48 protein-coding genes, 1 tRNA gene, 5 pseudogenes and 1 other annotated feature (2 of these 55 only partly in view) are annotated in these 57301 nt (G+C 67.2%); of the genes and pseudogenes, 28 read left to right on the plus strand and 26 right to left on the minus strand.

The annotated features are described in order from the left end of the window. The 6 genes from A6A08_RS03085 to A6A08_RS03110 form a co-directional block, all read left to right on the plus strand. Nucleotides 1-119 carry the 3' portion of an adenylosuccinate synthase gene (locus A6A08_RS03085; RefSeq protein WP_073700940.1) on the plus strand. It extends 1165 nt beyond the left edge of the window, so the window shows 119 of its 1284 coding nt (coding positions 1166-1284); its start codon lies beyond the left edge, outside the window; it ends in the stop codon at nt 117-119. Between the two features lie 41 nt (nt 120-160). Further along, nucleotides 161-1411 (plus strand): phosphoribosylamine--glycine ligase, encoded by a 1251-nt coding sequence (gene purD / locus A6A08_RS03090; protein WP_073700941.1) that lies wholly within the window; start codon nt 161-163, stop codon nt 1409-1411. 97 nt (nt 1412-1508) lie between these two features. After that, complete coding sequence (locus A6A08_RS03095; protein WP_073700942.1) at nt 1509-2414, plus strand: phosphoribosylaminoimidazolesuccinocarboxamide synthase; 906 nt, start codon at nt 1509-1511, stop codon at nt 2412-2414. Nucleotides 2415-2782: 368 nt separating this feature from the next. After that, on the plus strand, nt 2783-4078 hold the full coding sequence (gene murA / locus A6A08_RS03100; RefSeq protein WP_073701075.1) for a UDP-N-acetylglucosamine 1-carboxyvinyltransferase: 1296 nt from the start codon (nt 2783-2785) through the stop codon (nt 4076-4078). Nucleotides 4079-4328: 250 nt separating this feature from the next. After that, nucleotides 4329-5594, plus strand: coding sequence for a transcriptional regulator (locus A6A08_RS03105; protein WP_073700943.1), 1266 nt, complete (start codon nt 4329-4331; stop codon nt 5592-5594). A gap of 219 nt (nt 5595-5813) precedes the next feature. Continuing rightward, complete coding sequence (locus tag A6A08_RS03110) at nt 5814-6362, plus strand: hypothetical protein (protein ID WP_073700944.1); 549 nt, start codon at nt 5814-5816, stop codon at nt 6360-6362. On the opposite strand, the gene A6A08_RS27330 is transcribed toward A6A08_RS03110, so the two are convergent. Continuing rightward, nucleotides 6313-7392, minus strand: a complete 1080-nt coding sequence (locus tag A6A08_RS27330; protein WP_242422071.1) for a DNA-binding protein — start codon at nt 7390-7392, stop codon at nt 6313-6315. The genes A6A08_RS03110 and A6A08_RS27330 overlap by 50 nt on opposite strands. 9 nt (nt 7393-7401) lie before the next feature. Next, complete coding sequence (gene hisC / locus A6A08_RS03120; RefSeq protein WP_073700945.1) at nt 7402-8484, minus strand: histidinol-phosphate transaminase; 1083 nt, start codon at nt 8482-8484, stop codon at nt 7402-7404. 222 nt (nt 8485-8706) lie between these two features. Between hisC and A6A08_RS03125 the strand changes: the two genes are divergently transcribed. After that, nucleotides 8707-9360, plus strand: a complete 654-nt coding sequence (locus A6A08_RS03125) for a hypothetical protein (protein WP_073700946.1) — start codon at nt 8707-8709, stop codon at nt 9358-9360. Nucleotides 9361-9528: 168 nt separating this feature from the next. Here the strand turns inward: A6A08_RS03125 and A6A08_RS03130 are convergent, their stop codons facing one another. Both A6A08_RS03130 and A6A08_RS03135 read right to left on the minus strand, forming a co-directional pair. Beyond that, nucleotides 9529-10542 carry a MauE/DoxX family redox-associated membrane protein gene (locus A6A08_RS03130; RefSeq protein WP_073701076.1) on the minus strand — a complete coding sequence of 338 codons (1014 nt, stop codon included), beginning with the start codon at nt 10540-10542 and terminating at the stop codon, nt 9529-9531. Between the two features lie 9 nt (nt 10543-10551). Beyond that, nucleotides 10552-11514: a hypothetical protein gene (locus A6A08_RS03135; protein WP_378697903.1), complete on the minus strand. Its 963-nt coding sequence runs from the start codon at nt 11512-11514 to the stop codon at nt 10552-10554. 513 nt (nt 11515-12027) lie between these two features. Here A6A08_RS03135 and A6A08_RS03140 point away from each other — a divergent pair. Together A6A08_RS03140 and A6A08_RS03145 are read left to right on the plus strand one after the other, a co-directional pair. Continuing rightward, nucleotides 12028-12555, plus strand: coding sequence for a SigE family RNA polymerase sigma factor (locus A6A08_RS03140; RefSeq protein WP_073700948.1), 528 nt, complete (start codon nt 12028-12030; stop codon nt 12553-12555). 217 nt (nt 12556-12772) lie between these two features. Then, nucleotides 12773-12859 (plus strand) — tRNA-Ser (locus A6A08_RS03145). Nucleotides 12860-13109: 250 nt separating this feature from the next. On the opposite strand, the gene A6A08_RS03150 is transcribed toward A6A08_RS03145, so the two are convergent. Next, the gene (locus tag A6A08_RS03150) at nt 13110-14522 is read right to left on the minus strand and encodes a site-specific integrase (RefSeq protein ID WP_242422072.1); all 1413 of its coding nucleotides are present in this window, start codon (nt 14520-14522) and stop codon (nt 13110-13112) included. A gap of 36 nt (nt 14523-14558) precedes the next feature. Continuing rightward, nucleotides 14559-14825: a helix-turn-helix domain-containing protein gene (locus tag A6A08_RS03155; protein WP_199866819.1), complete on the minus strand. Its 267-nt coding sequence runs from the start codon at nt 14823-14825 to the stop codon at nt 14559-14561. A gap of 423 nt (nt 14826-15248) precedes the next feature. On the opposite strand from A6A08_RS03155, the gene A6A08_RS03160 reads away from it, so the two are divergent. The 3 genes from A6A08_RS03160 (at nt 15249) to A6A08_RS03170 (ending at nt 17635) form a co-directional block, all read left to right on the plus strand. Beyond that, nucleotides 15249-16355, plus strand: coding sequence for a hypothetical protein (locus A6A08_RS03160; RefSeq protein WP_242422073.1), 1107 nt, complete (start codon nt 15249-15251; stop codon nt 16353-16355). Nucleotides 16356-16740: 385 nt separating this feature from the next. Further along, nucleotides 16741-17043: a hypothetical protein gene (locus A6A08_RS03165; protein WP_242422074.1), complete on the plus strand. Its 303-nt coding sequence runs from the start codon at nt 16741-16743 to the stop codon at nt 17041-17043. 109 nt (nt 17044-17152) lie between these two features. Beyond that, nucleotides 17153-17635 (plus strand): helix-turn-helix transcriptional regulator, encoded by a 483-nt coding sequence (locus A6A08_RS03170; RefSeq protein ID WP_073701079.1) that lies wholly within the window; start codon nt 17153-17155, stop codon nt 17633-17635. Nucleotides 17636-17679: 44 nt separating this feature from the next. On the opposite strand, the gene A6A08_RS29050 is transcribed toward A6A08_RS03170, so the two are convergent. After that, nucleotides 17680-17808 carry a hypothetical protein gene (locus A6A08_RS29050; protein ID WP_274533989.1) on the minus strand — a complete coding sequence of 43 codons (129 nt, stop codon included), beginning with the start codon at nt 17806-17808 and terminating at the stop codon, nt 17680-17682. Nucleotides 17809-17925: 117 nt separating this feature from the next. On the opposite strand from A6A08_RS29050, the gene A6A08_RS03185 reads away from it, so the two are divergent. From A6A08_RS03185 to A6A08_RS03195, 3 genes and pseudogenes are all read left to right on the plus strand, one after another. Continuing rightward, nucleotides 17926-19157, plus strand: a protein-coding gene (locus tag A6A08_RS03185; RefSeq protein WP_242422075.1) for an IS3 family transposase whose coding sequence is annotated in 2 segments (ribosomal slippage) — nt 17926-18205 and nt 18205-19157 — 1233 coding nt in all. Because the reading frame shifts where the segments join, the coding sequence is not laid out codon by codon here. Beyond that, nucleotides 18204-18317, plus strand: a sequence feature (AL1L pseudoknot). (Overlaps the previous gene by 114 nt.) 245 nt (nt 19158-19402) lie before the next feature. Further along, the gene (locus A6A08_RS03190; RefSeq protein WP_073700953.1) at nt 19403-20470 is read left to right on the plus strand and encodes an IS110 family transposase; all 1068 of its coding nucleotides are present in this window, start codon (nt 19403-19405) and stop codon (nt 20468-20470) included. An 813-nt stretch (nt 20471-21283) separates the two neighbouring features. Next, nucleotides 21284-21693, plus strand: a pseudogene (locus A6A08_RS03195) (transposase); the annotation flags it as partial. Between the two features lie 48 nt (nt 21694-21741). Here A6A08_RS03195 and A6A08_RS28520 read toward each other — a convergent pair. The 3 genes from A6A08_RS28520 to A6A08_RS28530 all read right to left on the minus strand — a co-directional run bounded on the left by A6A08_RS28520 (nt 21742) and on the right by A6A08_RS28530 (nt 22778). Then, nucleotides 21742-22203, minus strand: a complete 462-nt coding sequence (locus tag A6A08_RS28520; RefSeq protein WP_338013112.1) for a site-specific integrase — start codon at nt 22201-22203, stop codon at nt 21742-21744. Then, complete coding sequence (locus A6A08_RS28525) at nt 22179-22328, minus strand: hypothetical protein (protein WP_242422077.1); 150 nt, start codon at nt 22326-22328, stop codon at nt 22179-22181. The genes A6A08_RS28520 and A6A08_RS28525 overlap by 25 nt, the downstream gene beginning before the upstream one ends. A 147-nt stretch (nt 22329-22475) precedes the next feature. Further along, nucleotides 22476-22778: a hypothetical protein gene (locus tag A6A08_RS28530; RefSeq protein ID WP_242422078.1), complete on the minus strand. Its 303-nt coding sequence runs from the start codon at nt 22776-22778 to the stop codon at nt 22476-22478. An 85-nt stretch (nt 22779-22863) separates the two neighbouring features. Here A6A08_RS28530 and A6A08_RS03215 point away from each other — a divergent pair, with 85 nt between their 5' ends. Beyond that, nucleotides 22864-23643: an NADPH-dependent F420 reductase gene (locus tag A6A08_RS03215; protein WP_274533990.1), complete on the plus strand. Its 780-nt coding sequence runs from the start codon at nt 22864-22866 to the stop codon at nt 23641-23643. Nucleotides 23644-23810: 167 nt separating this feature from the next. On the opposite strand, the pseudogene A6A08_RS03220 reads toward A6A08_RS03215, so the two are convergent. Both A6A08_RS03220 and A6A08_RS28105 read right to left on the minus strand, forming a co-directional pair. Next, nucleotides 23811-24578: pseudogene (locus A6A08_RS03220) on the minus strand (NADPH-dependent F420 reductase); the annotation flags it as partial. Nucleotides 24579-24737: 159 nt separating this feature from the next. Then, nucleotides 24738-24905, minus strand: coding sequence for a nitroreductase family protein (locus tag A6A08_RS28105; RefSeq protein WP_199866820.1), 168 nt, complete (start codon nt 24903-24905; stop codon nt 24738-24740). 207 nt (nt 24906-25112) lie between these two features. Between A6A08_RS28105 and A6A08_RS03230 the strand changes: the two genes are divergently transcribed. Further along, on the plus strand, nt 25113-25472 hold the full coding sequence (locus tag A6A08_RS03230; protein WP_073700959.1) for a MerR family transcriptional regulator: 360 nt from the start codon (nt 25113-25115) through the stop codon (nt 25470-25472). A 66-nt stretch (nt 25473-25538) separates the two neighbouring features. Here the strand turns inward: A6A08_RS03230 and A6A08_RS29055 are convergent, their stop codons facing one another. From A6A08_RS29055 to A6A08_RS03235, 3 genes and pseudogenes are all read right to left on the minus strand, one after another. Then, on the minus strand, nt 25539-26045 hold the full coding sequence (locus A6A08_RS29055) for a Tn3 family transposase (protein ID WP_083608752.1): 507 nt from the start codon (nt 26043-26045) through the stop codon (nt 25539-25541). Next, a pseudogene (locus A6A08_RS29300) lies at nt 26014-26544 on the minus strand (Tn3 family transposase); the annotation flags it as partial. The pseudogene A6A08_RS29300 and the gene A6A08_RS29055, both read right to left, overlap by 32 nt. Continuing rightward, the gene (locus A6A08_RS03235) at nt 26471-28399 is read right to left on the minus strand and encodes a DUF4158 domain-containing protein (RefSeq protein WP_143181646.1); all 1929 of its coding nucleotides are present in this window, start codon (nt 28397-28399) and stop codon (nt 26471-26473) included. The pseudogene A6A08_RS29300 and the gene A6A08_RS03235, both read right to left, overlap by 74 nt. 107 nt (nt 28400-28506) lie before the next feature. Here A6A08_RS03235 and A6A08_RS27335 point away from each other — a divergent pair. Beyond that, a pseudogene (locus A6A08_RS27335) lies at nt 28507-28761 on the plus strand (transposase); the annotation flags it as partial. Nucleotides 28762-28885: 124 nt separating this feature from the next. On the opposite strand, the gene A6A08_RS03245 reads toward A6A08_RS27335, so the two are convergent. Both A6A08_RS03245 and A6A08_RS03250 read right to left on the minus strand, forming a co-directional pair. Beyond that, nucleotides 28886-30211, minus strand: a complete 1326-nt coding sequence (locus A6A08_RS03245) for an NtaA/DmoA family FMN-dependent monooxygenase (protein WP_073700960.1) — start codon at nt 30209-30211, stop codon at nt 28886-28888. A gap of 19 nt (nt 30212-30230) precedes the next feature. Next, complete coding sequence (locus tag A6A08_RS03250) at nt 30231-30725, minus strand: flavin reductase family protein (RefSeq protein ID WP_158069250.1); 495 nt, start codon at nt 30723-30725, stop codon at nt 30231-30233. Between the two features lie 266 nt (nt 30726-30991). On the opposite strand from A6A08_RS03250, the gene A6A08_RS03255 reads away from it, so the two are divergent. Continuing rightward, nucleotides 30992-31699 (plus strand): NADPH-dependent F420 reductase, encoded by a 708-nt coding sequence (locus A6A08_RS03255; RefSeq protein WP_242422079.1) that lies wholly within the window; start codon nt 30992-30994, stop codon nt 31697-31699. Nucleotides 31700-31785: 86 nt separating this feature from the next. After that, nucleotides 31786-32166, plus strand: a complete 381-nt coding sequence (locus A6A08_RS03260; protein WP_073700963.1) for a MerR family transcriptional regulator — start codon at nt 31786-31788, stop codon at nt 32164-32166. An 857-nt stretch (nt 32167-33023) separates the two neighbouring features. On the opposite strand, the gene A6A08_RS03270 is transcribed toward A6A08_RS03260, so the two are convergent. Next, nucleotides 33024-33773, minus strand: a complete 750-nt coding sequence (locus A6A08_RS03270) for an SDR family NAD(P)-dependent oxidoreductase (RefSeq protein ID WP_073700964.1) — start codon at nt 33771-33773, stop codon at nt 33024-33026. 336 nt (nt 33774-34109) lie between these two features. Continuing rightward, a complete protein-coding gene (locus tag A6A08_RS03275) occupies nt 34110-34574 on the minus strand; it encodes an NADPH-dependent F420 reductase (RefSeq protein WP_242422080.1) in 465 nt (154 codons plus the stop codon). A 244-nt stretch (nt 34575-34818) separates the two neighbouring features. Here A6A08_RS03275 and A6A08_RS03285 point away from each other — a divergent pair. Continuing rightward, nucleotides 34819-35615 (plus strand): IS5 family transposase gene (locus A6A08_RS03285; protein ID WP_143181658.1). Its coding sequence is split into 2 segments (ribosomal slippage): nt 34819-35161 and nt 35161-35615, totalling 798 coding nucleotides; the frame shifts between segments, so codons are not numbered across the junction. 9 nt (nt 35616-35624) lie between these two features. Here the strand turns inward: A6A08_RS03285 and A6A08_RS03290 are convergent. The 3 genes and pseudogenes from A6A08_RS03290 to A6A08_RS03305 form a co-directional block, all read right to left on the minus strand. Then, complete coding sequence (locus A6A08_RS03290; RefSeq protein WP_083608799.1) at nt 35625-37010, minus strand: DHA2 family efflux MFS transporter permease subunit; 1386 nt, start codon at nt 37008-37010, stop codon at nt 35625-35627. A gap of 188 nt (nt 37011-37198) precedes the next feature. After that, nucleotides 37199-37990 (minus strand): annotated as a pseudogene (locus A6A08_RS03295) (IS5 family transposase). Nucleotides 37991-38659: 669 nt separating this feature from the next. Continuing rightward, nucleotides 38660-40012, minus strand: coding sequence for a DNA-binding transcriptional regulator (locus A6A08_RS03305; RefSeq protein ID WP_143181648.1), 1353 nt, complete (start codon nt 40010-40012; stop codon nt 38660-38662). Nucleotides 40013-40205: 193 nt separating this feature from the next. Between A6A08_RS03305 and A6A08_RS03310 the strand changes: the two genes are divergently transcribed. From A6A08_RS03310 to A6A08_RS03320, 3 genes are read left to right on the plus strand one after another with little or no spacing between them, the layout of a single operon-like run. Beyond that, entirely contained in the window at nt 40206-40544 is a 339-nt protein-coding gene (locus A6A08_RS03310; protein ID WP_073701080.1) for a helix-turn-helix transcriptional regulator, read from the plus strand. Between the two features lie 17 nt (nt 40545-40561). Next, nucleotides 40562-41431, plus strand: coding sequence for an ImmA/IrrE family metallo-endopeptidase (locus A6A08_RS03315; protein WP_073700970.1), 870 nt, complete (start codon nt 40562-40564; stop codon nt 41429-41431). Further along, nucleotides 41428-42042 carry a hypothetical protein gene (locus A6A08_RS03320; RefSeq protein ID WP_073700971.1) on the plus strand — a complete coding sequence of 205 codons (615 nt, stop codon included), beginning with the start codon at nt 41428-41430 and terminating at the stop codon, nt 42040-42042. The genes A6A08_RS03315 and A6A08_RS03320 overlap by 4 nt, the downstream gene beginning before the upstream one ends. A 154-nt stretch (nt 42043-42196) precedes the next feature. On the opposite strand, the gene A6A08_RS26925 is transcribed toward A6A08_RS03320, so the two are convergent. Genes A6A08_RS26925 through A6A08_RS03340 form a run of 4 tightly spaced genes read right to left on the minus strand, consistent with a single transcriptional unit; the run spans nt 42197 to nt 51143 of the window. Further along, nucleotides 42197-45109, minus strand: a complete 2913-nt coding sequence (locus tag A6A08_RS26925; RefSeq protein WP_143181649.1) for an RNaseH domain-containing protein — start codon at nt 45107-45109, stop codon at nt 42197-42199. Nucleotides 45110-45144: 35 nt separating this feature from the next. Next, the gene (locus tag A6A08_RS03330; RefSeq protein ID WP_073701082.1) at nt 45145-48453 is read right to left on the minus strand and encodes a hypothetical protein; all 3309 of its coding nucleotides are present in this window, start codon (nt 48451-48453) and stop codon (nt 45145-45147) included. Beyond that, nucleotides 48450-49706: a hypothetical protein gene (locus A6A08_RS03335; protein WP_073700972.1), complete on the minus strand. Its 1257-nt coding sequence runs from the start codon at nt 49704-49706 to the stop codon at nt 48450-48452. Before A6A08_RS03335 ends, A6A08_RS03330 begins: the two co-directional genes overlap by 4 nt. A 51-nt stretch (nt 49707-49757) precedes the next feature. Further along, the gene (locus tag A6A08_RS03340; protein WP_083608768.1) at nt 49758-51143 is read right to left on the minus strand and encodes a helix-turn-helix domain-containing protein; all 1386 of its coding nucleotides are present in this window, start codon (nt 51141-51143) and stop codon (nt 49758-49760) included. 1491 nt (nt 51144-52634) lie between these two features. Between A6A08_RS03340 and A6A08_RS03345 the strand changes: the two genes are divergently transcribed. The 4 genes from A6A08_RS03345 to A6A08_RS03360 all read left to right on the plus strand — a co-directional run. Next, on the plus strand, nt 52635-53342 hold the full coding sequence (locus A6A08_RS03345) for a hypothetical protein (RefSeq protein WP_143181650.1): 708 nt from the start codon (nt 52635-52637) through the stop codon (nt 53340-53342). An 805-nt stretch (nt 53343-54147) separates the two neighbouring features. Next, nucleotides 54148-56526 carry a molybdopterin oxidoreductase family protein gene (locus tag A6A08_RS03350; protein WP_199866829.1) on the plus strand — a complete coding sequence of 793 codons (2379 nt, stop codon included), beginning with the start codon at nt 54148-54150 and terminating at the stop codon, nt 56524-56526. Then, nucleotides 56523-56996: a hypothetical protein gene (locus A6A08_RS03355; protein ID WP_073700974.1), complete on the plus strand. Its 474-nt coding sequence runs from the start codon at nt 56523-56525 to the stop codon at nt 56994-56996. Before A6A08_RS03350 ends, A6A08_RS03355 begins: the two co-directional genes overlap by 4 nt. Then, on the plus strand, nt 56945-57301 hold the 5' portion of the coding sequence (locus A6A08_RS03360; RefSeq protein ID WP_242422081.1) for a BBE domain-containing protein. The gene runs 135 nt beyond the window's last position; only the first 357 of its 492 coding nucleotides appear in the window; its start codon is at nt 56945-56947; its stop codon lies off the right edge, out of view. The genes A6A08_RS03355 and A6A08_RS03360 overlap by 52 nt, the downstream gene beginning before the upstream one ends.

The raw sequence follows: 57301 nt of genomic DNA on the forward strand, positions 1-57301 counted from the left end.
TCCCCAAGAACGCGCAGGCCTACGTGCGTACTCTGGAGGAGATGGCGGGGGCCCCGATCTCCGCCATCGGTGTCGGACCGGGCCGCGACGAGACGCTCGAACTGCGTTCCCTGGTCTGAATCCACGTCTGTCCGCCTTCAACACGAAGAGGCCCCCTGTAGTGAAAGCCCTCGTTCTCGGCGGCGGAGGCCGCGAGCACGCCCTCGTCCGCGCGCTGTCCCTGGACCCGGGTGTCACCAGTATCCACAGCGCCCCCGGCAACCCCGGAATCTCGGAGCTGGCCGAGAACCACGTCATCAACGTGACCGACGGCCTGGCCGTGACCGAGCTGGCCGCGCGCATCCGCGCCGAGCTGGTCGTGATCGGTCCGGAGGCGCCGCTGGTCGCCGGTGTGGCGGACGCCCTGCGCGACCGGGGCATCCCGGTGTTCGGCCCCGACCAGGAGGCCGCACGCCTGGAGGGCTCCAAGGCCTTCGCCAAGGAGGTCATGGAGGCCGCCGGGGTGCCCACCGCCAGGGCGCGGGTGTGCAGGACGGCCGGCCAGGTGTCCGAGGCCCTGGACGAGTTCGGCACCCCGTACGTGGTCAAGAACGACGGCCTGGCCGCGGGCAAGGGCGTCGTGGTGACCGAGGACCGCGCACTCGCCGAGCGGCACGCCCGCGAGTGCGGCCGCGTGGTCATCGAGGAGTTCCTCGACGGCCCCGAGGTGTCCCTCTTCGTACTGAGCGACGGCCTGCACGCGCTGCCGCTGCTGCCCGCGCAGGACTTCAAGCGCGCCTACGACGGCGACCAGGGCCCCAACACGGGCGGTATGGGCGCCTACGCGCCGCTGCCGTGGGCTCCCGCGGGCCTGGTGGACGAGATCATGGGGTCGGTCGTGCGGCCGACCCTGGTGGAGATGAACCGGCGCGGCAAGCGCTACCAGGGTCTGCTGTACGTGGGCCTGGCGCTCACGTCCCGCGGTCCGCGCGTGGTGGAGTTCAACGCCCGGTTCGGCGACCCGGAGACCCAGGTGGTCCTGGACCGGCTGGCGTCCCCGATCGGCGCGGTCCTCCAGGCCACCGACACCGGCGGCCTGAAGAGCATCGGCTCCCTGCAGTGGAAGCAGGGCGCCGCGGTCACCGTGGTGATCGCCGCCGAGAACTACCCGGGCGACCCGGTCAAGGGCGACCTCATCGGCGGGCTGGAGGCGGCGAACGCGCTGGACGGCGCGTACGTGCTGCACGCGGGCACCGCATGGGAGGGCACGAGCGGCGTCAGGTCCAACGGCGGCCGGGTGCTCAACGTGGTCGGCACCGGTGCCGACCTGCGCCAGGCCCGCACGCGCGCCTACGAGGCGGCGTCCCGGATCGAGCTGCGCGGCTCGTTCCACCGGACCGACATCGCCGAGCGGGCCGCCGCCGAGCTGTAGCGGCTGTAGCGGGCGGACACACCTGCGCGCGGACCTGCCCGGGGTCCCTCTCCGACCCCGCGGGCGGTCAGGATCGAACTCCCAGAAAGGCAGGACCGTGAGCGGTTTCGTCGTCAGGCCCGAACCCGTCCGGGTCGAGGGCCTCACCCATCTGCACACCGGCAAGGTGCGCGATCTGTACGCCACGGCCGACGGCGCGCTGGTGATGGTCGCCAGCGACCGGGTGTCGGCCTACGACTGGGTGCTGCCCACCGAGATCCCGGGCAAGGGGCGGCTGCTCACCCAGCTGTCCCTGTGGTGGTTCGACCGTCTGGGCGACCTGGTGCCCAACCACGTCGTGTCCGACGCCCTGCCCGAGGGCGCACCCGCCGACTGGGCGGGAAGGACGCTGGTGTGCCGCAGGCTGGACATGGTGCCGGTGGAGTGCGTGGCCCGCGGCTACCTCACGGGCTCCGGCCTGGAGGAGTACCGGGTGGACGGCACCGTGTGCGGGATCGGGCTCCCGGACGGGCTGACCGACGGCTCCGAGCTGCCCGAGCCGATCTTCACCCCGGCGACCAAGGCCGAGGTGGGCGACCACGACGAGAACGTCTCCTTCGGGACCGTCGCCGCCGCGCACGGCGAGGAGCTGGCCGCCGGGCTGCGCGACCTCACCCTGCGGGTGTACGGGCGCGGCCGGGAGATCGCCCTGGAGCGCGGCATCATCCTCGCCGACACCAAGTTCGAGTACGGGCGCGACGCGGACGGGAACCTGGTGCTGGCCGACGAGGTGTTCACCCCGGACTCCTCCCGCTACTGGCCCGCGGACGAGTGGGCTCCGGGGCGGCCGCAGCCCTCCTTCGACAAGCAGGTGCTGCGGGACTGGCTGCGTTCGCCCGAGTCCGGCTGGGACCGCGCGTCGCAGACCCCGCCGCCGGAGCTGCCCGGGCGCGTGGTGCAGCGCACCCTCGACCGGTACGTGGAGATCTACGAGCGCCTGACCGGGGACAGGCCCGCCCTGTGAAACACCGCGCCGGGGTGATTCGGCGCACGAGGTCATCGTTTCGTGTCCGGGAGCGCGTATGGTGGTTGACGTTGTGCGCAACGCCGGTCAGGCGTACAGCCACGCGCGCGACGGCCCTGGTCCTTCCCGCCGGGCGAATACCCCTGTGGCCGTTTGACGGGACTCTATCCGCGATTCGCGGGTATACCACGTTCCGGACCGGTACACACAGGCGGTTGCTATAGAGTCGTCGCGAACACCGGTTCACTGGCCGCGCAGGTCACACGCACGATGGTCGCAACGTTCCAGGGGAAACCCGCGTCCAATACAGGCGAAGCCCGACGAGGGTGACCTTTTTTCACATCTGCCTCACAAAGGAGCACATGAGCATGGGCCAGGAGGTTCGTTACCGCGTCCGCGGCGGACGCCCCCTCAGTGGAACGGCGTTCATCCAAGGCGCGAAGAACGCCGTCCTGCCGATGATCGGGGCCGCCCTACTCGCGGCCAGGGGCCGTACGGTGCTGCGGAACGTTCCGGTCATCGAGGACGTCTACCGAGCTCTTGAGCTCGCCGAACACGTGGGCGCCAAGGTCGAGTTCCACGAGGCCGAGCGGACGGTCGTCATCGACGCCTCCAGGCTCAACGACCCCGAGCGCGCCGTCCTGCCCGCCGACATCGCGGCCCGCTTCCGCGGTTCCGTACTCTTCGTCCCCGCGCTGATGCACCGCACCGGCCGCGCCCGTATCGAGGGCGTCGGCGGCTGCAATCTGGGCAGCCGCAACCTCGACTTCCACTACCGGGGCTTCGCGCGCCTGGGCGCGGAGGTCACCGAGGACACCGAGCGCAACCACATCAACGTCGAGGCCAGCAACCTCCGCGGCGGCCGCCTCTACCTGGACACCCCGTCCCACACGGGCACCGAGAACCTGATCATGGCCGCGGTCCTGGCCCCCGGCACCACCGTGATCGAGCACGCGGCCCTGGAGCCCGAGGTCCTCGACGTCATCGAGTTCCTGAGCGCCATGGGCGCCAAGATCAGCGGCGGCGGCACGGGCTTCATCACCGTCGAGGGTGTCGAGCAGCTCACGGCCGTCGAGCACACCATCATGGCCGACCGCATCGACGCCGGCGTGTTCGCGATGACCGTCGCCGCCACCGGCGGCGAGGTGAGCCTCGTGGGCGCCCAGCTGGAGCACCTGGGCGTGGCCCGCTGGAAACTCGAGCAGATGGGCGTGGGCTTCTCCCAGGAGGGCGCGGTCCTGCACGTCCAGCGCGACCCCTCGGTGCCGCTGCGTCCCATCAACGCCGTCACCTCGCCCTTCCCGGGCTTCGCCACCGACCTGCAGTCCCCGCTGATGGCCCTGGCCACCCTGGCCGAGGGTGAGAGCTACATCCACGAGGCCATCTACGACGGCCGGTTCGCCCTGGCCGACGAGCTCAACAAGATGGGCGCCAAGATCGAGGTGGAGGGCACCCGTGCGATCGTGCACGGCACCACCAACCTGCGCGGCGCCGAGGTCATCGCCCACGACCTGCGCACCGGCGCGGCCCTGGTCCTCGCCGGACTGGTCGCCGAAGGTGAGACAATCGTGGCGCCTGGTTATCTGGTGGACCGCGGTCACGCTCAGTTCGCGACTCGGCTCGCCGCGCTAGGCGGTGACGTGGAGCGCGTCACCGTCTCGTAGGGAGCCGAAGCGCAGTTCAAGCCGGGGTGGGGGCCCGTCTCCCACCCGGGCTTTCGGCGTTGATATGGAAAACGATCTTCTTTGGCCCCGCACAATGGGTACGATCTCGGCAATCATGCCGTGACAGAGATCGGGTCGGGAAACCAGTGGGCGCACATAGTGAAGAGCGTGGAATGGTAGCGGGGAGCAACCCGAGGTGAGTGCCCAGCGTACTGGCGATTTGACGATCGGCGTCATAGGGCCCCATGAGGTGGTCGAACGGGTCATGCTCATGGGTCCGGGGTCCACAGGACCCCTCAACGCCAGACTCATCGCCGCCGCGTACCGAGATGAGCAAGAGGCGACGGACAAGGTCGTCAGGCTGGGTTCGGCGATCGACGCCTATCTGTTCGCCAGCCCTGTCCCCTACGAGTTCGCACGCAAGGCCGGGGTGCTGACCATGCCCGCCACCTTCGTGCCCCTCGGCGGGGCGAGCCTGCACGAGGCCCTGCTCCGAGCGACCCTGGACGATCGCTACGACCCGACCAGAGCCAGTCTGGACGTCCTCAGCCGCGCCGACGTGGTCGAGGCCTACTCCGAGGTCGACCTGCCCGTGGACGGTATCCACGTGCACGAGGAGCTCACCAACACCGCGCAGCTGACGTCCTTCCACGAGGGCCTGTGGCGTCGCAAGGCCACCAGGATGGCGATCACCTGCGTGCGCGGGGTCGCCGAGCGCCTGGAGGCCATCGGGGTGCCGGTGGTCCGGCTGCGGCCGACCAACGCGGGTGTGCGCAGCGCCCTGCAGACCGCGGGTCTGCTGGGGGCGCACCACCGGCTGGAGGAGGCCCAGCTGGGTGTGGTGGTGGTGGACGTGCCCACCCTGCGCGACTCGACGCGGCGTTCGACCCCCCGGTACTGGCGTGACGAGCTACGGCTCTCGCTGCACCGGCTGCTGCTCCAGGAGGCGCACCGGATCAACGCCACGGCACACCGTCTGGACGACCACTCGTTCATGGTGACGGCGACCCGGGGTTCGCTCGTGACCGCGACCGAGGGCTTCCGGCAGCCGCCGTTCGTGGAGCGGATCAAGGCGGAGCTCGGGATCGCGATCGAGGTCGGGATCGGCATGGGGAGGACCACACAGGACGCCGAGGCGCACGCCAGGGCGGCCCTGAACCGCGCTCAGGCGTCGCGTCAGAGCTTCGCGGTGGACCGTGAGGGCCGTTCCCTGGTGCCCGCCCAGCGTGCGCCCGCACGGCAGACCTCCGAACCGCTGCGGACCAAGGGCCGCGAGACGCTGGTCCGGCTCTCGGAGAAGATCGCCGAGGAGGACGGGCCGTTGGTCGTCGACGCGGAGAACGCCGGGCGGATGCTCGGTGTCACCTCCCGGACCGCGCGTCGGCTGCTGCGGACCCTGGTGGAGGAGGGGCTGGCGTGGCCGCTGCCGCCCAACCGGACCCTCCAGCCGGGCCGTCCCCGCCAGCTGTACCGGCTGATCGTGGAGAAGCTGGACAAGGACGCCGCGGGCAAGTAGCCGCGGACGGTAGGCCGTGGACCTGTGTGAGCCGCGTGGACGCGGCGGACGGGGACGCTCCCGAAGGGGCGTCCCCGTTCCCATGTGTGCCGTGGAGCCTCGTGTGGTCCGCGGGGCGCCGGGGCGCCGGGGCGGGACCGGAGCCCGGCGGACGGAAACCGTCCACAGGCTGTGGATAACCAGGTGACCCGAAACCCCGCGCCTGTCAGGCTTGCCCGCATGGGCGACGGCACGGGCACGGCGGCACACGGAAAGCACCTGCTCCTCATCGGCGGGGGATCGGGGACCGGCAAGACCACGGTCGGGTGGGAGGTCTCCGAGATGCTCAGGCGGCGCGGGGTCGCGCACTGCTTGCTGGAGGGCGACCACATGGACCAGGTCCACCCGGCCCCGCCGGGGGACCCCCACCGGTCGGCGATCACCGAGCGCAACGTCAGCGCGGTCTGGGCGAACTACGCGCAGCTCGGACACCACCGTCTGATCTACACGAACACCGTCAGCATCCTGGAGGAGGACATGCTCCGCCGCGCCATGGGCGGCGGGGACGTCGGGGCCACCCGCGTGCTGCTCACCGCGGGCGAGGCCACCGTACGAGCGCGGTTGGCCGTACGCGAGACCGGCTCGCAGTTGCTTCCCCACATCGAGCGCAGCCTGCGCGCGGCCGTCCGCCTGGACGCGGAGGCGCCCGCGGGAACCGTGCGCGTGGCCACGGACGGCCTCACCGTCGAGGAGGTCGCGGAGAAGGTCGCGGCCGCCACCGGGTGGTGAGCTCGGGGACGTCACCGCCCGCCCGTCCACAGCCTGTGGACGACCCGTCGACCCCGTCCGCCCGCTCCCCTTTCGAGAACCACCGGGCGGTGTCCCGCAGCGACGGGCGCCTCCGCGCCCCGTCGAGCAGCCGGACGGCCTCGGCGAGCAGCCGCTCGCAGCGCACCGACGCCACGGTCGCCCGGAGGGGCAGCACCTCGCGCACCAGGACGGCCTCCGCCTCCGCCCACGACCGGGCGGCGGCCAGGGACCACAGCAGGCTCACCACGGCGTGGAAGCGGAACCGGCCGCTTCCCCCGACCCGTCCAGGCGTCGCGGTCCGCTCCTGTTCCAGGAGCAGCTCCACCGTCTCCGCGAAGCACTCGGCGGCCCGCCCCCACTCTCCGGCGTCGGCGCCGGTCATGCCCCGGTGCCAGGAGATCTCCGCCTCGGTCAGCCACCACGTCCAGTCCGGGTCGCCCCGGCGCGGACCCTCCAGGTGGCGGCTGCGGGTCTCTCCGATCAACCTGCGGGCCCGGGCCCGCTCGCCCTCCTGGGCGGCGGCCCGTGCCAGCCTCAGAGTGAACAGGGTGCGTACGCTTCCCGTCGGTCCCCCCGAGAGCGCGGCCTCGCACACCCGCCGCGCCTCGGTCGGCCGCCACAGGTGGACGTCCTGCATGGCCCACTGGCCGAGAGCGAAGTACTCCATGGAGCGGTCGCCCGCCCGGCCCGCCGAGCGCAGCGCCGCCAGGGTCATCCTTCGGGAGAGGTCCTGGCGCTCGGCGTCGAAGGCCACCCACCCGGCGACCTGGTGGGCCTCGGCGGCCGCGGCGAGCACGTCCGACGACTCCGGAAAGCGTGTGAGGACGGCCCGACCGGCGCGGGCGGCGTTGCGCACGGCGGTGTCCACGACCCCGCGGGCACCGCAGCGGGTGTCCAGGGCGACGACGCACGCGCTGGCGGCCCGCACGCTGTGGGCGGCCGCCTCAGCAGGCACGGGGTCCCCCGTACGGCCCGAGCCGTCCGGGCCGTACGGGGAGGCACCGGTCACCGGAGTCTCCTAGCGGCGCTTGCCGTAGGAGGTGGCGACGGACAGGAACACGTCGTTCTCCTCGGGGGTCCCCAGGCTCACCCGGGCGCCCTCACCGGCGAACGGGCGCACCGAGACACCCACCTTCGCGCACTCGGCGGCGAAGTCGTTCGTGTCCTCGCCCACCCGCAGCCACACGAAGTTGGCCTCGGTCGGCGGGACCGTCCACCCGGAGGCGATGAGCGCGTCACGGACGCGTTCGCGCTCCTTGACCGTGGCCGCCACCCGCTCCAACAGCTCGTCCTCGGCCTCGATGGAGGCGATGCCGGCCGCCTGGGCGAGGTGGTTGACCGCGAACGGCACGAGGGTCTTGCGGACGGCCCCGGCCACCTGGGGGTGTCCCACGAGGAAGCCCAGGCGCACGGCGGCGAGCCCGTAGGCCTTGGAGAAGGTGCGCAGCACGGCGACGTTGGGCCGGTCACGGTACAGGGAGATGCCGTCGGGCACCTGCGGGTCGCGCACGTACTCGCGGTACGCCTCGTCCAGGACCACCAGGACGCTCTCCGGGATCCGGTCCAGGAACGCGACCAGCTCCTCCTCGCGCACCGCGGTACCGGTCGGGTTGTTCGGGTTGCACACGAGCACCATGCGGGTGTCCTCGGTGACCGCGTCCGCGATCGCGTCGAGGTCGTGCCTCTCGTCCCTGAGCGGCACCCGCACGGAGGTGGCCCCCGTCAGCTCGACGAGCAGGGGGTAGGCCTCGAAGGAGCGCCAGGCGTAGACGACCTCGGCTCCGGGCTCACCGACCGCTTCGAGCAGCTGCTGGAGCAGGCCCACCGAGCCGGCGCCGAGGGCGATGTGCTCCTCGGGGACGTCCAGGCGCCTGGCGAGCGCGGAGGTGAGCTCGTCCGCGCCCGGGTCGGGATAGCGGTTCAGCTCGGCCGCGGCCCGGGCGACGGCCTCGCGCACCGACGGGAGCGGCCCGTAGGGGCTCTCGTTGGAGGACAGCTTGATCGAACGCCCATCGGGCCCAACGACCTTCAGGCCCGGCTTGTAGGGCGGGATGCTCTCCAGCACCGACCGCAGATATGGCGATTTCGACTCCGACACCATTGTCCTTCCTCAATACTTTGTGCTAACCCAGCGACACGCTCAGCAATATTGCGTCCGGGTTGGCCACCGCTCCCAGCGGAAATATCGCACAAACGAGGAGATATCACCATGCGCTTGCGTCCCTGTTCCGCCGGCTCGACCCGAATCACCACCGGTCAGGGCTTCCGGCCGGGAGGGTCTCGGGGATGGGTCCGGTCACTGGTTCTTCCTGTGGCCCTACCCATGGCAGCCCTGTTGAGCGCGTGCGGTGGCGACGGGAGCGACCAGGCCGAGGCCCCCGGCGCCGACGCCGCCGCACTGCACGAGGCCCAGCCCCTGCACGTCCGCGACGCCACGCTCATGTCCGAGGGGAGCGAGAGCGGTACCTACTCCGAGCTTGTCACAGTGAAGTACAGCGAGGAGGTGCGGGCCTCCACCGAGCTCGACAAGCCCGAGTGCCTGGACGCCTCCAACCAGTGGGGGAGCCTGGAGGGCGTGCGCGACGCGCCCGCGTCGGTGGCCGCCTACGAGTGGGACCGGGGTTCGGTGACGCACATGATGGTGTGGGTGGACGAGGGTACGGCCGAGGAGGCGCTGTCCACGAAACCGCCGAGGAGCTGCGCCGAGTACACCGCCACCTACGAGGACGGGACCTCCTCCCACTACGGGGTGCGCGACCTGGAGGACGTGCCGCGGGTCGGTGACGAGTCGCGGGCCTTCGCCATCGAGGTGGACTCCGGCGGGGAGGAGAGCCGCATGTTCAGCCTCATGTACCGCAACGGCGGCCTCGTCGGCACCACGTCCATCCTCGGAACCGGTGCGCTGGAGGACTACGAGCAGATGCTCGTGGAGTTCAGCGAGGCCGCCGTCGAGAGGCAGCGGCAGAGGCTCGGCTGACGCGGTGGCCGCGAACGCCGCGGGTGCGGAGCAGGGGTTCCACACCCGTTGATCTTGTACCTGTAGCGCATCTGGGCGCCGAGACCCGCCATAGGTACGAGATCGCGCTGCACAGGGCCGGTCCGGTACCCGGGCCCGGGTGCCGGACCGACAGAGCCGGTCGGCTGCTCATCCGGCCGGCGTGGGCTCGCGCCCGTCCGGACCGCGCCCGTCCAGGTCGCGCGGCTCGGGACTGCCCCCGGCGGGATGCGCCCTCGCGGCCCGCAGGGTCCGGGCCGCCCTGTCCGCGTCGTACCGGCCCGCGTCCTGCCTGGCCGCCCGGCGCGGGTGGGGCAGCTTGTGCGGCGCCCCGGGCAGCGTGGTCCGGGTGACCGCCCCGAAGGACGCGACCACCGCTCCGCTGCCGCGGTCGACCAGGACGGCGCGCACGGCCGCGTCGCGCCTGCCGCCGAGCCGGACCGCGTACACCACGTCCACGCGTCGTCCGTGGCGCATCCCGTCGTAGCGCAGGAGCCGCCAGCAGCCCTGGCGCCACACGTCCTCGGGTTCGGTCCCGGTCATCACCGACGCGTTGATACGCCACACCTCGCTGCGGCGCAGCACCCGCGTGGTGCGGCGCAGCGAGACCTCGCGCAGCTCGCACGGCTCCCGGTGGAAGGGGCGCGCGGCCACGTCGCGCAGCTCGGGGCTGAGCAGCACCAGGAGCAGGAGCTCCGCGCCCAGCACCCCGGCGTGCAGCGGCCCGGCCGAGGCGGCCGCCTGCCATCCGGCGGGTTCCAGTCCGAGCGTGGCCAGGGCGGCGGCCGACAGCAGTCCTGCCCGGGTCAGCGCGCGCCAGCCGACCGGCGTCCGGCTCAGCCCGCCGAAACAGCCGCAGCCCGCCTCCGGGTCGCGTCTGCGCACCAGAACCAGGACCACCACCGAGACGGCGAACACGACCGCGGTGAGCATCCGGACCACCTCACCGAGGAGTCCGCCCAGGGCCAGCAGGCCGACCGCCAGCGCGGCCTCCACCAGGCCCGTGCCGACCGTGGACGGGCGGCGCAGGCGTTCGGGCACCAGGACGGCCAGGCCCGTGTCGGCCGCCCCCCTGGCGGTCTTGGCCACGGCCCCGAGCAGGAGCAGCACCGCCAGGAGCGGTAGCTGGACCTCGCGGGCCGCCTCGACGATCTCCGGCAGCATGGGCATGGGTCATCCCTCCCCGTCGTGGACGGTGACGGTCGCGTCGAAGCAACCGTCCTCCAGCCGCCCGCCCAGGGCGACGAATCCGGTCATCGTGAGGGAGGCGATCCGCCCGGCGCCCCGGCCGCCGCAGGCGGGGCACAGGTCGCACAGCCAGCTGTCGGCGGCGGCGCAGTCCAGGACCGGGAGCACGGCCGCGTCCCGGGTGCAGTCGTTGCGCAGGCTCAGCGTGGCGCCGACGGACAGCAGCGGCAGCGCGACGCAGGGGGTGCGCCGGTCGCACGCGGCGCCGTGGCCGACGGGGTCCAGTGCCGGGTAGGCGACCCCCTCGACGCCGGCGCGCGGATCCAGGTGGGAGGAGTGCCCCCAGGCCGGGTCGTACCAGGTGGCGGTACCCCGCAGCGTGGAGGCGTACCGGTGTGCGGGCGGCCTGTGCGGTGTGGCGGCGAGCGGATGGGGCGGCTGTGTGGTGGCGGGGCGCGCCGCCCACACGGCGCCCTCCCACCAGACGCCGACCGCGTCGAAGACGTAGCCGGGTTCCAGGCGCGGGTGGCGGACGGAGATCCGGCCCGAACTGCGGTAGGGGAGGACGACGGTCAGGCGGGGACGGCCGTGGCCGGGGTCGATCTCCAGGGTGTCGGCGTCGCGGTCGACGATGACGCCCGTGGCCCGGGCGGCCTGGGCCCACACGCGTTCGGCGACGGGGTGGCCGCCGGGCGTCCGGAGCACCACGGCGTCGTCACCGGTCCGCAGCTCCCCCGGCCCGATCTCGCCGCCGCGCCAGAACGAGGTGGTGCGGTCGTACAGGAACCGCTCCTCCCCGCCGGGGACGGCCAGGCAGAGCATGCGTGAGTTCGCGCCGACGACCACGCCGCGTACGGCGCGGTGTCCGAGGGGCGTGGGTTCGGGTGCGCTCCGGGGGCCGAGCACCGCGGAGGTGAACCTCCTGCGGTCCCGCCTGTCGTCCGTCACTGACACGTCGGCTGAGCCCCCTCGTCACACGGCCCCGTCTTTTCGCTCCCATTGTCCCGATCGGTCCGCACACCGCCGACACGTCGGCATGTGCCGTACGCACCGGTCCGCGCCGGCGGACATGTCCAGGGAACCGCGCCGCACGGCGTACCGAACGCCGGGGCCGGCGAGTGCGCGGCCCTGCGCGGACCGACCCTCCCGCCTGGCACGACGTGCGGTCGCCTCACCACAGTCTGTGCCCACAAAGCCACGCATAGACCCTAGAGATCTTGAAAGAGACACAAACATATACAAGTCGCCCCATAACCTCGCGGTTGCCTCCGAGGGGTCCCTGCCGGCACTCCCCCGTCGGCCGGTCCCCCGGCCGCGTCCGGCGAACGGCGGGAGGCCGGGCGGCACCCGTCGTGCGGTTTGTCGGCACGTGGGACACAGGTGCCTGGATGTTTGCGCTTGCTGTGTGAGAGTTAGGAGGGAGGAACGCGACGAAAGCCCACGCAGCGCCCGTGAAAGTCGGTGGTCGGCGTGACGGGAACGACCCGGACTCCCAGGTACGACGAGTTCAGCCAGTACGTGGCCGAGCGCGGCCCGGCCCTGCTGCGGATGGCCAGGTCCCTCACGAACAACCACGCCGACGCCGAGGACCTGCTCCAGGCGGCTCTCGTCAAGACCTTCCTCTCCTGGGACCGGATCACCAACCCGAAGGCCATCGACGGGTACGTGCGCCGGGCCATGGTGAACACCCAGATCTCCGAGTGGCGGCGCAACCGGCTGGACGTCTACCCGACCGACGAGATCCCCGAGCAGCGCGTGGACGACCCCACCTGGCGCAGCGACCTGGCCGACGTGGTGAAGCGTGCCATCGACCGCCTGCCCGACCGGCAGCGGACCACGGTGGTGCTGCGCTACTACGACGACCTCACCGAGGCACAGATCGCCCGGCGGATGGGGGTGACACTGGGGACGGTCAAGAGCACGCTCTCGCGGGCCGTGGAGAAACTGCGCCTGGACGCCGACCTCATCATCGAGCGCACCCTCGGCTGACGCGGCCGTCCCTGTGATTGCGCACACCCCGACCGCGTGGACGGGCGGTGACCCACCCTTTGGGAACGCGTCCTTCGAGGACGCGGATCCGCCAGGCCCCGCCCGGCCGCGTCGGCGGTGCGGCCACGCACCCGGCGCCGACCCCGTGGGTCCGAGCGTTCACGCGGACATTCGTTTTGCGCAACCGTCCGTGGTGTCTGTAGGCTGATCAAAGCCGGGAGGATTCGCCTAGAGGCCTAGGGCGCCGCACTGCTAATGCGGTTGGGGGGCAACCCCCTCATGGGTTCAAATCCCATATCCTCCGCGCTCCGACCTGGGGCTTCTCGCATCACGGAAGTGAGAGAAGCCCCAGGTTTCTTCATGCCTGGGGTCAAGTTGGTGCAAAGCTGGCAATAGGCCCCTTTCGGACACCCCACAGATGTGGCCTCAAGCCCCTCACCAGGGCGAATTTTTGTAGCAGATCCGTGTGATCTACGGCACACACATGGCACGCCCGGTGATGGATACGGAGAGTGAGCACTTTCCGTCTCGCGGCGGTGATGGAGCCTTCATTTTCATCCTGCGCTCCTGCGGTTCCTCGCGTTCCGGGGCACGATGGCCGCAGTGGCTTCGGCCGCTTCTTTTTGCACTTCGGGCATGACGTGGACGTAGGTGTCCATGGTGAAGGCTGTCCGGGAGTGGCCCAAGACCTCGCTGATCACCTTGGGGGCGGTTCCTGCGGCCAGCTGTGCTGTGGCCGCACCGTGCCGAAGCCCGTGAAAAGTCACCGGGGGGAAGTCGTGGTGCTCGATGAGGCCCAGGAAGGTCCTCGCGAGCGTCTGGGGGTGCAGTTGCCGTCCGTTGGGCCTGGTGAAGACCAATCCGGTGTCGTGCCAGGCTTCTCCCGCATGGAGGCGCTCCATGTTCTGCAGGCGCTTCCATGCCCTCAGAACGGCGATGCTGTCCTGGCTCAGGCTGACGTAGCGCTCTCCAGCTTCGCTCTTGGTTCCGAGGCGGTCGAGCTCGGCGTCATCCCACTCATCGAGTTCTTCTTCTGGTTCGGGGGCGGTGATGGCCTCGCGAATCATCATCCAGCCCTCGTCGAGGTTGACTTCGAACCAGCTCAGTCCTACGACCTCTGACCTGCGCAGACCTGTGAGCATGACTAGGTGGAGCAGGGGGTAGAGGCGGTGGCCCTCGATGAGATCCAGGAACCGCCCGGTCTGCTGAGGAGTCCAGACCATGACCTTGGCGGGCTTTCGTCCAGTGGCTCGCCACTTCGCGACTCGGCCGTCGGTCCACAGCAAGGGCTTTCTCTTCCTGGCCTTGGGAAGGGGAAGGTTTTCGGCAGGATTTTTTTCGAGGGCTTCGAGCTGCACAGCATAGGTCATGCTGGAGCGGAGTACAGCGATCACCTTATGCACTCTGGATAGACTGAGAGGCCTCGTGGAGTGTTTTCTGACTTCCTTTCCCGGCTTGCGCTCACGATTAGCCCTCGCCGCCATAAGGCGAACCATCATTTCACTTTCCCTTTCATCGCCCGGCCTGTTTATCTTCCGCATTTCTGCCACCAGTTCATTGAAATGTGCGGGGCGAAGATCTTTCAGTTTCAAGTGACCGAGTCCGGGTTTGGCGTAGAGCCTGACGATCTCTTTGTAGTCGCCCAGGGTCTTAAGATGCTTTTTTTCTTCCAGCCACATGTCGAGGAAGTCTTTGTAGAGAAGGTTCCTGTCGAGCAGGCTTCCCCCGGCTTCCAGTCGCTTGGTTTCCTTGGTGAGTGCGGCCCTGGCATCCTGCAGGGTGGGGTAGGGTCCGTAGCGAGGCTGACGGCGCTTGGTTCCGTCGACAGAGGGAGCCAGGAGACGAAACCAGTAGGCTCCGTGCTTCTTGGACTTGAGCTTGGGACAGGCTCCCACGGGATAAGGTCGGCCGGTTTTCTTGTCCCTGCACCAGCAGAGCTTTCTGATGGGGCCGTCTTGGCTTCGCATGGTCTTACCGATCGCTTTCTTTGTAAATGCCTGAGGTCAGATGTCTTTCAAACCCAAGGTTCGCGCGAGTTGCGCCGTTGGAACTCTCCAGGAGCGCCCGATGCGGATTACTGGGCAGGGAAATTCTCCGTTCCTTGCCGCTTCGTAGGCTTTGTTTCTCCCAAGGCCGAGCGCGATACGTGCTGCGGTGAAGGACAGAGTGTCCGGGAGTTCGATTCCCTGGTTTACCAGTGTTCGTAGAGACATTCCTTGCGAGATGAGATCTTCGGCACTGGTGTTGTCCTCAGGGGTCCTGCCGGTCACCTTTATCTCCTTGTGGTCACGTCCTGGTCCGGGGTGGGCCGTCAAGGAGTACAAGATGTTTTGCCGCCAGCTTGTGACAGTCGACGACGCGGGCGAGGTGCGAGCCCACAGTTCCCGCGAGGAGCGTGCTGGTACGTGGCGGCCCTCAAGGAGCTCGGGATGGAACCAGCGGTGGACCGGAATGGTCCGCGCGGAGCGGTGTTGGTCCAGATCTGAACCAGGGTGGCCCGCACCTGGACCGGTGTGGTTCACGGTGGCCCGGGGTGGGTGAGAACATGCACGAGACCATAGCACAACTAGTACTCTATAGTCTCTATTTGTTGTTGCCTTCTCCTCCCCTGTTCGGAGATCGGCGAGGTGACACCGCAGCTGCTCGTTGCTGGCCGCTGCTGCTCGCTAGCGCTTAGGAGAACCATGGATCGTGTGGCAGTCGACCCGAACCTGTGGACTCGACTCATCACCTGCGCCTCAGGGCTACCCCGGACCGTGCAGGCCTCTCTCGACAAGCTCGCCTTGTTGATGTCGGACTCAGGCTCTGTGCGCCACGCGTTGAGTCGGCTCATGCTCGTCACCGCCCGCTCACGCTCGACAGTCAGTGATCATCTGGGGTCGGCACAGGCGGATGGTTGGCTCACCTGTGTACAGCGCGGTGGCTACCGATCCCAGGGAGCCCAGCCGAGTACGTATCAAGCCACGGTGCCTGTGCAGGTGTGGGAGCGTCGTGCCGAGTTCCTGACGATGTTGGCGGAGCAGGAACCGGACCAGAGCGAGTTGCCGACCTTCCCGCTGGGCGCTGTTATCGCAGATCAAGGCGGTGTCGGAGTCTCGTCCAGGTTTTCTGCTGCGAAGATCAATCCATCACTCATCATCGAGAAAACAGTCGACGACTCCGCGACGCGCCGTTCCGTGAGCAGTGCTCAGGCGCAGGGGGAGACCGATCCGGTGATCGCGGCTGTCATCGAGGAGCTGGCCGCGCATACCGGCCGCGTGGTTTCTCCCGCATGGGCTGCTCGGTGCGTCAGCCAGATCATGCGCCATCGATCCGTACGGCACCCCATCGCTTACGTGGTCAAGTCCCTGCAGAACGCCGCGCAGGACGGCACGTTGAACGAGCGCTTCATGCCCGCTGAGCCTGAGCAACCCACGGACACATCCGACGAGGGCCACAAGCCCTCACCCGCCCCCGAAGTGCAGCCCAGCGCTGAAGCGGCGGATCTGCTCGGCGACGCCCCGTGGGACGCCGTGAGCCTGGATACCTTCCAAAACCAAACCGCGCCCGGTGTGACTGGAGGTTCTGCCCCTTCACAAACACCTGCTTTTCCCATGTACTCCATGGCAGAGGTGAATGAGGCTGTCTCCCCCGAGGAGCCGCCACAGGAGATCTATCGTCCTGGCGGCCGTGTCCTGGCCGGTTTGGGTCCTACGGGTGCATTGGAGCTGGTCAAGCTCCGAGAGCAGTTCGCCCAACGCCGCAGGGACCGGAGCGCAGCGGGTGGAGCCGTTCCGGATCCTGGTGTCCTGGCCGCCTGAGCCCGGGGGCGGAGGCCAAAGGCCTCGTCCTGCTCGCGTGGGCGCCGGTGCGGGCTGTTCGGGGCTCGGCCACTTATCGGTGAGGACTACCAGGCCGACCTGCTACGCCACCGGATCCGTTCCTTCTACGACCAAGCTCCGTTGGGTGAGGAGAGGGCTGATCCGGCCGCTGCGGTCAACACGAGGACATGGAATGAGGGTGTCGGCTGCTCTTCTTCACCGATTCAACGCTCACAGCGTCTGAGTGCACGCCAAGATGTGCTCCATGAGCACGTCATCCACACCCCCGGTCAAGCCCCCATCACCCGCGTCACACCCCGCGCCCCTCCCCATATGGATGTGGGCAGCCACTGGAATCTTGGGATTGGTGGCCGTGTGGTGGAGCGTGGCCCAAGCCGACCATCCTCAAGGGCTGGCCGGGGCACTGATCCCTCCCGGCTTCGCTGTTCTGGTCTTCTTGACGGTGTGGCTGGTCGATCGCAGGCCTCTGCGCCTCTTTGCTGCCCGGCGTTGGCAGTTGGTGGTGTGGGGAACTCTCGTGTTCAGCCTGGTTCAGGTGGCGGCTCCCGCGTGGGAACGGACCGGATCAGTAACCGCGGTACTGCTGACGTGCTCGGTGACACTGGCCATGTTGCCGGCCCTGTTCCTGGTCTCCTATACCCTGCGCACCTTGTCCGTACGTGGATGAGGTCGACCCCTAGGCTTTCAGCGTCCAACGCAGCGGTCTGGTCGCCGCAGAGATGGTGCTCGGCTTAGAGTCCTACGCAGTGGGTTGGGCGATCAGGAGTTGGGGGAGCATGCCGAAGAGCGGGGTACCGGGGTGGAGGCCTTCTGTACTCAGGGAGGCACGAGCCAGTAAGGAGTGGAGCCTGACCGAGGTCAGCAGGCGCACTGGGATCGACCGCGCTCTCCTCGGCCGCTATGAGAAGGAGGGCGGGAGTTCGCCCTCTCCCCAGGCTCTGAGGTTGCTGGCCGAGACTTTCGGTGTTTCGCCTGCGAAGTTCGTTGACGACGCGGTGGGGCTGGTGAAGTACCGCGCCGTGCTGGGGCTTTCCCAGAGTGAGCTCGTCGAGCAGCTCAAGGACCCGGACCTGACCGTGCAGACGTACGGCAACCTGGAGAACGGGCGCACGCGCAAGCTCCGCGCGGCCCAGACCCGCTCCTTGGCCGCGTTCTTCGGGGTCTCCGAAGATGAAGTGCGCGCCGCTCATGAGCGCACTGTAAAGCGCCGCCAGCAGGCCAAGGCGGACCGGTCCGCAGGGGCAGAGCGGACACCGTAGGGCTGGTGGCGTCGGTGTGGCCACCGGTCGGTTTGGAAGGCGCGTCAGCCCAGTACGGACTGCTGCCAGGGATCCGCAGCGCTCTCCTCGTCGGTGAGATCCACGCAGCGGCAGAAGTGCATCTCGGCCTTGGCCTCGGCTCTTCCGGTGGCACCGTGGCGGTTCTTGGCCACATGCATCGACAGTCTCAGTCCGCTTCCGCCGCGGAAGAGCACCGCGTCGCGCAGGTCGGTCAGGATGTTTCGTGCTGGGTGTGATGGAGGCTCTCAAACCTGGGAAGGATGAGATGCATGCCAGCACCGAGGAAATACCCCGATGAGCTGCGACAACGCGCCACTCGTATGGCCGTGGACGCCCGCCGGGGCCCGGCCAGCCGCAGCGGGGCTATCGCCCGTGTAGCCGACCAGCTGGGCATCAACCGCGAAACGCTGCGCAACTGGGTCACCCAGGCTGAGGTCGACGCCGGCCACCGGCCCGGTACCACCACCGACCAGGCCCAGCGCCTGGCCGAACTCGAACGCGAGAACCGTGAGCTGAAGCGGGCCAACGCGATCCTCAAATCCGCGTCGGCTTTCTTCGCGGCGGAGCTCGACCGCCCACACACCAGGTAGTGGCCTACATCGACCTGTACCGGCAGGATTTCGGGGTCGAGCCGATCTGCGACACCCTGCAGATCGCCCCGTCTACCTACTACGCGGCCAAGAGCCGGGCCCCGTCGCTGCGCTCGCGCACCGATGAGGCCACCACCGCCAAGATCCGGCAGGTGCACGCCGACAACTACGGCGTCTACGGGGTGCGCAAGGTCCACGCCGAGCTGAACCGGCAGGGCCACCGGGTGGCCCGTTGCACGGTCCAGCGGCTGATGAAGCAGGCGGGGCTGCGCGGGATCTCCCGCACCAAGGGGCCCCGCACTACCGTGGGGTCCACAGCCCTGGACACCCGGCCCGACCTGGTGGAACGGGCCTTCACCGCCGATGCACCCAACCAGCTGTGGGTTGCCGACATCACCTATATCCGCACGTTCGCGGGTTGGGTCTACGCTGCGTTCGTCATCGACGTGCACTCGCGCCGCGTGGTGGGCTGGCAGGTGGCACGGTCGCTGCGCACCAGCCTGGCGCTGGACGCGTTGGAGATGGCGGTGTGGAACCGGGCGCACGTCGGGCGGCGCGTCGATGGGCTGGTCCACCACTCCGACCGCGGCACGCAGTATTTCGCGGTGCGCTACACCCAACGTCTGGCCGAGGCGGGGGCGGTGGCCTCGGTCGGCTCCACCGGCGATTCCTATGACAACGCTCTGGCCGAGGCGTTCAACTCGCTGTTCAAGTCCGAACTGATCCGTAACCGCGGGCCCTGGAAGGGGTTGGACGAGGTCGAGATCGCGGTGGCCGAGTACGTGGACTGGTTCAACCACCGCCGCCTGCACGGCGAGATCGGGCTGGTGCCGCCAGCGGAGTTCGAAGACAACTTCTACCGGCAGGAATCGGTGTCAGCACACGACGAAGCGTTGGTTCCGAGCCTCTAAAGAACAGTGAGGATGAGGGAGAGCTGCTCGGTGTGGGTCTGACTTCCTAAAAAACTGACGCATCTGACGGTGCTGTCCTGGCCGGGACCCGTCGGCTCCACCGAGTAGCTCCCCATGTGGTCTGGAAAGCCGGACCCGGACGGGATGTGACTTCATAGGACCCTGTTCAACGTGCCCCATCACTGTTGCGTCCACCCGGCTCGGTTCGGTCATCCAGCACAAGAAGCGAAGGAGACCGCTCCACGATGGCCACCACCGTGCTCACCACCGCCACGCAACCCGTGATCGTCGCCGGTATCGATGCGCACAAGGACACCCACCATGTGGTCGTGCTCGATGACAAGGGGCTACGCATCGCCGACCAGGAATTCGCGGCCACCACCCCCGGATACCGTGACCTCCTCGATTGGCTCACCCGCTTCGGTCTCCTGGACCGGGTCGGTATCGAGTCAACCGGCTCCTACGCCGCGGGGCTGACCAGGTACCTGCTCGACGCCGGTATCGACGTGATCGAGGTGAACACACCCCACCCCCACACCCGAGCCCGCAAGGGCAAGGACGACGCGATCGACGCCGAAGCCGCCGCGCGCAAAGTGCTGGCCGGAGAAGCCACCGCCAAACCCAAGACCACGACCGGTGTCGTGGAGTCGATCAGATTGCTCTCCCTGGCGCGAAACTCCGCAGTCAAAGCCCGCTCCGCTGCCCTAACCCAGCTGCAGAACACGCTGATCACGGCGCCCGCCCGGGTGCGTGAGCACATCACCGCGCGCGGCGGGCGAGGCAAGGCGTCCCAGTGCGCCAGGCTCCGACCCGACACCACGCGGCTGGATGACCCGGTTCAGGCCTCGAGGATGGCCCTGCGCAGCCTGGCCAGGCGCGTGCACGATCTGGACGAGGAGATCACCGCTGTCCAGACCCAACTGGATCGGCTCGTGGCCCGGACCGCTCCGACGCTCGTCTCCCGGGTGGGGATCGGCACCGGTCACGCGGCCCAGTTGCTGGTCACCGCCGGCCAGAACGTCGACCGGCTCGGCTCGGAAGCCGGACTCGCTCGCTTGTGCGGTGTCGCGCCAGTCCCTGTCAGTTCCGGCAAGTCTCACAGGATGAGACTGCATCGCGGTGGAGACCGGCAGGCCAACCGTGCCCTGCACATGATCGCCGTCTGCAGGCTCCGCTATGACCAGCGAACCATCGACTACATGCGCCGCCGTAGTGCCGAGGGCCTGTCAAAGAAGGACGTGCTGCGCTGCCTCAAACGCTTCATCGCTCGAGAGGTCTTCCACGATCTCAAGACCGACCTCGGCCTCGCTTGACATCTATAGGACCGTCCCGGCACGAAACAACCGCGCGGGGTCCCTTCAAGGTAGACGCCCTACGTGAGGGCGTTGAGACTCTCCCCAAGGAGCGCGACCAGGTTCCGCACGAACCTTCAACATAGGCGTCCCACTCGGAGACGTTGAGACGCGGTAGCGACGCTGCGGTAGCAGCCTCCCTGGCAACTTCAATGTAGACGTCCCAGCCGGAGACGTTGAGGCGAGGGCATGGGCGTGACCAACGATGGCATCACCCTCCTTCAACGTAGAGGTCCCGTTTGAGGACGTTGAGACCAGGTGTCGACGTACAAGGCCCGAGCCACTCGTGTCCTTCAACGTAGACGCCCCCGCTCGGAGGCGTTGCGACATCACTCCGCAGATCCCTCAGGGCACGTGGTTGAACACCCTGCAACGTAGACGCCCTGTCCGAGGGCGCTGGGGCGTCACCGGGTAGAGAGCTGTCTTTTGCTGGAAGATCCTTCAACGTAGACACCCTGCCCGAGAGCGTTGAGACACGGGCCTCGCCCGGCTCAGCACCGTGATGGGCGTCCTTCAACGTAGACGTCCCACCCAAGAACGTTGAAACTCGTGGCCCTCGGCCGCCAGCTCGACGTTCTCGATCCTTCAACGTAGACGTCCCACAAAGGAACGTTGAAACCGGTCCGAAGCCCCTGAGGCGGAGTCCAGCACGGGCCTTCAACGTAGACGCCCCATTCAAGACCGTTGATACCGGACCCAGGCTGGGTCCTGCCACACCCAGGTGGATCTTCGACTTAGAGCTCATCTCATTTGGATTCTCGATAGCTTGGCCCGGTGTCGATGGTTGAGCGTTTGGTGCCGGACGGACTGTGGGAGCTGTTCCAGCAGGTGGTGCCCGAGGCGCCCACCCGGCCTCAAGGTGGTGGGTGGCGCAGACACGGAGACCGTGAGGTGTTGGCCGCGATCATCTTCGTGGCGACCACCGGCTGTACCTGGGCCCAGCTCCCGCCGGTCTTCGGCCCCTCCGGGCCCACCGCACACCGGCGTTGCACCGAGTGGAGTCGGGCCCGTGTGTGGGCGAAACTGCACCGCCTGGTCCTGGACGAACTCGGCTCCCGCGGTGAGCTGGACTGGTCGCGGTGCGCGGTCGACTCGGTGAACATGCGTGCTCTCAAAGGGGGGACCTGACAGGTCCCAATCCTGTCGATCGGGGCAAGAAGGGCGCCAAGATCCACTTGATCACGGGGGTCGAAGAGGATTACTACAGGATTTGGCGGTAGACCTCCGATCGCTCACCGGTCGATGGTGAGCACGTCCAGGGCGCGGGTCTTGTCCGCCTCACCCGGCAGGGTGTAGCAGCGGGTGGTGTTCAGGTCGGCATGGCCCATCAGCTCCGCGACCAGGACCACGTCGACCGGTGCGGTGGCGAGTTCGCCGCGGCCGCGCACGAGGTCGGTGCCGAAGGTGTGGCGCAGCACGTGCGGGCCGAACGCTTCCCCGTCGTCGGCCGGCCCGGTCCCCGCCGCGGCGCCCAGGGCGGTGACCACTCCGTTGGCGGCCCGGGTGGACAGGGCGGCGTCGTCGCGGTTGCGGATGAGCGGCCCCGCGGTGGGGTGGCCGAGGTCGTCCAGGAGTTCCTCGAGGGTGGTGCGGGCCTGGGCGTGCAGGGGCACGGTGCGATCCTTGCCGCCCAACCGTCCTTTCCCGCGCACTCGCACGCTCCCCTTACTCACTGAGAGCCGAACGTCGGCCACGTCCAGGCGACGATCTCCGCCACGCGCAGGCCGGCGTAGTAGGCCAGGTGGCAGATGACCCAGTCCCGGGGGCCTGCGTCGCGGGCCACGGTGCGCAGGAACCGCAACAGCGTGCGCTGATCCAACGCCCGGGGGGCTGGGGCGGGCCAGGTGTTCGCGCACCACCTGGGGGCGACCGGAGCCGCGCAGGGCGAAGAAGGCGTCCACGGCGGCGAGCCGGTTGTTGATGGTGGCCGCTCCCAGGTGGGCGCCCGAGCGGGTGCGGGTGTTCTTCAGGTGCCGGCGCCAGTCGCGCACTGCCCAGTCCCTCGCAGCCGGGTTGGTGAGGGGGCGCCGTCCAGAACGCCGGCCTGTCGGGCCTGGGCCAGCCAGTCCAGGAAGTGCGCCGTGCTGCGCCGGTACTTGTCGCGGGTGGCTGCCCCCAGGTCCGTGGGCGAGGTCAGCTGTTCGGTGAAGGAGGCGAGCTCGCCCGCCAGATCGTCGGGAAGGTCGTAGGTACGCCGCGGCCCCCGGTCCGTGTGTTTCCAGAAGTCGTTTCGGAGGGCTGCTGCGGACCGGGGGGCGTGTTTCCACAAGCACGAAGCCGTCTGACGCTTCTCGAACACGCCTTGTGCGTCGCGATTTGCCCCTGACACCAGTGTCAGGTTCTAACGTGGCCAGGTGCTCCGTGCGCCAACGTGCGCGCGGACGCCGGACGGCCACCACGAGGAAGAGGAGCAGGCGATGTCGACTCTGGGGATCATTGGAAGCGGGAACATCGGAACCGCGATCGCGCGGCTGGCGGTCGCGGCCAACATCGACGTCGTGATCGCCAACTCACGGGGCCCGCGGAGCCTGACCGGTCTGGTCGAGGAGCTGGGGCCGCGCGCCACCGCCGCCCCTGTGGAGGAGGCCGCCCGTGCCGGTGAGGCGACTGTACTCAGCATTCCGCTGACCGCCTACAGCTCCCTGCCCGAGGGGCTGCTGCGCGGGCGCACAGTACTGGACACCGGCAACTACTACCCCTTCCGCGACGGTCGCATCGCCGAACTCGACTCCGAGGAGATGACCACGACCGAACTCACCCAACAGCTCCTGCCCGGCGCCGTGCTGGTCAAGGCCTTCAACAACATCATGGCCCACCACATCCCCCAGCTCGCCCGCCCCACCGGAGCCGGTGACCGCAGTGCCCTGCCCATCGCCGGTGAGGACCCCGGCGCCAAGGCCCGGGCGGCCGCGCTGATCGACCGGCTCGGATTCGACACCGTCGACGCCGGCACCCCGGCCGAAAGCTGGCGCTTCGAACCCGAGTCCGGCGCCTACACCCGGATTTACCTCGCCGACCCCGACGTGCCGCCCGAGCAGATGATGCAGGCTCCGGCCGCTCCGGTCTCGGCCGAGGAGCTGCGCGCCGCCCTGGAGGGGAGCCGACGGGTGAAGGTGGCCGAGCGCACCTTCTGACCAGGAATGACGGAAGGCCTCCGCCGTAGAACCGGCGGAGGCCTTCATGTGTTGCCCAGGCTGCGCTGGCAGGGACGCCGGTGGCGGCCGTGCGGGAAAGCTCGTCTTTCGGCGCCGTCTTCACCGCCCGCAGGGGCTCACCATCGACCGATGAAGGGCTGTGGGGTTCACATGTACAGGGCCCGGCTCAGGCGGACACCGTATTCCGCGTCGGGGTTGGTCCCTGTGTCCCCGACCCTTTCCTGGATCGCGGCGACCGCCAGGTCCCGCCGTTTCGGCAGGCGTGCCGCATCGGCCGCCTCCAGCGCGGCCGGCATCTCGCGGCGGGTGAGGTCGGTGCAGTAGCAGGGCGCACCCGGCTGCTGCCGCCAGGACTGCGCGAGCGTTCCGGCATCGAATGCGTCGAACCCGGTGTCCTCGACGAGCGCCATCCCCACACCGCGCTCCCTGTCGCTGTCGGCCGCGACCGGGATGGCGATGCGCTCCGGGCTTCCCGCGGGCTTGTCCTTCCTGGCCAAGGAGCCGGAACCGATCGCGTTCCATGCCTTGACCACGGGTCGGCCCAGTTGTTCGGCCACCCACAGGCTTTCGACCTGGCCTGCCTCGATGGCCGTGATCCTGTCGTCGCGCATCGGATAGTAGTTCGACGTGTCGATGACGACCGTCTCAGCAGGCACCCCGGCGATCAGCGGCGCGATCTGCGCAATACGGTTCATGGGGATCGACAGGATGACGACGTCCACATCCACCATGGCTTCGGCCGCTGGGACCGCGCGCCCTCCCGAGGCCAGCACGTCGGCCTCGATGGTGTGCGGGCCGCGCGAGTTGGCCACCTTCACGTCGTGTCCGGCAGCACTCAACCGCTGGGCCAGGGTCTTGCCGATGTGTCCGACTCCTATAATGCCGATCTTCACGGTGGATCTCCTTCGTAGTGGTGTGTGTGGTGAAGCGGAACCGAGCGGTCCCCACGCTGTTCTTACGCCAACGCCGGGACGGTGGACGTCGGCGACACACCTGCCTGCAACAGGAGCAGGCGCCTGCGCGGGGCCGGTCGGGCCAGAGCCCGTGGGTTCGTGAGGGCCTCGCGTCGGCCCCTAGTGCGCCCTGTCCAGGACTTCGGAGGGCTCGTACGGCACGATGCTCTCGGTCTGCGGTACCCGACCCATGTCCGAGACGAGGTGCACCTGCCAGGGCTGGGTGTTGCGGTTGGACGGCGCCTTCTGTGCTTCCTCCAGCACCGCACGGATGTCGGTCGCGGGCACCGGGTCCGGGAGGAAAGACCCCGTACCGAGCGCCGAGAGCGCACGATGTCGGAGAAGGCACGGGGACTGTGGGGCATAACGGTTCTTTCTGGGCAGGGCCGGCTCACGCGCACACCGCACGACCACGTCCTGGTGGTGTGTGGTGGCCGCGCCGCTACACTAGGACCTGACATCGGTGTCAGGGGCAAATCGGGGCGGAGGCCGCTCATGCGGATCGGAGAACTGGCCGAGCAGACCGGGGCCAGCGTGCGTTCCCTGCGCTACTACGAGAAGCAGGGCATGCTCTCCAGCGAACGCAGCGCCAGCGGGCAGCGCCACTACGGCCAGGACGCCGTGAGCCGCGTGGTGTTGATCCGGCAGTTCTTCGCGGTCGGGATGAACAGCACGACCATCGCCGCGCTCTTGCCCCACATCAGGAACAACGGGGAGCGCTGCCCGCCTCAGGTCCTGCGCCAGCTCGTCTGCGAACTCGAGCGTATCGACGCCCAAGCGGAGGACCTGGCCCGCGCACGCCAGACCCTGAACAGCATGGTCAGGGCCACCCAGGAAGCCATGCGCGGCGAGTGAACACCGCCTGAGCCACGGCTGTCCGTCGACCATCGCGCCTTGGTACCGCCCCGCTCCCCCGACAGATCACCCGTGCGGGTCGCGCAGGGGCCGTAGGTCTTCCACCGTCGGGTCGGTGGGGAAGGTGTAGGACCCGAGGACGTTGATGTGATCGAACCCGAGTGGGGACAGCCTCGCGCACATCTCCTCCGTGGCGTCGAACCCCTCGGAATGCAGCTGGGTGACGGCGGCGTCGATGTACAGCGAGTTCCACCACACCACGGCGTTGAGCACCAGCCCCAGGGCGCCGAGCTGGTCCTCCAGCCCCTGTCGGTAGCGCTGCTTGAGTTCGCCGCGGTTGCCGAAGCAGATCTTGCGGGCCAGCTGGTGGCGGGATTCGGAGACGTTGAGCTGGGCGCCGATCATGCGCCGGTAGGGCTCGTCGTGCAGGAATTGGAGCAGGTGCAGGGTCTTGAAGATGCACCCGTGGTGAGCGATCCGGCGCGACCCGAAGCATGTCGGCCCAGTGGGCGCGGACCGTGTCCAGCCGGACGGTGTGGCGCGACATCTGATCCAGGGGCCTGTAGGAGGCACGGGTGTTGGTGCGCCACAGGCGGGTGTCGCCCAGGTCGGCGATGCGCGGGGAGAACTGGTAGCCGCAGATCGCGAACAGCCCGAAGACGATGTCGGAGTAGGAGGCGGTGTCGGTGATGACCATCTCCGGCTTGGGCCCGCCGTCGCGGGCGTGCAGGGCGTCCAGGATGAACAGCGAGTCGCGGATGGTGCCGGGCCCCACCAGCCTGTCCAGGCCCATCACCTGGTCGTTGACCACGTTCAACCAGGTCGAACCGCGTTCGCGCAACCCGAAGTACTTGGGATTGACCCACGCGTGCAGGTTCCGCGAAGGGATGACGAACCGCATGCCGTCGGCCGAGGCGATCAGCCAGCCGCCCCAGGAGGCGGTGATGTCGATGGTGGTCTGGGCTTCGATGAGGTGGGCGTTGGCCGCGGTCAACGTCTCAGCCCGGAGGTAGGCGTGGTCGACCTGTTGCAGGCGGCCCAGGGTCAGGGCAGGCACGCCGGGTTTGGCCACCGGAGTAGTGGGTGAACGCGGTGGTGAAGCCGGTGCGGGCGGCGACCTCCATGAGCAGGTCGGGCAGGTCCAGGCGAGGCATCATCGCGTCCACCAGGGCACGGAACTCGCCCATCAGTGGCGAGTCGGCGGCGGCCTGGAGGGGCTGCCCGCGCAGGCGCCCGTCGCTGAACTGGATCGCGGTGTTGGAGCCGAGCCCGTCCAGGACCCGGGTGTAGCCGGCCTCCAGCGCGGAGGCGAGTTCGGCCAGGTGCCCGGCGGGCTCGGCCTCCAGTTCCAGGGCGGTGAGCACCCGCTCCCGGGTGGCCGACCAGGCCACTCCAGAGAGTAGGCGGGCGCGGGGGTCACCCCACCGATCAGCGCCGCGGGCGAACACATCGCGGCGCTTCAGGGCGCGGTGCAGGTGTTCGATCACGCACATGATGAAGGCGGCCTTGTCGATGCGCCCCGGCTCCAGGTCGGGGTTGGCGAAGATAGGCCGCTTCCACGACCCTGCCGTGAGTTCGGCGTGGGCGGCGATGTCGGCCGCCTTGTAGTGCTTGCGGCTGCGCGCCATCACCGCGGCGGTGCGCAGCGCCTCCAGCACCGGTTGCCCCGCTTCGACGGCGTCGAAGTCGATGACCTCCACCAGCAGTTCGATGAAGCCCTGCACGGTGCGGAAGCGCTTGACCAGCCGGGCCCTCCACTCGGCGGCCTCGTCGGCGTCCTCGGGCACCTGCTCAGCGACGGTCTTGACCGCCTCCATGAGCGTCTCGCGCGGCACCACCTCCTCGATGGCGTTCCACACCTCCGCCAGCGAGACCACCCGGGTGGTGGTGGCCTGCGGGGTGTTGATGAGCACGTCCATCGCCGCGGCCATCTTCTTGGCCGCGCTCTTGAGGCTGGGCAGGGCCCGCAGCTTGTCCTCGTTACCCTCGCGCTCGGCCCTCTTGAGCAGCTTGGAGGTGATCAGCACCTCCAGCACGTCCAGGGCGTCATCGACCGAGGCGGTCTCCAGGTGGCGGACGGTGGCCAGCAGGGTCGCGGCCTGCCGATCGGGGGTCAGATCGGCCAGGGAGGGGGCTTTGGCGCGCAGCCCGTACCGGGCCAGCGCCTCCAGCTTGGCCTGGGGCACGTCGTCCACCTCCACCTTCCCGGCGCCGATCCCGGCGATGAGGCTGGTACGGTCCAGGGCCTCGACCATGCCGGGGCTGGAGAGCCGGTCGGGTTCGGTGTGCAGCCGTTCCAGCTCGGAGAAGCGGGAGTCGTCGTGCACGCGCAGCAGGTCGAGAAGGTCGGCGTGCACGGTGGTGGGGATGCGCCTGGTGAGGTGGGTGTGCAGGCGGGCGTTCTCCTTTCGCCGGGCCTGGCGCACCAGCCGGGAGAGCACGCTCAGGCTGGGCAGCAGGATCTGGTGTTCGATCAGGTAGAGCACGGCCCGGTCGAACAGGGCGCGGGGGCCTTCCTCGCTGGCCCAGACCCGGGCCGCGAGGTAGGCGCGCAGGTCCTCCTCCTCGGCGGCGAACTCGCGGTAGCCGAAGGTGTCGCGGATCTGCCAGGCGTGCTCGTAGGCGGTCTGGGCCCGGGTGCGGCAGTCGGGAAGGATTCCGGGGTCGACGTCGAGCTGGTCGGCGGCGAAGGCCACCGCGCGTTCGGGCACCCGGGTGGGGTGGTCGGCTTGGAAGATGCCGAGCATGCGCACGGTGCCCCACTGCACCGCCCAGCCGAGCTGGGTGGCGGGGGTGCGTTTGCTCGTGGCCAGGGCGAGGGCGTTGGGGGTCAGGCAGAAGCACTGTTCCAGGTCGGTGACCGACAGCTCGTCGGGGAAGCGGCTGTAGCGGGCGATCTGGTCTTGGGAGAGGTACTCATGCGGCATGGCCACGAACGTAGGGGCCGCGGATTGGGCAAATCGGCCCCGTCACCGAACCGTCGCCCAGGTCACGGCTCTACCGCTAAATCCTGTAGTAATCCTCCTCGACCCCCATCACCGATCGGGCCGGGCTTCCGATTTCCATGGCGATCTCGGGTGCGAACCTGCACGACAGTCAAGCCCTGCAGCCGCTGGTGCGTGCGATACCGCCCATCAGGTCCAGGCGAGGCCGCAGGCGGCGCAAACCCGGCAAGCTCCACGGCGACAAGGGCTACGACTACAACCACCTGCGCCGATGGCTGCGCGAACGCGGGATCGTCCATCGCCTGGCCCGCAAGGGCGCGGATGGCGTTCCTCAGATGGTTCGAAAGGTGCTTGAGTCGCTCACCTTCGTGAAACTGTCCTGCTCAGTTCCCCCAGTTTGGGGCATGTCAAAGAAGCGGGGCAGCTTCTGCTGCTCTGGACGGCGAAGCCAACTCACATGCTCCGTGTTCAACCTGTGACGCGTGGATCGAGGCCGTACTGGGGTGACGCGCCAAGGTGGTCGCGCAAAGTCGTTCCTTCGTAGTCCAGGTGGAACAGTCCGCGTTCCTGCAGGATCGGCACCACGCTGTCGACGAAGGTGTCGATACCGTCCTCGTAGACGTCGTGAGAAACCCAAAAGCCGTCAACGGCTCCTGATTCGAACCACTCCTGCATGTGGTCTGCTGTGACTTCCGGTGGTCCTACAGGGGTGGGGTGGTAGTCGATCACCCCGTGGGCGAGGATCTCTCGGATCGTCCAGCCTTCTCGCGCGACCTCGAGGGCACGCGGAGCACGAGGATCAAACGGGGTGGGCTGCGCGAGGGAGAGCTGCTCGGCGGTGAGTGGCCTGTCGATCTGGTCGAGGCGGAGCTCGAGGCCGAGCATCTGGCCGAGGTATGGCACCCGCTGGATGAACTGGTGCTCACCGAGCCGGAGCCGGCGGTCGATCGCTTCGCGCACAGTGGGTGCGATCGCGGGCATGATTCCGGCAAAGAACGCGATCTCGTCCGGGTTTCGGCCAACAGCACGGGCGGCTTCGCGCGCAGCGTCCCGCTGCGTTCGCGCGTCCTCGATGGAGAACGTGGAGCCGATGACTCCGCTCGCGTAGCGGCCGGCGATGGCCAATCCGTTGGCTCCTCCTCCCGCGGAGAACAGCACGGGCTGGCCCTGCTCGGATGGAGGAATGGGCAGTGGCCCCCGGGAAGCGTAGAACTCGCCTCTGAGGTTGACCGGCCGGATCTTCTCCGGATCGAGGAACTGGCCGCCCTCGACGTCGTAGATCAGCGCATCGTGCTCCCAGCTGCCCCAGAGCGCCTGGACGATCTGGATCGACTCATGGGCCTTCTGGTAGCGCTCGGGACGGTCGGCGACCTGCTGGCCGAAGTTCGCCGCCGCTGCGGGACTGGAGGTGGTCGCGGGGTTCCATCCCGCACGACCATGGCTGATCAGGTCAAGAGTTTTGAACTGCCGGGCGATGTTGTAGGGCTCCATGAAGGTGGTGGAGGCGGTGGCGACCATGCCGATCCGCTTGGTCGCGCGCGCGATGGCGGTGAGGGTCAGGAACGGATCGAAGGAGAACACGGGCGTCTCGCCCGGCTGGAAGCTGTCGATGCCGGGGGTGTCGGGCAGGAAGAGGAAGTGGAACTTCCCGCGCTCTGCTGCCTGCGCGTACCGGACATAGGCGTCGAAGTCGGTGTAGTTCTCCCGGGTGACGTGGGGGGCACGCCAGGCTGTCGCCTGCGCACCGTAGGTGGTACCCAGCTGCATGCCCAGCAGCATCTTGCGGTCTGACATGAGGTCTCCGATCAAAGGGTCAGGCGGAAAGCCGGTGGGTGCGGCTGCCGAAGAAGACGAGGGGAAGCTGCTCGTCATCCCGATCGAGATCGAGCACGTGCAGGAGCGTGAGGACGTGATCGCCGGCCTCGATTTCGCGGGCGAGCTCGACCGTGAGCGTGGCGAGGCTGCCGACCACGTGCGCGGCGTCGCCATCGGCGCTCATCTCGATGCCGTCGAAGCGTTCAGCGGACGGTCGCCGCATTCTCGTGAGCACGTCGCTGCTGTCCTCTCCGAGGATGCTGATGCCCCAGCGGGGGGCTCGACGCAGCAGGGGCCACGACGTCGAAGTCTTCGCGAAAGAGATGGCGACCAGCGGTGGATCGAGCGAGACGGAGACCAGGGAGTTCGCAGACAGCCCCACGGTCCTTCCCCCGAGATGCGCGGCGATGACAGCGATACCGGTCGGGAAGCCGGCTAGGACGTGCCGCATCGCCAGTGAGGTGTCCGTGGGGTTTCGGCTGGTGAGAGTCATGCCGACATTGTCAGGCCTTGACATCGGTGAGAAGGTCAATGGGCTTGAGCAAGAGATCTGCGCCACTGCGAATTGCTAGGCTTGACATTGACATATGTGTGAAGCTCGGACACTGGCTCTAGGAGTCCTCGCCTCTCCCTTGACGAGGGAGTCTTGAGCAAGCTCTCTGGCGTGGTCGCCGCCCGCCAGGGGCTCAGTGCAGCGATCCGGCAGCACGGCGGAGCAGGGCGGGGCCGACAGTCATCTAGGAGAATCACATGTCTCGCATGGGCATCATCGGTAGCGGCTCGATCGGATCCGGACTCGCGCGTCTCGCTGTCGCGGCAGGGGAGGAGGTCATGGTCGCGAACTCTCGCGGCCCCGAGACCCTTGTGGGACTCGTAGCGGAGCTCGGTGCAGCTGCTCAGGCGGGGACAGTGGAGGAGGCCGCCGGCTTTGGTGATCTCACTGTCCTTGCTGTCCCGCTGTCCGCTTACGGGACTCTCCCTCTGGAGCTGCTTTCTGGGCGCGCTGTGCTCTCCACCGGGAACTACTACCCCAGTCGCGATGGTCGGATCGCCGAGCTCGACTCCCTCGATCTCACTACCGCCGAGTACGAGACGAAGCTGCTCCCCGGTGCGGTGATCGTGAAGGCGTTCAACAACATCGTCGCCCACCACATCCCGTCGCTCACCCGCCCAGCAGATGCGGCGGACCGGTCGGGGATGGCGGTCTTCGGTGACTCCGAGGATGCGAAGGTTCTCATCTCGAGTGTCGTCGCCGGAATGGGGTTCGATCCGGTCGACGCAGGCACGCTCGCGGAGTCCTGGAGGACCGAACCGGAGTCGGGGGCGTACACGCTGGTCTATGCTGCGGATCCCGAGTCATTCTTCTCCAACTTCTCCGCTGACATGGGAGCCCCCGTGCCCGCGTCCCGGCTCCGCGAGTTGGTGGACGCCTCCACCCGCGCCGCCGTAGCTGATCGGGAGTTCTGAGGTCCGCAGCAGCTGCGCGGGCGGTCGGTGGCAACCTACCGTCACCCTTGCAGCACAAGCACGAACACCACGATGAAGGGGCATGTATGAGGATCGGAGAGCTAACCAGGAGGACCGGGGTCCCGGCGCGCATGCTGAGGTACTACGAGGAGCAGGGCCTCATCACGCCCCGGCGGCTCGATAACGGGTATCGCGAGTACGACGAGTACCTCGTCCAGCGTGTGCTCAAGATCCGCGGGTTGCTCGACTCGGGGATTCCAACGCGGATCATCGGCGACATGCTGCCGTGCCTCAACGACACCGATGCCACGTTGGTCGCCGACCCCGACCCGGAACTGCGAGAACTGCTGGTCGAACAGCGCGACAAGATGACCGAGCGCATCTCGTTCCTCGAACAGAATCGGGCCGCCCTGACGCGTTACATCGAGGCGATGGACCGCGCCGACTCGGTCTCCACTGCCTCCTGAGGGCCACGCTCGTCGAGCACGTCCAAGTCATGCAGCACCACGCTCTGATCCAGCGGTGCGCGGCCGATGTCGAGACTGCGCAGGGGTGACTCTGGGTAAGCTGTCCCGAACGCGATACCGAACAGCAGCTTCTGGTCCTTCGGTACCCCGAGGTGCTGCGAACCGTGTCCGCATACACCCCATGTACTGCCTGAGGGATTCCCTGGTATCCGTGCCCGTGCGCAGGGACAGCAGGAAGTTCTGCGCGTACATCCCGACATCGCTGGCTGCGCGCACTCCATCGCCGAGCTGCGGCACGAACAGCATCGCCATGTGCTGGGCGCCGTAGAAACGCAGGTTCGCGCACGACTTCGTTGCGTCCTTCGTGGTCGTCTCTGGCGATGCCGCGGGCCCCGTACGCCGCAGCAGCGAGGTGCTGTGAACGTTCCAGATACACCGTCGCCGTAAGTCTCGGTGAAGTCCGGAGAGCACCTCTGGGCATCGTGCGCGTCCAGCAGGGCTGAGCTCAGCGCATCCTGCGCAGATCAAGAGACGATGTGTGTGATCCATGGCCGGGTGTTGCTGTGCGAGGGCGCCCAGCGGGCATCCTCGAGCACATCCCGGATCCTGCCCCCCGGAGGGCAGGATCGGGAACTAAGGCACGCGGCGAACGGCGCGAACGAATGATCTCGGTGATCGTCGACATAGATGTAAACCTCCCGTGCAGTGCGGCTGTCGTGCTCCGGGCAGGAGCGCGGCCCTCCTTCGACATTCACACTCATGAGAAGGTCAAGTCTGAATGAGCTCGCTCTCCTAGAAGATGTCTGTGATCGGTCGAAGCAGCTGAACGCGCGTGAGACGGGGCGGTTCAGGCTGGGCTATTCGGCCAAGCGTCCTCCATCAACGACGAGCTCGCTGCCCGTCATGTACGAGGCCTCGTCAGAGGCGAGAAAGAGCACCGTGTAGGACACCTCGCGAGGGTCTGCGAACCGGCGGATCGGGAGGGTCTGAGCGAGGGCCTCGAGCTCCTTGGTGTCGTTCAGGTTCTTCGCCATGGGAGTGAGGATGGCGCCTGGATGCACGGAATTGACGCGTACGTTGTGGGGCCCGTACTCGATCGCCGTCGCCTTGGTCATGCCTCGGACCGCCGCTTTGGCGCCCGTGTATGCCACGTTGGGTGTCCCGGGGAGGTGGGCCATCGCTGCGGCCGACGAGATGTTCACGATCGATCCGCCTCCAGCGTCGACCATGCCGGGCAGCACTGCCCGCATGCCCAGGAAGACTCCGGTCTGGTCGACCGCAACGACCAGGTTGTATGCCTCGGGGTCGAGTTCAGCGGTGACCGCGCTGGGCCCGGACAGGCCCGCGTTGTTCACGAGCACGGTGATGGGTCCGAACGCCTTGGTACCAGCGGCGACGGCCGAAGCCCAGGAAGCGGGATCCGAGACGTCATGGTGCACATACAGGGCGTTCTCTCCCAGCTCGTTGGCGAGCTCTGAGCCATCCTTCTCGTTGAGGTCGGTGATGATGACTTTTGCGCCCTCGGCGATGAAGACGCGGGCATGTTCTGCGCCCATGCCGACTGCGGCTCCTGTTATCAGTGCAACCTTGTTGTCCAGGCGTCCCATGGGTGCCTCCTAGGTGTTGTGCGCCGACGAAGCGACGCGGGATCGTGATGGTTCGATACGGCAACGAGAGGGTCTCTCGGCCGAGGTGAGCCATGTCGGGCTCGTTGCTGCCGGGCCCCTCGGGGGAGTGGGGAGGGACTTACATGTAGATGGCGCGGTTGAGGCGCACCAGGAAGTCGCCGGTGATCGTCGTGCCTCCCTGGGCGCGCTCCATGATCAGATCGAGGGCGAGATCGCGGCGCCGCGGAAGCCGATCCTTGAATCGGCGATCGCGCCAGCATCGTATGCATCGAACCCGGTCTCATCGACGAGCTGCATCGCCACAGCACGATCGCTCTAACGATCCGCGGCGATGGGAATGGCGATGCGCCCCGGAGTGCCTGCCGGGGCAGCCTTATCCGCGAAGGATTGAGAGGTGAGCGCGTTCCAGGCCTTCGCGATGGGGCGATTGAACTGTTCAGCGACCCAGACGCTCTCGACAAGACCCTTGTCGATCTCAGCGAAGTTGCCATCGCGGCGCGGGTAGTAGTTCGCTGTATCGATGACCACGGTCTCCGGTGGGGTGCTGCGGATCAGCGGTGCGATCGCGGGCATACGGTTGAGCGGGATCGAGGAGATCAGTACGTCGATGTCCACCACCACGTCGGCGGCGTCCCCGGCCTGTGCCCCCGAGGTCAGCAGAGACGGGTCAATGGTCTCCGGGCCGCAGGAGCACGCGACCTTCACATCATGCCCGGCACTACTCAGTCGCTGCACCAACGTGGCACTGATCGATCCGGCGCCGAGAATTCCGATCTTCATAGGGTCCACCTCTGTGTCGCCGAGCGATAACTCCAGCCTGAACCTTCCTATTAATGTGAAGGTTAAATCCGTCCCGCTTCGATCTTCTCGGGGCGCACGCGGCGCATGGTGCCGAGAAGGGTGCGGCAGGGCCGCCCCTGTCGCACCCTGGCCGATCCGTGTCTGCCCGCGGCAGGGCGCCGATCATGTGGGACACGCTTAGAGCTCATCTCATTTGGATTCTCGGTAACCTGGCCGCGTGTCGATGGTGGAACGGCTGGTGCCGGATGAGCTGTGGGAACTGTTCCAGCGAGTGGTGCCCGAACCGCCCACACGTCCCCAGGGCGGCGGTCGACGCAGACACGGCGACCGCCAGGTGCTGGCCGCGATCATCTTCGTCGCGACCAGCGGTTGCACCTGGGCCCAGCTCCCGCCGGTGTTCGGCCCCTCCGGGCCCACCGCGCACCGGCGCTTCACCGAGTGGACCCGCGCCAGGGTTTGGGCCAAGCTACACCGTCTGGTCCTGGACGAACTCGGTGCCCGCGGCGAGGTGGACTGGTCGCGGTGCGCGATCGACTCGGTCAACATGCGTGCCCTCAAAGGGGGGAGCTGACAGGTCCCAATCCTGTCGACCGGGGCAAGAAGGGCGCGAAGATCCACTTGATCACCGACCGGGCCGGTCTGCCCCTGTCCGTGGCGATCTCGGGGGCCAACACACACGACAGCCAGGCCCTGCAGCCCTTGGTCCGTGGGATCCCTCCGATCCGGTCCCGCCGCGGACCGAGGCGGCGCAGGCCGGCCAAACTGCACGGCGACAAGGGCTACGACTACGACCACCTGCGCCGCTGGCTCCGAGAACGGGGAATCGTCCACCGCCTGGCCCGCAAGGGTGTGGAGTCCTCGAAGCGGTTGGGCCGGCACCGGTGGCAGGTCGAGCACACCATGGCCTGGCTGGCCGGATGCCGTCGCCTGCACCGACGCTACGAGCGCAGGGCCGAGCACTTCTTGGCCTTCGCCGGCATCGCCTGCACACTGATTTGCTACCGCCGACTCACCAAATGAGATGAGCTCTTAGCTGGACGGTGCGGCCTCTGCCTTGATGGCTTGCCGACGCCGCCCGATGAACAGCGTGCCGATGAAGCCAGCAAGGGCGATGAACCCGGCCATCATGAGCGCCGTCTGGCCAGCGACGACGGTCTGGGCCACGGTCAGCTGGCCAGCATCCGCTGCATTCGAGCCGATCGTGTACGCGGACACCAATACCGCGCCGCCGGCGGCGCCGGCGAGCTGCTGCACCGTGGTGAAGGCAGCACTCCCATGCGGATAGAGCTCCGAGCGGAGAGACGACAGCGCGAGGGTCGTTACCGGCGCCCAGATCATCGCCTGACCAGCGGTCATGATGAGGTAGCCCGCCAGATAGGTCCACACGCTGCTGGTGTCATTCAGAGTGCTGAGGGCCCAGATGCTCGATGCCCAGATCACCGCACCCGGGATCGTGAGAGGCAGGGGACCCCATCGGTCGTAGACGCGCCCACCGAGCGCGGACACAACCGAGATGACGACTCCACCCGGCAGGAGGAACAGCCCGATCGCCAGAGTGCTGAGTCCCAGCGCCCCGGTCAGGACGAAGGGCAGGACGAGTGCGACGCCGAAGCCGTTCATGGCGACGAAGAGCATGATCACGATCGCCACCGTGAACCTCCGGCTCCGGAAGATGCGCAAGTCCAGGAACGGGTCCCCATGTCGACGAAGGGCCACCTGGCGAAACACGAACGCGGCCAACCCGACCGCACCGACCACGATGGGAACGAACGGAGGCACGGGCGCATGGCCGGACACAGACTCGCCGATCAGAGACAACCCGAACACCAGCCCGCCGAACCCGAGGATGGACAGCGCCAGCGACCACAGATCCAAGGATGCACGCTCTGGAGTGGTGATGTTCTTCAGCTTGAGAGCACCGGCGATCAGGGCGACCAGGGCGAGCGGCAGCACCAGGATGAAGAGCCAACGCCACGGCAGGTATGTCAGCACGAGGCCCGAGACGGCCGGCCCAACTGCGGGAGCGATAGCAGGGACGGCAGTCACGATCGCCATCACCCGGCCCCGTCGCGACTCCGGTACCAAGCGGATCGCCGTGGCCATGAGCAAGGGCACGAACACTGCCGTTCCCACGGCCTGCACGATGCGGCCGACGAGGAGAGGGCCGAAGCTCGGAGCCGCAGCGGCGATCGCGGTCCCGACGATGAACACCGACAGTGCTGTCAGGAAGATTGTCCGAAGATGGTAGCGCCGCATGATGAAGCCGGTCGCTGGGATGAGGACAGCGAGAGTCAGTAGATAGCCGGTCGTCAGCCACTGGCCGGCCGACGGTGTGATGCCGAGATCGGCAACGAGGGTCGGCAAAGCGACACCCAGCAACATCTCATTGAGCAACACAAGGAACGTGGAAGCCATGAGCAGACCGATGACGAGGGCGTCGCCAGGCCCCAAGCGGTCAGTCGCCGGGGCGGGCTCGCGTGCAGGAGAGTAAGTAGTCACCCCCCCATCGTCAACATTGACATCAATGTGAATGTCAAGCCAGAGTGTGTTCGGTAGCTCACAGTGGATAGTGATCCGCTTCGAACCGGCCCTAAAAGCTCATCTCATTTGGTGAGTCTGCGGTAGCAAATCAGTGTGCAGGCGAGGCCGGCGAAGGCCAGGAAGTGGTCGGCCGGTAGCGTCGGTGCAGGCGGCGGCAGCCGGCCAGCCAGGCCATGTGGTGCGCTCGACCTGCCATCGGTGTCGGCCCAACCGCTTCGAGGACTCCACACCCTTACGGGCCAGACGGTGGACTATCCCCCGGCGGCGGAGCCAGCGGCGCAGGTGGTCGTAGTCGTAGCCCTTGTCCCCGTGCAACTTGGGCGGGCGACGTCGTCGTGGGCCACGTCGGGACCGGATCGGAGGGGTCCTGCGGACCAGGGGCTGCGGGACCTGGCTGTCGTAGGTGTTGGCTCCGGAGATCGCCACGGACAGGGGCAGTCCGGTTCTCTCGGTGATCAAGTGGATCTTGGCGCCCTTCTTGCCCCGGTCGACAGGATTCGGACCTGTCAGGTCCCCCCTTGGAGGGCGCGCATGTTGACCGAGTCGATCGCGCACCGCGACCAGTCCACTTCGCCGCGGGTTCCGAGTTCGTCCAGGACCAGACGGTGCAGCTTGGCCCAGACCCGTGCCTGGGTCCACTCGGTGAAGCGGCGGTGCGCGGTGGGTCCGGACGGGCCGAACACGGGCGGGAGCTGGGCCCAGGTGCAACCGCTGGTCGCGACGAAGATGATCGCGGCCAGGACCTCGCGATCGCCGTGTCTGCGCCGCCCACCGCCCTGGGGGCGGGTGGGCGGTTCGGGCACCAATCGCTGGAACAGTTCCCACAGCTCATCCGGCACCAGGCGTTCAACCATCGACACGAGGTCAGGTTACCGAGAACCCAAATGAGATGAGCTCTTAGCAGCCCGGCACTGTGGCAAGCCCTGCTCGAAGACACCCACGACCCCGACAGCCTCTGCTCCCTAGCCCAAGCCGCCGAAAATTGTGGGCTGTTCCAACACGCAGCCCGGCTCTACTGCCGAGCGGTCCTGGCGTGTCATGGCCTCCTCCCTGAACGCGATCAGTTCAGGCGCACAACGCGCCCCCGCACACCCTGGCTCGCCTGGGCTCCCGCGTAATCTGCCCAGCCCTGGGCCTGCGCCAATCACCCATCCCGGCCACCATCCGAGGGGGCCTGAACAGCCTGTCCCCCAACCCCGACCTGGCCGTGCTCATCATCGACAGCACGTGGGCCGGAGGCTCACGCACCCGTTGCCGCCAGTTGGTACACCTGCTGGCGGCGATGGCACGCCACCCCTCCTTCGTCCTCCGAATCCCCTGGTGAACGATTCCCACCGATACGGGGTTCGGTTCCCTGACCGCCGGCCGAGCCACCGGGGCTCAGCACTAGGTGTTCTGAGGCCGCGGGACGCCTCCTACCACCCACGCTTCGGGAAGGAAGACCCCTCGTGTTTCGCTGGGCCGTTCCTATGAACCCCACGGAAAAGGCAAGGCCGGTTCCACAACTCCGGAGCCCCTGGTTCTCAGTCCTGGTCGTCTTCCGATTCCCAGGCGGCGAGTTCTTCCTCGATCTCCTGCTGGTACTCCAGCCAGGAAGCGCGGGCCACGTCGACCGCGGCTGAGCGCTCAGGTGTGCGCTTTTGGGTCCCCACGCTCAACAGCAGATCGAAACCGGAGGCATCGGGTAGGACCAGGACCGCGTTCCCGGCCATCGTGAGTCCCTGTTGCACCAGGTCGCCTTCGAACACCTCGTCCAGCTCTGACGTCTCCTCGCTCAGCAGGTCGAGGAGTCCCCAGGCGAAGGTCGCAGAGCTGGCGGGGTTCTCGTCCGGGAAGCCGGGCAGAGGTTGCCCTGGCCGGTTATGGTCGCGGCAGCAGACCCTGATCAGCACATCGTGGCCCGTCTTGGCTTCCAACACGATGGTGGGGCAGGAGTCATCGTTGATCTGGGCTACCCGTCCCTGGTGGAGGATTCTGTTGAGGAGCAGGTTGAGGTCTTCTTCGCGTTTGGCCAGTAGGTCGAAGATGCCTGAGGCCATCACACGGGACTGGTCGGGGTTGTCGTCGAAGACGTGCGGAGTGTTCTGGTCAGAGGGCGGGCGCGTACCTGATGCGGCTTGCTGTAGCCATTCCTGTGTCTCCTGTGACCAGGGCTCCCACCAGCGGTCGGGGTGCAGGGGCGAGGTGACCAGTCGGCCCTCGATCTGCAGGGGGGCCAGCAGGTGCGCCGCGTAGCGGGGCGCATCGAGCATCTGCAGGGCCTGGATCAGCTGAGGGGAAGTCAGTGCCCGCCGCACCGTCGGCCACTTCTTGCGCCCGGCCAGGTCCTGCTCGTACTCCCGGTATCCGAGGTCGGAGAGCTCGGATGAATCTCCCAATGACGCAGAGGTGAGCGCGATGCGCAGGGCGGCTGCTTCGGCGAGGTTCTCGGCTCGGGGAGGCCACCCCTGGTCAAGGAGTCCGCCCAGGTGCTGGGAGGTGGCCAGGAAGCGCCTGAACCACTGTGGCCGTTCCGCGACCTGCATCAGGACCGCGTCTGCAAGTTCGCCTAGGACGTGGGAGTCCCAGACATTGTCCTCGTTGAGGTGAAAGGGTTCCCCGTTCATCGTGAGTTCCATGGCCAGCAGGTGCGCTTGTGAAGGTGTCAGCGGGTCGCCGCGAAATCTCCTGTTGAAGAGCGGCACCCAGGCATGGGCCGGGTACAGGGCCGCGGTGACCATCTCACGGATCTTCTTCCGGGTTGTGGCGCCCACCGCGGAGGTGTCCGACTCCGCTCGCCGCCATGTGGCTAGGGAGATCCCCGCGCGGCGAGCCGCTTCGGCCTGACTGAGGTTCAGTGTTTCTCGTGCTGCCCTGATGTCCACTGGTTCCGACACGATGCCTCCATTGAGTACTCAGTGAGTGCTCATAATATGTAATGTTGGCACGATGTCGAATAGCGAGAGCCTGGGCGCCTGAGTCCGCCCCTGAGCAAGCCCTCTGACTGTTCGAACCATGGCGTCGCACAGGGCATGCGGCTATAATGAATCAAGCCGGAGGAAAGTGATTCAGATTGGTGGGGTGGTGACGATGACAGCAGCAGGTATCGGCGCCCGGATCGAACGCGCCCGCGCGGCAGCGGGACTGAGCCAGCGCGCTCTCGCTGAGGCCACGGGCATCTCGCAGGCCACCCTGTCTCGGATCATTTCCGAAGACCGGGTGGCGAAGATGCCAGAGCTCGTGGCGATCGCCTGGGAGACCGGACATACGGTTGCCCAACTCACCGGAACCGGTGCGGTAACCGAGCGCGTGCAGTGCGCGGCCCGGGCCACCAACGACTCTGACATGGGCGATATGCGCCAGGCACTGCTGGACTTCCTGGAACTGGACGCCTACCTGGACGACCAGGCCATCCCCGCAACGGTCTGAAACGGAACCGAAGAACTGTGAGTGCCGAAGCCGAAGGCCGTTCCGCCGCCGAACGGTTCCGCGGGGAGCAACACCTGGGCGTACAGCCGTTGGGTGACCTCGTGGCCCTCATCGAGCAGGCTACGGGGATCGACGTGGCCGTACTCGAGGCTGACCAGGACCAGCACGGCCTGATGATGCGGGACCCACAGCGCGACGCCGTGTTCATCGGTGTCGCGTGCACCAGCCGCCCGATGCGGCAACGCAGCACCCTCGCTCACGAACTCGGTCACGTCCTGTTCGCGGACGTGACCGACAATTCGGCGGGTGCCTGGAGCCATCGGTCCCACGAAGAGATCCGAGCCGACGCCTTCGCCCGACACCTGCTCATCCCGATCGAGGGCCTGCGCGAATTCCTCGGTGAGCGAGAGCCGCTGACCCAGTCAGTGCTCTCCGAGGTCGTTCAGCGCTTCCTCGTCTCACCATCGATCGCCGCGATCGCGCTATGTCAGGCGGGCTACATCGATGCCGCCACCAAACGGGAGTGGCTGACACTCACCACGCCGCAGTTGGCCACGCGGTTCGGGTGGAGCGACCAGTACCGCGCACTGCAGGACGAATCAGCTCGGCGCAGGGCACCGCAACGACTGCTCGCCCGAGCCATCAGCGCCTACGCCGAAGGCGTGCTGTCCGTACAGGCCATCGCCACCCTTCGCGGTATCACCCGGCAAGAGGCCGAAGCGGAACTGCGCGAGGCCGGCGTGGTTCCGAGCGAACAGCCAGTCGAGTGGGCCGATCTCACCGAACTACCAGATGCGGACGTGGACCTCGCGGCTTTGGACGCAGCTCTCGAGGATCCTGATCACGATGCCGCGGCTCCTGACGTGACAGCGAGCGAGGACGGATGAGCCACCGGCCGATCATCGACGCCGGTCCCGGCCTGAACTTCCTCTCGATCAACCAGGAACGTCTCCTCATCCGCGTCCTGGGCAAGCTCAGCGCCCCAGAGACCGTGCAGAGCGAGGTGCTCAGCAAGGCCCGGCAGGATGAGCGCTTCCGCGTCGCCGAAGGTATCTGGCGAAAGCTGACCCCCAACTGGATGCAGATCCTGTCCGACGACCAGACCCCGGAACTCGAAAGCGTCGTCCAGCGCATCACCCACCAACCCATGGCTGAACGTCTGGGGCGACCCAAGGACCTGGGCGAGATCATGGTCATCGCGCACGCGGTCGTGGCTGCTGAAGCAGGCCAGGAGGTGACCGTGCTCATCGACGACGGGGAAGGGGCGCGGACCGCCACCTCCGAGATCAACCGCCTCGAACGACTCCGGCGCAGTGGGCGTCCAGTGGGGTCGATCACCCTGGCCAGCACGCTGACCATCTTGGAGCGCGCGACACAGAAGCAGTACGTGCCAGGCAAAGCGGATATGCGCCATCTCTACCGGAGATTGCGCGAGCTGGATGACGGGTTGCCGCCGATCGAGACGACCCGACTGCTGTCGCCTGACCTCTGGCCTTGAGAGGGGTCCTCGCTGCACAAAACCGCAGTGTGGGCTGTTTCCGTGCCGGGCTTGGTGAAGTCGCTGGTGTGCCGCGGCCCTGGGACTATCCCCAGGGCCGCGGCTATCCGACGCCCAGAACCAGAAGGCTTATCCCCCGTCAAGCCACGGAAAACTAGTCTTCGAACTCTTCCTCTTCCTCCGAAGATGACTGCTCTTCGGGAGGCGCGGAACGGCGGTACTGCGGGTGATCGAGGTCCATCTGTTTGGCCGCGTGGAGCGGTGCCGGGTAGCGGGAGCGGTCGCACCAGGAGATGGTCTGGTGGCACAGACGCGCTGTCGCATGAGCCAGCGCTGCCGAACTGATGTCCTCATCGACAGCGACGGGGTAGATCTCCGTAGCGGTCATCGTGTACCACGGGGCCTTCAGTTCGTTCTTCTCCCGTGATTCTTCCTGCTCCCCACCCTTGCCGGGGTCGGCTTGCCAGCGGGTCCGGGTCGAGCCGAGGCGACCACCGCCGCTCCCGTCGTAGTTACGCGGAACGTTGAACAGCACCCAGAAGGGGTCTGCGAAGTCCGTCTCGACTTGGTGCAGCTTGGTGGACATCCACCGCTCCTCCACCTCTGCCCCCTTCTCGTTGAATCGCGTGACGGACGTCGGTTGGGGGACTTCGTCGCTCTTGATGTTCAGCCGGACGATGCCCGCGGGTCGCTTGTGCACAGGCGTTCCGGCCCCGTGACCGGGGAGCCAGACCCGGCCGCCCTTCGGGTCAGGTTTGGAGCCCTGATTCTGGTTCTGCAGCCCGGGCCACATGCGACGGCACGCGTGTCCGTCCACCATGAGGACGTAGCGGTCGCCGTCTAGTTCTTCTGCTAGGTCTTTCAGCGCCTCTTCGACGTCGCGAGCCGCCTCAGCCCAGCGCTGTTCGTCGCTCTCGCCAGAACTGCGATGCGGTGGGTAGTCGGACGCGTGGAAGATCTGTTGTGCTTCTCGGTAGGGGAGCCACTCCTTGTTGATGGAGGTCCAGCCCAGCATCGTCCATACCTCACCCGGTTCCGCGGAAGGCACCAGAGCGGTTGCCAGGACGATCCTCCTGGGTTCGCCCTTGACGTCCTTGTTCCTGGTCTGTTTGCGGACGTGGATACCGCAGAAGGTCAGTCGGGGGAGCTCGGGTTCGCTCTTGCCGGGCGTCAGGGCTTCTTCGATCCTGTGGTCGAGGATGCCCAGGGAGCGATAGATGTCCAGGATCGCCATGTAGGCGGGGTAGTCGCCCTTCTTCTTCGGCTTGATGACCCCGGCGGGCTTGCCGAACTTGCCCTCTTCAAATCCTTTCAGGTACTGGGTGGTCACCCCCAGTTCGGAGAGGATGCGCTTCGTCTGGTGCTTGGCGTCGATGCTGTCCCGCCTCTGGCGGAAGGTGTCCGCCTTCTCGCCCGTGCCCTTCTCGAGTCGGGGCACCTCGGTCTCGCACCAGGCGGCCACCAGTACCGATGGGTCCTGGGTGAGGTCGTCCAGGAACGTGGTCATCATCTCCCGGCGCCCTTCGTTGGGGCCATGGGCAAGGAACGGCTCGGCGTTGTGGAAGACCACGCTGACGCCCTGGGCGAGCGTGACCTCCTTGCCTTCCTTCGGATCAGTCAGGGGCTCTGAAGAGGGAAAGGCTGTGTTCAGACCGTGGATCATGCGCGTCCGTGTCTCGTGCCGGTACCACAGGCACACCAGTCGCAGGCTCTTGTACTCCGCAGCGTCGACCGCCTTGCGGATGTCTGCGGGGTCGGTGAAACCGATGGTGTTCAGCGATTCGCCGACCTCTTCACGGCGCTTCCTCTCCTTGGTGGGGAGGTTGTCCGTCGGGCGTCGCGAGAACTGCATGCGGGCCTGTGGCATGGTCAGCCATTGTGCGGTCGGCCCGAATACGGTGTCCATGTGTTCAGCGAGAAGGCGTAGGTGGTGCATGCCAGCACCGGTTCCGACGGAGAAGCCGTAGTTCTTCGGCATGATCGGGCGGACGGTTCCGGGTGCGGGAGTGATGAACCTCGGCTTGTGCTCGTTGGCTCGTGCGGTCGCAACGCTCTCGCGTTCGAGGGCGGCCCGGGTCTCGATCTCCCGGAGAACGGTGTCGTCCATGTTGAGCCGTGCGAGGATCTCCAACGCGAACCGGTTCACGGAGCGGGCGCCACCGCGACCGTCCAATCCGATGCGTAGGAGCGGAAGGCCTTCGCCTGGTGGGCGCACCAGCGCTGTTTTGGCGTAGACGAGGTTGCTGTAGACCCGCATCATGTGCGCGTCAAGGAGCAGGACCGGGTCTTTGATGTTGGGGAAGGTCTTCAGCCCGAGGGAGATCCGGGACATGGCGTACTCGGCTTCGCTCCGGGCACTGGCCTTCACCTGGTCAGGGCGTTGGTTGAACGCCCTGCCGATCGGCGCTTCCCAAGCGACCAAGTCACCGTTACTCACCGGCAGGTAGGTCACTTCGTGCTTGGTGGAGCTCGCCTGCCACCCGATGGTCCGAGGCTTCTTGTCCGGGTTCTCCTTTTTGTCTTCTTCGGACAGGTCTTCCTTGAGGGGCATCAGTTCATAGTGAACGAACGGCACCGAAGCGATTGATCGGGCGATGTCCCATGTGATGGAGTTATATACCCAATTCGGGCTATTCGGCTGAGCGCCGTTCCTGCTGTTCAGGTGATCGGCGACCAGGAAGGTGTGTTCCTGGGTCTGGGAGATGAGCTGGGCGACAAGTGGGGGCTCGGCCAGGACAGCCTGGTCGGTGTCCATGCCCTTGGCGTAGGCGGTGACGTAGGTGAACAGGCGAAGTAGCAGCTCGTCCTGAATCGGCTTCCGGGAGACCAGGTATTTGAAGCCTGGGTCAAGGTGGACGTAACCGTCGGTCAGAGCCTGCAGGGCGGTGATGGCGATGGAGTAGGGAAGCTGCTCTGGCCCCTCCCCCTTGATCTCCCTTTTCAGGGCCCACCAGGCATTACGCGTGGGGTAGTCGAACTGGCGGACGTGGACGGTTGAGTCCCCGACGAGTTCCGGGGTGCAGCGCACCGCAAGGGAATTGGCCAGGTACAAGGGGTTGGTAGCCAAAGGGCTTCTCTTCCAGCAAAGGTGGGGGCAGGCTGTCAGGCGATCTCGGCGGGGTCGATGCCGGCGTAGGACAAGAATGCGCCGAGGGCTTCGCCGTAGAGGTCGTTCATGCGTTGCCGTACCTCGGTGGGCCATCGTGAATGGAGGCGCTTGATGACGGTGACCAGGTCAGAACTCCAGGTATCGTCCTGGAATGCGTAATCGACCAGGTGGAGCCCCATGCTGGTTCCGCCTCGGCGGGCACGACCGGCGAGCTGGATAAGGTTGACCAGCATTCCGGCGACGACCTGTTCCTGCAGGATATGCGTCATGGTGGAGAACTGGGGTGAAGATCGCAGAATTCGCCCCAGCTGCTCGTTCGCTTCCTCTGCGGCCCTGGCCAAAGCCGGCACCGGGTCCGCGACGCCTGAGGATGTGAAGGTGCTGATGCCAGCGGCGTTAACACTTCCGTATGTCCATGGGGTGTCCTCGATACTCAGGACGGGGCGTACGCACAGGTAGATCGACTCCACCGCTGAGCGTGTGCCGACCACGATGTTGAGTCCACGAGCGATGACCGACAGCGGAGCGATGAGGATGTCGCCCTGGTCGGGGAAGTCTTCGAACTGCTCGGTGGTGATGCGGCTGACGAGGTCTTCAGGAGGCAGATGGCGCGCGTGCGTGAGGGGGTCCTCGTTTCGCACCGCCACGCACACCCGGTGTTCGAACCCGCGGGCGCGGGTGAGGCCCAGCGCGAGCCAGGCGCACTGGTCGTAGCTGTTCGCGGTGAGGATCACCCGGGCACGTTTGGGGTCCTTCTTGCGAAGCCGTGCGATCTTCTTGGAGATCTTGTTCTCGTACAGCCGTGAGGCGAGCTCGACCAGGGCCTCAGGTTTGCCCGTGGGGTGTGTACCCGCGATTCGGATCGGATCGTTGGCCAGCCGGTGCTCGTCGTTGTAGGTGAGCCTGTGGGATTCAGCGACGATCGACCGGGCTTGGGCGTCGGTCATCCACCAGGTGACCGGCGCGTGCACATGCTCACGAACGGCCTGGGGGAAGAAGGCTGTGGCCGACAGACCCATGACGGGGCGCTCCACACGGGCGGTGAGCAGGGAGACCAGCCCGCCCAGTTCGGAGACGTAGGTGTGCGGGTCTCCGGAGAGCGCCTGGACGGAGAGTTCAGCGTCCTTCTCCCTGTCTTCCAGCCCTTTGACGCGGTATCCGCTGATGGAACGGCCGACCATGCCCAAAGGAAGGACCGAGGCGATGGCCCGGGGTTTCAAGGAATCCAGGATCCGGTGGGCGGACACCAGCCCCAGGTGCCGCAGCTGCTGGGCCTTCTCCCGAAGCGCGTCCAGGGACTGGTCGAGTTCCTTCATGTAGACACGGACCAGTAGAAGGTTGATCGCCCTGCTGCGCTTGCGTGGATCGGGGATGGCTGCGGTGAGCAGCTCGTGCAGGTCCAGCTTGACCATGTCCCGGTGGTCCTCGCCCCGGGGTCCGACCAGGGCGGACAAGGCGTTGCGGACATCGTTCCACTCAGGTCCGAGTTGCACCTCGGGTTCCGCCAGCGAGTCGATGGTCCCGTAGCGCTCCGGGAGCAGCGCGTCGAGACGGGCCATCGCCTCACGCGGTATGGCTTGGCCTTCGGCGAGTTCCGTGTCCGGGAACAGCAGGGGGATCAGGTCGCGGTCCCGTGATCGGGCGAGCCGCCACCCATCGTTGCGGTAGTCGCGTGTGAGTTCCTTGGCGCGTTCGTCGTCTCGGGCGTTGAGGTGCAGCGCGTTATCGCAAATGCCCAGAAGCAGGGATTCGGCCATCAGGCGGACATGGCTGAGGGGGTTGAGCAGACTCGCCTCCGTCTTGGTGGGGAGCCGCTTGGCGTCAGTGTCGAGCATTTGGGGCTCAGCCGTGCCTGGCCTGCGTGAGTGCAGGACCATCTGGCTCGCGCACTTGTCGATCACGGTGGCCTGGAAGGCATCGATCTCATCGATGATGACTGCATCGCTGAGGCGAAGGACCAGCTCGCGAACGGTTACGTCACGGATGGCACGCTCATCGATTTGAATCCCGATCCGCACGTTGCCCTGGACGAAGTTGTGGTGGTTGGTCACCACCACCACCGCGTTGCACGCCTCGTACACCGGGGCGAACTTCCCACACGTGGGGATCCATGGGCACGCCGCGTAGCTCTTTTCCTGTCGGAGCCCGATGCAGTTCTCTTGGCCGCGCCGGTAGGTGCCTGCGGACTCGATGAGCTTTTCCTGAGCGCATCCGTGGCCGAGCCTGTCCACATCCCGTAGTCCGCGCTCACCCCATTCACCTGGGTCTTCCTCGTTGATGAGGGAGGCGTGCTTGAGGGTGCGCTCATACAGGGACGAGGGGGACATCAGCGGTGCACAGGTAGCGGGCTTCTTCAGCTCGCCCCGGTCATGGAGGTGCTCAAGGTCCTGCTTGATCTGCCAGACCGTGGAAAGCGTCGCCTTGACATCGGGAACGACGAGTGTGACCCGCAGATCTTTGACGGCGAACCACGAAGCGAGAACACGTACCAGGACGGACTTACCTGTCCCGGTCGGGGCGTTGAGGATCTGGGTGTGGCCGGACAGCATCCGGAACACGTCGATCCGGTCGGTATCAGCCGCCTTCAGATGCTCGAAGAGCCGCGACAGCGTGAAGTGGAGGTAGCGCTCCTCCTCCTTCTTGTACCGGCTCTCGATCGCCAAGGCGAGGGACTTCAGTTCCTCGACAGTTGGTGCGATCTCCTTCTGATATGGGCGGGTGGTGACCGCCGGGAGCACATCATGCTTCGGAGCCGCCTTGAAGTGAGGGTAGACGGGGATGGTGAGCTTGCCGTGGACCATCTCCTGGCCCACGTACAGGTCTCGGGTCTTCCATGTTCCCGGTCCTGCGAACTCCAGTGCCTTGCGTCGGGAGCTGGGCCGGCGAAAGCGGGCTGTAACCCTGTCGGCGTGCCCGAGGAGATCACCACCTACGTTCGGGTAGGCCGCATCCGCCTGTGCCGGGTTCTCCCTCACCAGGATGAAGCGGCGTAGCTCCGGACCGGACTCTTCCGACTCCCCCAGGTCTTCCAATGCGCCGAGCAGGGTGCGGGCTTCCCGCGCGAAGTACCTCTCCTCAGCGAGCTCGGGAGGAGCGATACTCATGACATCGGCGATACGTCGGCGCTCTTCGAAGGAAAGCCTGGCCCACTGGTCCCACACCTGGGGCTTGCGTGAGGCGAAGAAGGCGGCTTCACGAAATGGAGCGAGGATCTTGCCTTTGGCGTCGTGACGAGGGAAGTAGTGTCCAGCCAGGGAGAGCGCTGCGTAGATGAAGCACTCTCGTACCGTAGGTTCGTTCACGGCCAGTCCACCCCCGCGGTACGACACACCATCTCGGAAAATTCGGTCATCGTGGTCGCCTTCATGTCGTACTCCGCGCACACCCCCGTCAGCAGGGGAACTTGGTTCGCGCGGTGGTCGGGGACGACGAGCCATTCCGCTCCGCCTTTGTCCCCCTCTGCTCGATGGATCGTCCGTGCCAGGAGCCGGCCGTGGCTGTAGTCCTTCAGGTCCACTGTGAACGTGTGTTTCCCACCGTCAGAGGTTGGGACCGTTACGAGGTGGTCGAAGGCGTCCTGCATCGGCCACAGTCGCACCTCAGCTCCTGTACCGGCCAGCTTCCGGGTGAGGACCTCGTGCAGACGAAGCTCGTGTAGCCCTGGGACGCAGGTGTAACGCCACACACCGCGCTTCAGGGCGATATGGCCTTCTGCCCGCACAGCCTGCGGAATGTCACCACCGGCGTCGAGGAACAGGGGTACTTCTCTCTGCGGCGGAACGGTCTCAACGCCCGAAGGGTGCAGCACGGGCGCTTCTCCGGCTGTGGGGCGGAACTGGTAGCTGGCGCCGGTCTCCGCGTGCCTTGGGTAGAAGCACGACACCTTGTGGTGGTCGCGGTCGCCGCTCCTGAGCTTGCTGACCTTCATCGGCCAACGGCACACCGGGCAAGGAAACCACCAACCGTGGTAAACGGATTCGTAGGAGATCTCGGTGTAGAACCCGATGGCCTTCATCGGCAGTCCCAGCTCACCGATCTCGGTCCTGGGCTGCGCCGCATGTGAGATCAGGTTGCTGCGGTCGATCCTGTACTGCGCTTCCCCGCGGCCCTTGATGATGCTGAAGATCTCCTCTTGGGCCAAGTGGTCCTCGAGCGCCTGGACGGAGACACGACGGGAGTTAAATCCCTGCAGTTTGCGAATGATCCGCTGCAGTTCATCGGTCTCCCACTTGAGGTCGAAGGCATCGCCCGTGACGTATCCGTCAGGGTCGAGAGCGGTCAGGTCCTCGAGCCCCTCAGGAGCAACCCATGGGGGGAGTAGATCGACCAGAGGCCCGCGGAGCTTTGCCCGAAACTCACCGAAGGTCAGAGGGATGCCGGGGCCGTAGGCCGCGAGGACTCTCCCATGGCATTCCATCAGCGTCTCGGCTCGCTGTCTTGGAGCATACGAAGGGCTGGTCAGAGCCTCACAGGCCATGACGAAAGCTGAGTGGATCTCGGTGAGAGCCTCGACTTGATTGACCTCATGCTCGCCGTTGGCGGATGCCGTTGTCATGGCTCGGAACCCTAAGGCATGGCAATGACAATCGAGTGAGCCTTGAGAAAATCACCTGAAAGCCGATGAATCTTCCGAAACACGGACAGAATCAGGAAAGATAACATCGGGGTACATATCTTTATATACGTGCATGTACTCCGTGAAGTGGCGTGTTCCGAGGGCTGTGAGATGCCACCGGTACTCCTTGACGTGTGAGCAGTCCCGGGACATGACGGGACGCGACTCGATGAAACCGCGGCTGGGATGCGCGCCTGGCCGGGGACTGTAGCCGACAGCGAGATAGAACAAGGACTTTCCCGCCAGTTCATCCTCGTGGAGCCCTTCAGGCCCCGCAGATGCGACTCGTACGAGCATGCGCCACAACCAGTCTGACAACAGGTGCTGGGGAGGCCCTGTCTCACGTGGTTCACCAAGGCCGGCACGGGCGGCAGCTCGCCCGCGGCGGGTCATCTCCACCCGTACACGCTCCACTGTTCCTAAGCCGTCGATGTCGACATGGTCTTCCACCACTGTGAGCAGGCCGCCCCGTGCAAGGGCCTGGAGAGTCGCGCCCGCACCTGGGTCATGAACCCCCCGGCGTCTCAGCCGCTCCTGAATTCGTGTGTAGCCGACCAGATCGGCCGGGGCGCGAAGGGAAAACGTCAGTTTCCGCCATTCCGAAGCTTGGGGGACTTTGAGGCGGTTGACCCGCCTCATCCATATTTCCGCCTCGGTCATCCGGTCATCACGCATGATCTCTCCCAGGTAGACATGCTGACGAGCGTTCAAGCCCTCCCACGCTGCGAGAGCGGCGGCAGCAGGTGGCTTGGGCTGAGGCAGCGGCAGTGCCGGGACAGGTTCACGTGGTCGTGTACGCATCCAGGCATCGAGAACCATGCGTACCGGAACCTCGTACAACGCGGCGAGCTGCTTGACAAGCCGCCCGGCATCGAAGGGGTCGGACCACTTTCGACCCGAGACTCGGCGGCCTCGTTCCAGGTTCCGGACCTTGACCGCGTCGACGGACAAGTCGCGCCCCACGGGCGTCGCACGAAGCCGAGAGGCCGCATCCTCAGCAGTGAGCCCCGCTGCATAGCGAAGATCGATCAAGGTCTCCGAGCCGCGCTGGGTCCCAGTGAGTTCAGCTGCGGTGCACTTGAGGGCTTTGGCGATACACGCGATGTTGCGTGCTTCAGGGGCGTACGTTCCATCCTCCCAGTACCTGACCATGCGGTAGGTCACTCCCACGCTTTCGGCGAGTTCGCGAGGCGTGAGGCCAGCATGTTCGCGCAGGGATCGAAGCTTCTCAGGGGCGATGGTCAGGATGCGCCTCGGCATGCCCTCAGAGAACCGCAACGAAGACTTCATAGCAACACCACTTGCCGTCGGGCCGAAGTCGCGGCCATCGAAGAACCAGAGTGGTCGACCAGGTACGTCGTTGGTGCCCAGGCTCATCACGTGTGGTCCAAGGCGTACCAAGGTGTACCAACCCTGTACCAGATCGGCTCAACGCAGCCCAGCAATCAAATCTTGATTTGCTAGCCAGACCCTAGCCCTCGCGCCTCAATGGCACAAGGACTTGATTTTGTCGATACTCTGCATGCCAAGCGAATGATTCAACCCATGGGTTCTCCGCGGTCTGAATTTGGGTTCTTCTATCCCACAGCGACCAGAGCTCCATGAACGATATGAGTCACACACCCCAGCACTACCGGATCCGCTCCGGTGCGGGCGCAGCGAGCGCCCTTACTTCAGGGCATATTCCGCACGTAGTGGACCCGATTCTCCACCGTCCGTGGGGTACGCGTAAGCAGCTCTGAGGAAGACCTGGCGGGCTCCCAGAACAGCGGCAGCGGGGCCACCGCGGACCGCACTGAACTACAGCATGGGCGGTTGCGGCGCTCGGTAAGCCCCGCCTGACGACCCGGGGAAGACTGGTCCGGCTGGTACTGCACCCTTGACTGATCGACGCTCTCCCTGCCCGTGCGGGTAGGGGCACATCAGGCCGGGGACGTCTACCCCGAGGCCTTACGAGAATCCATTACGCTCCGCCACAAAGGCTCAATCTCGAATAACTCATCAAGGTTGGTACAATCTAAGGTGGCACATCCGCCCGAGGGCTGGCACGAGACTGGCAAAAACCTTCCGGCACGAGAGGTTACAGGGCAACACGCCCTGGTGCGCCGAATCGCCTCTGACCATATGAAATGGCATGATGAGGCACCTTCAGGAACCAGTCAAAACTTGAATCAGGGCACTGCTAATGCGGTTGGGGGGCAACCCCCTCATGGGTTCAAATCCCATATCCTCCGCGCTCCGACCTGGGGCTTCTCGCATCACGGAAGTGAGAGAAGCCCCAGGTCTTCTTCATGTCCGGGGTCGGCCGGCGCAGGATCCGTACCGGTCGCACACACCGGCGGTCCACGACCCGCCACCCCCGGCCGCCGAACCGCGAGAACGATCCCCACGAGCGGCCTGGGACCGGAAGGCACCGCCAGGGGCATGCGGCGAGCGCAGGTGTGCAAGGCACGCGGGCCCGGTCGGATCTCGGTGGGCTCGCATCAGGCGAGGGTGACCGGCGCCACACGAGAGGGGCGCTCCACGAGAAGGCCGAGTACCTTCTCGCCTACACGCTGACCGCTGTCGCCGGCCCACCGAACGGGATGGCCCCCAGACACCTCGGCGATGACGGAGCCCGTGCCTGCTCGCGCGACCGGTCGAACCATCCCGGATCCGACCGTCTCCGCGACACCGGGGCCTGAACGAACCCTGCTTGTGGGCACGGAAGAAGCCGCCGCCAAAGAGTCTGTTCCATGGCCCGGCAATCGCGTTCGCACTGGTGGGAAAGGCAACCGATTTCGGGGAGAGACCGCCGCCGAGGATGCGGGGCCGCACGGTGAACCGTCGCGGTCGTTTGCCCGGAACCGCCGAGGCAAGGAGATGGATATGGCGGACAAAACGCATACCCCCCGCATGGGCCGGTTCAATCCCATCCGGCAGTTCATGCTGCTTCAGCGCTACGGACAGAACCACCCTGGGAAGTACATGCTGAGGGTCGTACTGATCGTGACTGTGTACGGTGCGGCCCTGCTCGCCCTCTGCTTCGCGCCGATCGCCGTGTTCGGTGACGTACCGCTGTCACGGATCTGGCCGTGGATGCTCGGCACTCTGGCGGGCGTGGCCGTCTGCGCGGCCTTGGGCGCGGGCATCGGCGTGCTGATGATGCGGTGGACCACCAAGGCGGCGAAGGTTCCCCACGACGCCGATCCGAACACCCTGCGCGCCGCACAGCGCCACCTGCGTCGGGGCGAACTCAGCGGCGACCCCCGGGTGGACCGGCTCGCCCGGCACCTGGTGCCCCAGTCCGAACGCGCCAACTCCAACAGGTTCTTCGCACTGGTCGGTCTGGTGGCCGGGGCGCCCTACGTGGTGTTCACGGGGATCCAGTTCTCGAACGGCACAGGACAGACCTTCCAGCTGTTCCTGGCACTGTTCATCATCGTGGCGTTCGCCGTCGCCTGGCCGTGGGCGCGCAGGCACAAGCGCAACGCACAGAAGCTGAGGAAGGCCTACGAAGCCGAGTACGGGCCGTTCGACGGCGAGGCGGAACCGAGCCTCGACAGCCGGGACCGCGGGGACGCCGGCGCCCCGTAGCGCGTCACGGTCGCGGTGCGGTCCCACCGGCCCCGACCGGATCCACGCCCCCATCAGCCGTCCACCCGAGGCGGACGAGCACCGCCGGTATGTCGATGACCGGGCCTGCGACCGGCTCCTACGCGGCCAGCGGTGTAGCGGTGAGCGTGTGATGGCGGTGCTCACCGGCCGACGCCGGGTACCGCGCCACACCACGATGAGCACGTCCGAGACCGGGCTGACCGTGCAAGCGGCGTTGATTCCGACCCGTATCGACGAACACATCCGCTGAGACCACTTCACGAGACGAAGGGCGAGCCTTCGACACAGCCCTTGAGGTCGATGCGGGTTTTCCCACGCCAACCACTGCACGCATCGGCGGTCCACATGACTTTTGTCCAACACCGTTGGTGAAGGCGATTCCAGGGCGTCTGCCGGCGTGGTTGGCACGGGACCGGCGCACACCTTCCGGCACGAGGGGGTACGAGGCAACACACCTTGGTGCACCACACCTTTTCTGACCGCAGGAAACGGCACCATGGGTCGTGTGTGGTCATCAGCCGAACCCTGGTCCATGGCGCCGTTCACAAGCGGGGGCACCCCCGCCGAGGAGGGCACCTGGGCTGGCCGGGGCGTACGCCGCCCGCTGACGCGGCCGTGGCGGTACCGGGCCCCGCGCCGTTTGCGTGTTCGCCCGCTGGGTAGCGGCGAGCACGCGTTTCCGCCGCAGCGAGAGGGAGTGGTGCCGGTGGTGTCGAGAGACCGGATCGCCGAGCCGTGGGGAACCCGGACCCCGTACGGGCCCGGACAGGAGTGGCCGACCAGGGTGGACGCCCACCTCGCCGAGGGGGTGGATCCGGACCAGGTGGACCGCTGGGTACAGTCGGCGACGATCCTGCACTCCAACGGCGACGGACTCGACATCGCCGTCAAGGACGGACGGATCGTGGGGGTGCGCGGCAGGGACGCCGACCGCGTCAACCACGGGCGTCTCGGCCCCAAGGACCTCTACGGGTGGCAGGCCAACCAGTCGCCGGACCGCCTCACCCGACCGCTGGTCCGACGGGACGGCGAGCTGGTCGAGACCGACTGGGACACCGCGATGGACCTGGTCGTACGGCGCAGCAGGGAACTGCTCGACGAGAAGGGGCCCAGCGCGCTGGGCTTCTACACCAGCGGGCAGCTCTTCCTGGAGGAGTACTACACGCTCGCCGCCATCGGCCACGGCGCGCTCGGCACCAACCACATGGACGGCAACACCCGGCTGTGCACGGCGACCGCGGCCGCGGCGCTCAAGGAGTCGTTCGGCTGCGACGGGCAGCCCGGTTCCTACACCGACATCGACCACGCCGACGTCATCGCCCTCTACGGGCACAACATGGCCGAGACGCAGACCGTGCTGTGGACGCGTGTGCTCGACCGGCTGGCCGGACCCAATCCGCCCAAGCTGCTGTGCGTCGACCCCCGGCCGACCCCGGTGGCGCGGGAGGCCGCGGTGCACCTGGCGCCGCTCCCGGGGACCAACGTCGCGCTGATGAACGGCATCCTGCACGAGATCATCCGCCGGGACATGGTCGACCACGACTACGTCGACGCCCACACGGTCGGTTACGAGGAACTGGTCGAGCGGGTCGCCGACTACACGCCCGAGCACGTCGCCGACATCTGCGGCGTCCCGGCGGACGGCGTCCGGGAGGCGGCGGAGCTGCTGGGAGGCGCCGAGCGGCTGATGTCGACCGTGCTGCAGGGCTTCTACCAGTCCCACCAGGCCACCGCCGCGTCCGTGCAGGTCAACAACATCCACCTGGTCCGCGGCATGCTCGGCAGGCCCGGAGCGGGGATCCTGCAGATGAACGGGCAGCCCACGGCGCAGAACACGCGCGAGTGCGGGGCCGACGGCGACCTCACGGCGTTTCGCAACTGGAGCAACGACGAGCACGTCGCCGACCTCGCCGCGGTGTGGAACCTCGACCCGATGCGCATCCCGCACTACGCGCCGCCCACCCACGCGATGCAGATCATGCGCTACGCCGAGAAGGGGTCGATCCGGTTCCTGTGGATCAGCGCCACCAACCCCGCGGTGTCGCTGCCGGAGCTGGAGCGGATCCGCTCACTGCTCGCGCAGCGGGGCCTGTTCCTGGTGGTCCAGGACATCTTCATGAGCGAGACCGCCGAACTCGCCGACGTGGTGCTGCCCGCCGCGACCTGGGGCGAGAAGACGGGGACGTTCACCAACGCCGACCGCACCGTCCACCTGTCCGACAAGGCCGTCGACCCGCCCGGCGAGGCCCGGTCGGACCTCGACATCTTCCTGGACTACGCGCGGCGGATGGACTTTCGCGACGAGGACGGGGAGCCGTTCCCTCAGTGGCACGACCCGGAGTCGGCCTTCGAGGCGTGGAAGCGTGCCACCGTCGGCCGGCCGTGTGACTACACCGGCATCACCTATGACAGGCTGCGCGGTAGCGGCGGCATCCAGTGGCCCTGCAACGACGACAACCCGGACGGCACCGAGCGGCTCTACGCGGACGGCCGGTTCTGGGCCGAGCCCGACTACTGCGAGAGCTACGGCCGCGACCTGGTCACCGGCGCGCCGCTGGAGCCGACCGAGTACAAGGCGATGAACCCCGAGGGCAGGGCGATCATCAAGGCCGCCGAGTACCTGCCTCCGCACGAGTCCCCGGACGGGGAGCACCCCTTCGCGCTCATCACCGGCCGCACGCTCTACCACTTCCACACGCGCACCAAGACCGGGCGTACTCCCCAGCTGCAGAAGGCGGCCCCCGAGGTCTGGATGGAGGTCTGCGCAGAGGACGCGCGGGAGGCCGGGGTCTCCGAGGGCGACCACGTCGAGGTGGCCTCGCCGCGCGGGGTGATCCGGGCACGGGCGCGGATCACCGGCATCCGCCCCGGCGTGCTGTTCGTCCCGTTCCACTACGGCTACTGGGACGCCGTGACGGACGAGGCGGCCGGTCAGAGGGACCGGGCTGCCAACGAGATGACCGTCACCGACTGGGACCCGGTGTCCAAGCAGCCCCTGTTCAAGACCTCGGCGGCCCGGCTCCGGCGCGTGGGTTCGGGCGGCGGTGTCCCCGCGCCCGCGCCGACGACGGCCGCCTCCCGGCCGGTCGGCACCGGGGTGACCGAGACCGTGGGCGGTTCCGACGCCCTCTCCGATGAGCGCGTCGGTGGAGGTGCGCGATGAGGATCGGTGTGGCGCTGCGCGAACTGCACGGCTCGGAGACCGCCCTGGCCGGAGAGCTGCTCAGGCTCGCCGACCGGCACGCGAAGGAGCAGGAGATCTACCACGTGGCCCAGGACCTGGTCCGCTGGTCGCGGGACCACGTGCGGGAGATCGCCGCGGTCGGACCCCGCTACGGCCTGGAACTGGAGGAGCCGGACCTGAAGAACCCGGAGCCGCCCACCGAGGAGGCGGGTGAGCTGCCGGGGGACGGCTCCGACCCGGACCTGCTGCTCCTGGCGGACCTGCGGCGGCTGTACCGCATGGCCGCGGGCGTCTCCCTGGACTGGGACCTGCTCGGGCAGGGTGCTCAGGTGGTCGCGGACGCCGAGCTGCTCGCGCTCACCAAGCGGTGCCACCCGCAGTCCCTGCGGCAGATGAAGTGGGCCGACGCGATGCTCAAGACGGTCTCACCGCAGATCCTGGCGGGCTGACGGCCCGCGCCTCGGGAGTCCCTCCCGCCGGCGGCGCCATCAACAGGCCGCCCCGGGACACCGCCGTACCCCAGCGCGACTCCGTCCTGAAGCTGCAGTTCCAGGTCTACTGGAAGCGCGTCGAGAAGGAGTCGGACGTGGACGGGCACATCACGTGGATCCGCGACATCTACCGCAAGACGTTCGCCTCCACCGGCGGGGTACCCGTGATCGGCGACGCCACCGACGGCTGCTACATCAACTATCCCGACGCCGTCCTGAACGACCCGTCCTGGAACCGCTCGGAGGACCGCTGGTCGAAGCTC

Source organism: Nocardiopsis sp. TSRI0078, from assembly GCF_001905145.1.
Classification (GTDB): domain Bacteria; phylum Actinomycetota; class Actinomycetes; order Streptosporangiales; family Streptosporangiaceae; genus Nocardiopsis.

Excerpts from the sequence above, each read along its gene's own strand:
- murA (WP_073701075.1), top strand. The coding sequence starts at position 2,783 with ATGGGCCAGGAGGTTCGTTACCGCGTCCGCGGCGGACGCCCCCTCAGT.
- A6A08_RS03110 (WP_073700944.1), top strand. The coding sequence starts at position 5,814 with ATGGGCGACGGCACGGGCACGGCGGCACACGGAAAGCACCTGCTCCTC.
- hisC (WP_073700945.1), bottom strand. The coding sequence starts at position 8,484 with ATGGTGTCGGAGTCGAAATCGCCATATCTGCGGTCGGTGCTGGAGAGC.
- A6A08_RS03125 (WP_073700946.1), top strand. The coding sequence starts at position 8,707 with ATGGCAGCCCTGTTGAGCGCGTGCGGTGGCGACGGGAGCGACCAGGCC.
- A6A08_RS03130 (WP_073701076.1), bottom strand. The coding sequence starts at position 10,542 with ATGCTGCCGGAGATCGTCGAGGCGGCCCGCGAGGTCCAGCTACCGCTC.
- A6A08_RS03150 (WP_242422072.1), bottom strand. The coding sequence starts at position 14,522 with ATGCGAAGCCAAGACGGCCCCATCAGAAAGCTCTGCTGGTGCAGGGAC.
- A6A08_RS03170 (WP_073701079.1), top strand. The coding sequence starts at position 17,153 with ATGCCGAAGAGCGGGGTACCGGGGTGGAGGCCTTCTGTACTCAGGGAG.
- A6A08_RS03190 (WP_073700953.1), top strand. The coding sequence starts at position 19,403 with ATGGCCACCACCGTGCTCACCACCGCCACGCAACCCGTGATCGTCGCC.
- A6A08_RS03230 (WP_073700959.1), top strand. The coding sequence starts at position 25,113 with ATGCGGATCGGAGAACTGGCCGAGCAGACCGGGGCCAGCGTGCGTTCC.
- A6A08_RS03235 (WP_143181646.1), bottom strand. The coding sequence starts at position 28,399 with ATGCCGCATGAGTACCTCTCCCAAGACCAGATCGCCCGCTACAGCCGC.
- A6A08_RS03245 (WP_073700960.1), bottom strand. The coding sequence starts at position 30,211 with ATGTCAGACCGCAAGATGCTGCTGGGCATGCAGCTGGGTACCACCTAC.
- A6A08_RS03250 (WP_158069250.1), bottom strand. The coding sequence starts at position 30,725 with ATGACTCTCACCAGCCGAAACCCCACGGACACCTCACTGGCGATGCGG.
- A6A08_RS03255 (WP_242422079.1), top strand. The coding sequence starts at position 30,992 with ATGGGCATCATCGGTAGCGGCTCGATCGGATCCGGACTCGCGCGTCTC.
- A6A08_RS03260 (WP_073700963.1), top strand. The coding sequence starts at position 31,786 with ATGAGGATCGGAGAGCTAACCAGGAGGACCGGGGTCCCGGCGCGCATG.
- A6A08_RS03270 (WP_073700964.1), bottom strand. The coding sequence starts at position 33,773 with ATGGGACGCCTGGACAACAAGGTTGCACTGATAACAGGAGCCGCAGTC.
- A6A08_RS03275 (WP_242422080.1), bottom strand. The coding sequence starts at position 34,574 with ATGAAGATCGGAATTCTCGGCGCCGGATCGATCAGTGCCACGTTGGTG.
- A6A08_RS03290 (WP_083608799.1), bottom strand. The coding sequence starts at position 37,010 with ATGGCTTCCACGTTCCTTGTGTTGCTCAATGAGATGTTGCTGGGTGTC.
- A6A08_RS03310 (WP_073701080.1), top strand. The coding sequence starts at position 40,206 with ATGACAGCAGCAGGTATCGGCGCCCGGATCGAACGCGCCCGCGCGGCA.
- A6A08_RS03320 (WP_073700971.1), top strand. The coding sequence starts at position 41,428 with ATGAGCCACCGGCCGATCATCGACGCCGGTCCCGGCCTGAACTTCCTC.
- A6A08_RS03335 (WP_073700972.1), bottom strand. The coding sequence starts at position 49,706 with ATGACAACGGCATCCGCCAACGGCGAGCATGAGGTCAATCAAGTCGAG.
- A6A08_RS03340 (WP_083608768.1), bottom strand. The coding sequence starts at position 51,143 with ATGAGCCTGGGCACCAACGACGTACCTGGTCGACCACTCTGGTTCTTC.
- A6A08_RS03345 (WP_143181650.1), top strand. The coding sequence starts at position 52,635 with ATGGCGGACAAAACGCATACCCCCCGCATGGGCCGGTTCAATCCCATC.
- A6A08_RS03355 (WP_073700974.1), top strand. The coding sequence starts at position 56,523 with ATGAGGATCGGTGTGGCGCTGCGCGAACTGCACGGCTCGGAGACCGCC.